A 56,765-nucleotide genomic window follows, 5' to 3' on the forward strand; every position below is an offset into this window, starting at 1 on the left:
GCTGGCGCTGTCATCGACGGCGGTCGCCTTGCGGCTGCTGGAGGAACGCGGCCTGACGCGCACGCCGATGGGGCGCTCGGCGCTGGGGGTGCTGCTGTTCCAGGATATGGCGGCGATCCCGATGCTGGTGGCGGCGGGCCTGCTGGGATCGGGCGGCACCTCGGCCCCCTCTTTCAAAGAGGCATTGATCGCGGTGGCGGTGGTGGCCGCGGCCTATCGGCTGCGTCTGCTGGGCTGGGCCGCCAAGGCCAAGTTGAAGGAACTGTTCACCGCGGCGGCATTGCTGCTGGTCGTGGGCACGGCGCAGTTGTTCGATTACGCGGGCCTGTCGGCTGGCCTGGGCGGTTTCCTGGTCGGCGTGTTGATGGCCGAATCGCGCTATCGCCATGAACTGGAAAACGCGATCGAGCCCTTCAAGGGCCTGTTGCTCGGCCTGTTCTTCGTGGCCATCGGCATGTCCATGAACCTGCACGTGGTGGCGGAACACTGGAAGTTCATCGGCGCGGGGGTGGCCGCGCTGCTGGCGGTCAAGGCGCTCGTGCTGTACGGTTTTGCGCGCCTGCTGGGCTTGCCGCGCTATCACCGGCTGTTGTTCGCCATGGTGCTGGCGCAGGGGGGCGAATTCAGCTTCGCGATCTTCAACGAAGCCTGGGATAACCACTTGGTGGATCTTGGGCAGCGCGATGTGCTGGCCGTGGTGGTGGCGGTGTCGATGGGGGTGGTGCCGATCCTGATCAAGCTGCTCGAACGTATTCCGGAACGCCTGGGGGGCATGGCGGACTTGCCGACCGATCCGCGTGCCGCGCGCGCGGACCCGGATTCGTCCGATTCCACCTTGCCGGAGGCGCCCATTTCCCGCGTCGGCCCGCCGCCGCCGCCGCCCCGCGCTTGACCCCGCAGGGCGTGGGGGCATGGCATGATGGGCGTCTTGCCGGGCGGCTACACTTGACGCGATTTTTCAGTCCGTGTTTCGCCCACGGCGCCGGCCGGCGCGTTCCGGCCGCCGTCCGCATTCCGCGCCCCGCCACAGGAGAACATCTATGCTCAAAGGAAAAGTCGCAGTCGTCACCGGTTCCACCAGCGGGATCGGCCTGGGTATCGCCACCGCGCTGGCCGCGCAGGGTGCCGATATCGTCCTGAACGGCTTCGGCGACGCCGCCGAGATCGAAAAGGTGCGCGCCGGGCTGGCCGCCCAGCATGGTGTCAAGGTGCTGTACGACGGCGCCGACCTGTCCAAGGGCGACGCCGTGCGCGGCCTGATCGACAACGCGGTGCGCCAGATGGGCCGCATCGACATCCTGGTCAACAACGCCGGCATCCAGCACACCGCCCTGATCGAGGACTTTCCCACCGAAAAATGGGATGCGATCCTGGCGCTGAATCTGTCGGCCGTGTTCCATGGCACGGCCGCCGCGCTGCCGCACATGAAGAAGCAGGGCTTCGGCCGCATCATCAACATCGCCTCGGCGCACGGCCTGGTGGCCTCGGCCAACAAGTCGGCCTACGTCGCCGCCAAGCACGGCGTGGTCGGTTTCACCAAGGTAACCGCGCTGGAAACCGCCGGCCAGGGCATCACCGCCAACGCCATCTGCCCGGGCTGGGTGCGTACCCCGCTGGTCGAAAAGCAGATCTCGGCATTGGCCGAAAAGAATGGCGTCGACCAGGAAACCGCCGCGCGCGAACTGCTCAGCGAAAAGCAGCCGTCGCTGCAATTCGTCACGCCCGAGCAACTGGGCGGCACGGCCGTTTTCCTGGCCTCCGATGCCGCCGCGCAAATTACCGGCACCACCGTCTCCGTCGATGGCGGCTGGACGGCGCGCTGATCAAAGGAACCTCCGCATGCTGTTTCTGCTTTCCCCCGCCAAGAAGCTGGACTACGACTCGCCGGTGCACATCGAGACGCACACCCAGCCGCTGTTCGTGGACCAGGCCGCCGGCCTGATCAAGGTCCTGAAGACCAAGACCGCGGACGACATTGCCGCACTGATGAGCCTGAGCCCGGCGCTGTCCGAGCTCAACGCGCAGCGCTACGCCGAATGGAAGCGCACCTTCACCCAGGCCAATTCGCGCCAGGCCGTGCTGGCCTTCAATGGCGACGTGTACGAGGGCCTGGACGCCGCGACCCTGTCGGCCAAGCAACTGGATTGGGCCCAGGATCATGTGGCCATCCTCAGCGGCCTGTATGGCGTGCTGCGGCCGCTGGACCTGATGCAGCCGTACCGCCTGGAAATGGGCACGCGCCTGCAGACGCCGAAGGGCAAGAACCTGTACGAATACTGGGGCAGCGCCATTGCCGACTATCTCAACGAACGCCAGGCCGGGCAGAAGGCGCCGGTCATCGTCAATCTGGCCTCGGAAGAGTATTTCAAGTCGGTCGACCTGAAGGCGCTCAAGGCGCGCGTGGTGCAGTGCGTGTTCCAGGACTGGAAAAACGGCGCCTGGAAGATCATCAGCTTCCACGCCAAGCGCGCGCGCGGCCTGATGGCGCGCTACGCCATCCTGCACAAGGTGTCCAAGCCGGAAGGCCTGCAAGGCTTCGACCTGGAAGGCTACCGGTACGACGCCTCGGCCTCCTCCGACGACAAGCTCGTGTTCCGCCGCAAGCTTTGAACGAACCGCTGGCGGCCATGAGAAAGCCGGCCTCTCGCGAGGCCGGTTTTTTATTGCGGCAAGGGTTCAGGCCGGCGCCGCCACCGGCGGCGCATGCAGCGGATCCGCCAGCGCCTGCAGTTCCTGCCGGATCATGTGCGAGGCCTTGATCATCTGCTTGACCGGATACACCAGCGCCGCCTGCTCGCCCGCGGTGTCGAACTGGGTCGGCAGGTCGGCGGGTGCCTGGGCGCGGTTCTGGTCCAGCAGTTCGACCATGCCGGCCAGCGCCTGTTGCACCGCCTGCGGCGTGGCTGGCAGCGCGGCCAGGATCGGAATGGCCGCGGTGATCTGCGAGGCCAGCACGTGGTTCTGGATCAGCAGGTTGTTCAGTTCCGGCACGCTGACCTGGTGCGACTTGGGCTCGCTCATCATGCGGTAGAACGCCTCGGCGAAATTGCTGAAGGCAATGTGCACGTTCTTGCGCGCCAGGCGCCAGGCCAGGTCGGCGTCGGTGACGGCGGGCGTGGCGTCGGCGGCCGCGCCCACCGGTGCGCCATGCGCCTGCATCGCTTCCACGTAGCGCATGCCGGCCATCAGGTACTCGCGGTTGGCGCGGGTGGCCGCCGCCGCCAGCGGCTTGAGGTAGCGCGCTTCCCACCACGGCAGGATGTAGCTGCATACCAGCGCCAGGGCGCAGCCGATCAAGGTGTCGATGGCGCGTTCGCCGATCACCGACATCGACACCGTGCCGGGCGAGACGAAGTGGAACACCAGCACCACGAACAGCGTGTTGAAGATGGCGCTGGCCATGTAGTTCAGCTGCACCATGCTGTTGCCCATGATGCAGGCGCCCAGCAGCACCGCGAACAGGATGCCGGGCCGGTCGGTGACGTTGAACAGCAGCAGGGCGCAGATGCAGCCGATCAGCGTGCCCATCAGGCGCCAGCCATTGCGCTGTCGGGTCAGCGCAAAGCCCGGCTTCATGATGATGACGATGGTCAGCATGATCCAGTAGTTGTGCGCCGAGAACGCCGGCGACAGCCATTGGCTGGCCAGCGTCATGGCGATGGCCGCCGCCGCCGTCACGCGCAGCGCGTAACGAAAGTGCGGCGAGTCCAGCCGCAGGTTGCTGGTGAGCAGGCCGACGCGGAATTCCTGGCGCGAGATGAAGCGCGTCAGCGACTTATTGATGCGCAGCACGTCGGTGGGCTTGGCATCCGGCGAGGCGGCGGTATGGTCGGCCAGGCGGTCGACGATGCGGGCCGAATTGCGCAGCCGGCGCAGCACCTGCACGATCAGCGCCAGCATCTCGGGCTCGCGCTCGCCCAGGCCCTGCTGCTTGAGCTGCTCGATCTCGTATTCGATGGCGCGCAGTTCGGCCTTGGCGCTGCTGCGGTACTGCACCTTGCGGCCGCGCGACACATCCAGCGCGATGCGGTTCAATTCCAGGGACATCTTCACCAGCGCGTCGCGCATGAACATCAGGCAGTCGTTGCCGGCCAGCGCGCGCCGCAGCGCGGCGTAGTCGGTGTGGGTGGCCACCAGCGTGTCCAGCAACTGCAGCATGTCGACGAACATGTTCCAGATCATCACGCGCTGGCGGTCGCCCAGGCCCTTGCCGCGCGGCAGGGCGCGCAGCACCATGTCGCGTGCCGCCTGGTGCTTTTCGGTCATGATCGACTGGCGCTGGATCAGGGTGCGGTAGGCCTCGTCCAGGTCGGCCGTTTCGTCGTAGAAGGTGGCGCGCGCGGCCACGTAGTCGGCGGTGGCGAACAGCGCCACCGACATGGCCTGCTGTTCCTCGCGCAGCCAGAACAGCCGTGAAAATCCCAGACTGAACGCCACATAGAACAGCGCCCCGCCCAGCGTCGCGGCGGCATGTCCCAGCACTGCCTGCGGTTCCAGCGGCGAATGCATGGTCAGCGTCATCAGCAGCAGGCCGGCAAAGCCGATCAGGCCGCCGCGCTTGCCGAACACCGTGAACATGGAATAGACGAAACACTGCGCGATGACCACCAGCCAGATCAGCACGGGGTGGGTCGAGGCCAGGCCGGTGATGACGACGGTCAGCGTGCCCAGCGCGGCGCCGCCCAGCATCTCGTTGGTGCGGTGCCGCTGCGGCCCGCCGGGCTGGTCGATGATGGCCAGGCACTGCGCGCCGAAGGTGGCCACCAGGCCGGTGGTGTAGTGGCCGAACAGCCCCCCCAGCACCAGCACCGGCAGCAGCATGCCCACGCCCTGGCGCACGCCGCCGAAGAAGTAGTGGCTGTAGAGGAAGCGGCGAATGCTGGCAATGCGCAGATCCATGGGCGCGGGACTCGAATCCGGGTAACGCGACAAGTATAGAGAGGCTGACCGTGTTTTAGGGGCCGGATGGTTACCGAACTTTCCCGCAGGCGCCGGCGCGACTTCCGTGCAACGTCCGCGAAACCTCGATTTGCTACGTTTGCCGCAACGCGGTAAATTGCTCCACTTGCGCCGGTCTGCCTATCCGAAACCGGCGCGATGAGGCGGATGGCCAGGGTCACCTCCCAGCCCTCCTGCAGCAGATACTTTTGCCGTTGGCCGCGCCACAAGCGTGTGTTGCCAAGGCTTCCATTTCGACCTCCAGCGTCCCCCAGGGGCGTTCGCACTGCGTTCTGTCGAACGTATGCCGGGTCGGCAGGGTGTCCGGGTGGCGTGGCTCCGTGAGCCGCTAAGCGCCGGATCATGTTGCCGTGGCCGGTATGGGTTCCGTTGCCGCCGTATCCGGGCGCGCAGCAGTCAGGGTTGCAGGGCCGGTTTTGAAAGGAATGACAACATGGAAATGAATGGCGCCGATATCGTCGTGCGCTGCCTGGCCGATGAGGGCGTGGAACACGTTTTCGGCTACCCTGGCGGCGCGGTGCTCTACATCTACGACGCGATTTTCAAGCAGGACAAATTCCAGCATATCCTGGTTCGTCACGAGCAAGCCGCCGTGCACGCGGCCGATGCCTACTCGCGCTCGTCGCAGAAGGTCGGCGTCTGCATCGTGACCAGCGGTCCGGGCGTGACCAATGCCGTCACCGGCATCGCCACCGCCTACATGGATTCCATCCCCATGGTCATCATCAGCGGGCAGGTGCCCACTGCGGCCATTGGCGAGGACGCCTTCCAGGAATGCGACACCGTCGGCATCACCCGTCCCTGCGTCAAGCACAACTTCCTGGTGCGTGACGTCAAGGATCTGGCCGAAACCATGCGCCGCGCGTTCTACATCGCGCGCACCGGCCGTCCCGGCCCGGTGCTGGTGGATATCCCCAAGGACATCACCGTCGCGCAGTGCAAGTACACCCCGCCCAAGGGCGAGATCTCGATGCGTTCCTATGCGCCCGTCAACAAGGGCCACCAGGGGCAGATCAAGAAAGCCGTGCAGATGCTGCTGGCCGCCGAACGGCCCATGATCTACACCGGCGGCGGGGTCATCCTGTCGAACGCCGCGCCCGAGCTGAACAAGCTCGTGTCGCAACTGGGCGCGCCCTGCACCAGCACCCTGATGGGCCTGGGCGGCTTCCCCGCCAGCAGCGGCCAGTTCGTCGGCATGCCCGGCATGCACGGCACCTACGAGGCCAACATGGCGATGCAGCACTGTGACGTGCTGCTGGCCATCGGCGCCCGGTTCGATGACCGCGTGATCGGCAACCCCAAGCACTTCGCCCAGAACGCCCGCAAGATCATCCATATCGATATCGACCCGTCGTCGATCTCCAAGCGCGTGCGCGTGGACGTGCCGATCGTCGGCAACGTCAAGGATGTGCTGGCCGACCTGAGCGCGCAGTACGAGGCCGCCTCGGCCGAGCACAAGCCCGCTTCCATCGCCAAGTGGTGGGAGCAGGTCGAAGTCTGGCGCGGCAAGGAATGCCTCAAGTTCGCCAACTCGGACGAAGTCATCAAGCCGCAGTTCGTGGTGGAAAAGCTCTGGGAAGTGACCGGCGGCGACGCCTTCGTCACCTCCGACGTGGGCCAGCACCAGATGTGGGCCGCGCAGTACTACAAGTTCGACAAGCCGCGACGCTGGATCAACTCCGGCGGCCTGGGCACCATGGGCGTGGGCCTGCCGTACGCCATGGGCGTGCAGATGGCCAATCCGGGCCAGGACGTCGCCGTGATCACCGGCGAGGCCTCGATCCAGATGAACATCCAGGAATTGTCGACCTGCCATCAGTACCGGCTGACGCCCAAGATCGTCTGCCTGAACAATCGCTTCCTGGGCATGGTGCGGCAGTGGCAGCAGATCGACTACGGCTCACGCTATTCCGAGTCGTATATGGATTCGCTGCCCGACTTCGTCAAGGTCGCCGAGGCCTATGGCCACGTGGGCCTGCGCATCGAGCGCCCGGCCGACGTCGAACCGGCGCTGCGCGAAGCGTTTGGCAAGCACAAGGAGCGCCTGGTCTTCCTGGACTTCATCACCGACCGCACCGAAAACGTGTGGCCGATGGTCAAGGCCGGCCGCGGGCTGACCGAAATGCTGCTCGGCTCTGAAGACCTGTAAGGAGGCCACCATGAAGCACGTGATTTCCGTCCTCCTCGAAAACGAGCCCGGCGCGCTGTCGCGCGTGGTCGGCCTGTTCTCGGCGCGGGGCTACAACATCGAGACCCTGACCGTGGCGCCGACCGAGGATGCCACGCTGTCGCGCATGACCATCGTCACGACGGGCTCGGACGAGGTCATCGAGCAGATCACCAAGCACCTGAACCGCCTGGTGGACGTGGTCAAGGTCGTGGACCTGACCGAAGGCGCGCACATCGAGCGCGAGCTGATGCTCGTGAAGGTGCGCGCGGTCGGCAAGGAGCGCGAGGAAATGAAGCGCATGGCGGACATCTTCCGCGGCCGCATCATCGACGTGACCGACAAGTCCTACACCATCGAACTGACCGGGGTGCAGGAAAAAGTACAGGCCTTCCTGGAGGCCCTGGACCGCAGTGCCATTCTGGAAACCGTGCGCACCGGCGTGTCCGGCATCGGCCGCGGTGAACGGATCCTGAAGATTTGACCGGCCTTCCAGGCCAAGCCGCACCCTACATACGAACCAACGAATAATCCAAGATATCTGGAGCACCCCATGAAAGTTTTCTACGACAAAGACTGCGACCTCTCCCTCATCAAAGGCAAGACCGTCGCCATCATCGGCTACGGCTCGCAAGGCCATGCCCACGCCCAGAACCTGAACGACTCGGGCGTGAAGGTCATCGTCGGCCTGCGCAAGGGCGGCGCCTCGTGGGACAAGGCCGCCAACGCCGGCCTGCAGGTCAAGGAAGTGGCGGAAGCCGTCAAGGCCGCGGACATCGTCATGATGCTGCTGCCCGACGAGAACATCGCCTCGGTCTACAACAAGGAAGTGCACGCCAACATCAAGGCCGGCGCCGCCCTGGCGTTCGCCCACGGCTTCAACGTCCACTACGGCCAGGTCGTGCCGCGTGAAGACATCGACGTCATCATGATCGCCCCGAAGGCCCCGGGCCACACGGTGCGCAACACCTACAAGCAGGGCGGCGGCGTGCCCCACCTGGTCGCGGTCTACCAGGACAAGTCGGGCGCCGCGCGTGACGTGGCCCTGTCGTACGCCAGCGCCAACGGCGGCGGCCGTGCCGGCATCATCGAAACCAACTTCCGTGAAGAAACCGAAACCGACCTGTTCGGCGAGCAGGCCGTGCTGTGCGGCGGCACCGTCGAACTGATCAAGGCGGGTTTCGACACGCTGGTGGAAGCCGGCTACGCGCCCGAAATGGCCTACTTCGAGTGCCTGCACGAACTGAAGCTTATCGTCGACCTGATCTACGAAGGCGGCATCGCCAACATGAACTACTCGATCTCGAACAACGCCGAATTCGGCGAGTACGAGACCGGCCCGAAGATCGTGACGGACGAGACCCGCAAGGCCATGCGCCAGTGCCTGACGGACATCCAGACCGGCGAATACGCCAAGAAGTTCATCCTGGAAAACGCCGCCGGCGCCCCGACGCTGACCTCGCGCCGCCGCATCAACGCGGAATCGCAGATCGAAGTGGTGGGCGGCAAGCTGCGCGCCATGATGCCCTGGATCGCCGCCAACAAGCTGGTGGACAAGTCCAAGAACTGATTCCGGTGTGCGCGCGGGGTTTGCGCCCCGCGCGCGCCGGCCGAAAGCGGCATGCCTGGCGAAGGCATGCCGTTTTTTTTGTGCCGGCGCGGGCATGGCCCTTGCTGCGGCCCGTTGCGGGGCCAGATGAGTTAACCTTTCAATGTCTGTCGTAAGTAATTGAGACCATGCCCAATTTTTCCATGCGCGATTCCGAGAACCGCCACCGAAGCATCTACCTGCTGCCCAATGCATTCACCACCGCGGCCCTGTTCGCGGGGTTCTATGCCGTGGTGCAGGCCATGAACAACCGCTTCGAGGTTGCCGCGATCGCCATCTTCGTGGCCATGGTGCTGGACGGCATGGACGGCCGGGTGGCGCGCCTGACCAATACCCAGTCGGCCTTTGGCGAACAATACGATTCGCTGTCGGACATGACGTCGTTCGGCGTGGCGCCGGCGCTGGTGATGTACGAATGGATCCTGAATGACCTGGGACGCTGGGGCTGGCTGGCGGCATTCGTCTACGTGGCCGGGGCCGCGCTGCGCCTGGCGCGCTTCAATACCAATATCGCGGTGGTGGACAAGCGCTTCTTCCAGGGCCTGCCGAGTCCGGCGGCGGCGGCGCTGGTGGCCGGCTTCGTCTGGCTGGCGGTCGATAACAAGCTGCCGATCCACGACAGCGTGATGGCCTGGGTTGCGTTCACGCTGACCATGTACGCCGGCATCACCATGGTGTCGAACGCGCCGTTCTTCAGCGGCAAGAGCTTTGCCCTGGGCCGCAGCGTGCCGTTCTGGGGCATCTTGCTGGTGGTGGCGGTGTTCGTGTTCGTGTCCAGCGATCCCCCGGTGGTGCTGTTCGGCCTGTTCGTGCTGTATGGCCTGTCGGGCTGGATCACCTGGGCCTGGCGCTGGAACCGCGCCCGGCGCTTGCAGCAGGAGCGCCGCGGCCAGTCGTCCTGACCGAACGTGTGGCGCCTCACGCAAAAAACCCGCCGCGAGCGGGTTTTTTGCTGGGCAGGCGGCGCAGGATCAGCGCCACATATCAGCGCCACATGAAGCGGTCATCGTCGTACATCGGGTCCGGGCCGGGGTGGAAGTGTGTCACCCCGTTGCCGTCGCGCCCCATGTAGACATACATCAGGGAATTCCAGACGCCGTTTTCCTTGTAGCGGTACGACCACACGACCTCGCGTTTCTCGCCCAGGCCGGCTTCCTCGATGCGGGCTGGCGGGCCGAACTCGCAGCGCACGCGGTCCGGGCCCCATTGGCCCTGTTCCAGCACTCTGAAGTGGGCATCGGTCAGCAATGGCATGACGCGGTCGACCCGACCGTCGGCGCCGACGTTGGCGCCCCAGGCGTACTGGCCCATGGGCTGCTGCGTCCAGATCACGCGGCGACCGCCGTTGGCCTGCGGGCATTCGAAATTGGGCCGGCCGAACTGGGTCTGGACCTCGGCCAGCGGGGTGCCCGGGGCGACCTGGGCAAGATTGGCACAGGCGGCCAGCCCGGCGAGGGCCGCGGCGGCCAGGGTGGTGCGGGCAACTCTGTAATAATTTGACATATCGTGGCTCCTGATGCCTTGCGGCGGGGCAGCGGTGCGATGCCTGGCGGCGGGCCGGCGCTGTCTCTGGGGTAATTCTAGCGAATCGGCTATAATCGCCGGGCTTTATCAAGTGTATTGATTTTGCAAGATGCTTTGCGCCGGCAACGGGGCTGGGCTGGATGGGAATCCAACAGGGCGCTGGCCCGGGATTTCCGGTGTTTCCAGGGTGGCCCCGAAGCAGCAGTGAGAACGCAATAATGCTTTTCGCCGGCAGCGATTTTTTTTCAAACCACGTCAGGGCGCCTCGGCCCTGTCGCATGTCCGAAGAGGTCATCCATGTCTGTAGCTGACATCAAGAAATCCGATATCGTTGCGCAATTCCAACGCGCTCAAGGCGATACCGGTTCCCCCGAAGTCCAGGTGGCTCTGCTCACCGCCCGTATCAACGAACTGACCGGTCACTTCAAAGAACACATGAAGGACCATCACTCGCGCCGCGGTCTGCTGCGCATGGTCAGCCGTCGCCGCAAGCTGCTCGACTATCTCAAGGGCCGCAATCCCGACTCGTACCGCGCACTGATCGAAAAACTCGGTCTGCGCAAGTGATCGACGGGGCTGGCTCCCCATGACGCAACCGTGGTCGGTGCGACGCATGTCGCGACGGCCACGGTTTTTCATTTGTAAGGAATAATCGTCATGTTCAACAAAGTGACAAAATCGTTCCAGTACGGCCAGCACACGGTCGTCCTGGAAACCGGCGAAATCGCTCGCCAGGCCTCCGGCGCCGTGGTGGTGTCGATCGAGGACACCGTCGTCCTGGCCACTGTCGTGGCCTCCAAGAAGGCCAAGCCGGGCCAGACGTTCTTCCCGCTGACCGTCGACTACATCGAAAAGACCTACGCCGCCGGCCGTATCCCCGGTGGTTTCTTCAAGCGCGAAGGCAAGCCGTCCGAAAAGGAAACGCTGACCTCGCGCCTGATCGACCGTCCCCTGCGTCCGCTGTTCCCCGAAGACTTCTACAACGAAGTCCAGGTGGTCATCCACACGCTGTCGGTCAATCCTGAAATCGATCCCGACATTCCCGCCATGATCGGCGCGTCCGCCGCGCTGGCCATCTCGGGCATCCCCTTCAATGGCCCGATCGGCGCCGCCCGCGTGGGCTACATCGACGGCCAATACGCCATCAACCCGACCGCTTCGCAGCTCAAGTCCTCGGCGCTGGACCTGGTGGTGGCCGGCACTGAAAACGCCGTGCTGATGGTGGAATCGGAAGCCGACCAGCTGTCCGAGGAAATCATGCTGGGCGGCGTGGTCTACGGCCACGAGCAGATGCAGGCCGTCATCAACGCCATCCACGAACTGGTCAAGGACGCCGGCAAGCCCGATTGGGACTGGCAGCCGCCCGCCAAGGACGAGGCCCTGATCGCCGCCGTCACCGCGGCCGCCCAGGAAGGCCTGAACGCCGCCTACCAGATCCGTGAAAAGCAGGCCCGCACCACCAAGCTGCGCGAAGTCTACGCCGACGTCTCGGCCAAGCTGAACGCCGCCGCCGCCGATAAGGGCGAGCCGGCGCCGGACGCCGTCACGGTCGACAACATCCTGTTCTCGCTGGAATCGGCCATTGTCCGCGGCCAGATCCTGAACGGCGAACCGCGCATCGACGGCCGCGATACCCGCACCGTGCGTCCCATCAGCGTGCGCCTGGGCGTGTTGCCCCGCGCGCACGGCAGCGCCCTGTTCACCCGTGGTGAAACCCAGGCGCTGGTCGTGGCCACGCTGGGCACCAAGCAGGACGAGCAGATCATCGACGCGCTCATGGGCGAATACCGCGACCGCTTCATGCTGCACTACAACATGCCTCCGTTCGCCACCGGCGAAACCGGTCGCATCGGCGTGCCCAAGCGTCGTGAAATCGGCCACGGCCGCCTGGCCAAGCGCGCGCTGATCCCGCTGCTGCCGGCTCCGGAAGACTTCCAGTACACCATCCGTATCGTGTCGGAAATCACCGAGTCCAACGGCTCGTCGTCGATGGCTTCGGTCTGCGGCGGCTCGCTGGCCATGATGGACGCCGGCGTGCCGGTCAAGGATCACGTGGCCGGCGTGGCCATGGGCCTGATCCTGGACGGCGGCAAGTTCGCCGTGCTGACCGACATCCTGGGTGATGAAGATCACCTGGGCGATATGGACTTCAAGGTCGCGGGCACCGAGAACGGCGTCACCGCGCTGCAGATGGACATCAAGATCCAGGGCATCACCAAGGAAATCATGCAAGTGGCGCTGGCGCAGGCCCGCGAAGGCCGCCTGCACATCCTGGGCAAGATGAAGGAAGCGCTGGACGGTTCGCGCGGCGAGCTGTCGGCTTTCGCCCCGCGCATGCTGACCATCAAGATCAACCCCGAGAAGATCCGCGACGTGATCGGCAAGGGCGGCGCCACCATCCGCGCGCTGACCGAAGAGACCGGCACGCAGATCGACATCTCCGACGACGGCACGATCGTGATCGCCAGCGTCGACGAAGCGCAGGCCAAGGAAGCCCAGCGCCGTATCGTCGAGCTGACCGCCGACGTCGAAGTGGGCCAGATCTACGACGGCTCGGTGCTGCGCCTGCTGGACTTCGGCGCCATCGTGCAAGTGCTGCCGGGCCGTGACGGCCTGCTGCACATCTCGGAAATCGCCAATTACCGCATCGCCAACATCAACGATGTGCTGAAGGTCGGCCAGCAGGTCCGCGTCAAGGTCATCGAGGCCGACGACAAGGGCCGCCTGCGCCTGTCGATCAAGGCTATCGGCGGCATCGAGCAGCAGCAACCTGCTGCCGAAGCCGCTCCGCAAGCGGAACCGCAAGCCGAATAAGGCCGGCCTTTCCGCGTGAGTAAAGCGGCGCCGTCAGGCGCCGTTTTTTTACGCCCGGCTGCGGCCTTGATTCATCTTCTTTCGTCTTCGAATACCGGGTATCTCCCATCTTCGCGCGCCTTACGGTAAAGTCTTGCGCGTGATACCAACGCCAGCACGGCGCGAGCCGGCAAGGGCGCCACGAAAAGGGGGATTCGGATGGGTCGAGCATGACGCGAGGGCGAGGATACGCCACGCTGGCGGCCGTGCTGCTGGGATCGCTGTTGGCCGGATGCATGTCCGCGCCAGGGCCGGGCCAGGGGTCGCCCAAGGGCGAAAGCATGTCGGCTGACCAGTTCGTCCAGACCGATTTCAACCGTACCGTCACCCTTGAGGTGCGCGACAACCTGGCCAGCCTCTACAGCCTGCTGGACAAGCTCTATCGGCGCAATCCCCGCGAATGGCGCAAGACCGGCGTGGCCGACCATGCCACCGCGGTGGCTCGGGTCAAGCATGCGATCGAGGTGCGCGTCCCGCCGGCCGATCTGGCCGGCCTGCATGACATCCAGATCCTGGCCGTCTCGCTCGATCCCAATTACAGCGGCGACCGCGTCGGCGCCTTCATCTACGGGCTGGCCGACACCATTATCGCCGCGCACAACGGCAAGACGCGCCTGTATGCCACCGACGCGCTCGACGGGCAGCGGGTCTACAATGCGGCACGGAATGTCGAGGCGGCGGCCTGGTTGCTGGCGTCGCGCCGCAACAGCCTGGGCGAACCGCTGTTGCTGGCCAACGAGATTTCACCGCAGGCCACCAACCTCAGCTTCGAGCGCGAGTTCGGCGCCATCATCGGCCGGCTCGATCTGATCGCCAACCTGCTTGGCGAGAACTCGCGGCGCATCGGCATCAATTACGCGCAAGGGCTTTTGCTGTTCAATTTCCTGCCGGTGCGCTAACAGGATTTTTTCATCGTGATCGATATCGCTTCCATCCAGACCGCCCGCGAGAACCTGCGCGGCCAGGTGCTCAAGACGCCGTTTACCCTGTCGCGCACGCTGTCCGACATCTTCGGCGCCGAGATCTGGCTGAAGTTCGAGAACCTGCAGTTCACCGCCAGTTTCAAGGAGCGCGGCGCGCTCAATCGCATGCTGACGCTGTCGGACGAGGAACGCCGCGCCGGTGTGATCGCTGTGTCGGCCGGCAACCACGCGCAGGGCGTGGCCTACCACGCGCAGCGCATGGGCGTGCCGGCGGTGATCGTGATGCCGCGCTTCACGCCGACCGTGAAGATCGCCAACACGCGCCGCTTCGGCGCCGAGGTGGTGCTGGCCGGCGATACCTTCGATGACGCCAAGGCGCATGGTTACGAATTGGCCAGGCAGCGCGGGCTGATCATGATCCATCCCTATGATGACGAAGCCGTGATTTCCGGGCAGGGCACGGTGGCGCTGGAGATGCTGGAAGACCAGCCGCAACTGGACACGCTGGTGATCGCCATCGGCGGCGGCGGCCTGATCGCGGGCATCGCCACCGCGGCCAAGGCGCTCAAGCCGGGTATCGAGATCATCGGCGTGCAGACCGAACGCTTTCCCGCCATGTACGCCGCGGTCAAGGGCGTATCGATGGAACAGGGCCAGTACACCATCGCCGAAGGCATCGCGGTCAAGTCGCCCGGCGCGCTGACGCAGCCGATCGTCAGCCAGTTGGTCGACCAGATCGAACTGGTCAGCGAGGCCGACATCGAGCATGCCATCGTGGTGCTGCTGGAAATCGAGAAGACCGTGGTCGAAGGCGCGGGCGCCGCCGGCCTGGCGGCTTTGTTGCGGGCCCAGGAAGCGGGCAGCGAACAGTTCAAGGGCAAGCGCATCGGCCTGGTGCTGACCGGCGGCAACATCGACCCCCTGATGCTCGGCGAGCTGATCGAGCGCGGCATGGTGCGCGCCGGGCGCCTGGCGCGCATCCGCGTCGACCTGCGCGACCTGCCGGGCGCGCTGGCGCACGCCACCAAGCTGATCGCCGACGCCCAGGCCAACATCACCGAGGTGCATCACCAGCGCGCGTTCACCTCACTGCCGGTGCGCAACGTGGAAGTGGACTTCGTGCTGCAGACGCGCGGCCCGGAGCACATCCAGGAAGTGATCGATATCCTGAATGCGGCCGGTTTCGCGGCCAGCAACCACGACCATTGAGTCACGCGCGGCCCAGTTCCGGGTCGCGTCCCACCTGGTTCTTGAGCCGGTACAGCCGCTCGCGATGCAAGGTCGCGGCCAGGGGCTCGGGGTCGCGCCCCAGTGCGACGTAGTCCGCCGGAATCTGCGCGATGGCCGCGCGCATGCGCTCGGCGCCGTCCTGCCACCACTGCGCCAGCATGCGGTCCGGGTTGTACACGTCCAGCCCTTGCCGGCGCAGCTCCGAGCGATTGAAATCCTTCAGGTTCCAGGTCAGCACCTGCACCACGGGTGTTTGTGGCAGGCCGCAGCGCGCGCGGCGCGCCAGGCCGGCGGCGATGACATGGAAGTCCTTGGGGTCGCTGTAGCGCAGCGCGGCTTCGTAGACCTGCGTGTCGCGCTCGCTGGCCTGCGGGAAGCGGGCGTTCATCTCGGCCCAGAATTCGGCCATGACCTCGGGCGGAATGTCCCAGATGCGGCAGGCATTGCGGCGCCACTCCTCGCCGATGCGTTCGGTCCAGACCGGCTGGAACACGCCGGCCTCGGCCAGGCGCAGCAGCAGGCGGCGCAGGATGCCGGACATGAGGACGCAGGCGTCCAGGACGATGAAGGGCGGAGTGGCGTTAGGAATGGTCAAGGCAGGCGAAGCGTTCGGAGCGGCCGGGATGCGGCCGCGACCGTGCAGTGTAAGCGCTTGCGCTGGGTGGCCGGTCTTCAAGGCTGAATCGCGATTTCCAGCGCGCGTTCCAGCGACGCCCGGATCATCTCGCCGTGGCCGAACTGCGGGAAGGCTTCATAGCTGGCGTCGGCGCCCGCCGACTGCAGGCCCTGGGCCATCTCGCGCACGGCGGCGCGCGGATCTTCGCTCGTGGCGGGCACAGCGCCGCCGGGCGTGGGACGGCTGGGATCGCGCGGCTTGGTGCCGACCAGGATGGCCACCCGCTTGCCGGCGGCCTTGCGGGCGTCGAACCGCCGCCATTCCTGGATCAGCGCGCCGTCGTGCCACCAGGCCGAGGGGTCGCCGACGATATAGCGGGAGAAGGCCCGCGGCTGCGTGAAGAGCACGTGCAGCGCGAAGAGCCCGCCGTATGAATGGCCCCACAGGTATTCACGTTCCGGGTCGATGGCGGCGCGTTCGCGCACCAGCGGTTTGACCTGGGCGCGGATGAACGCCAGGAAAATGTCGGCGCCGCCGCCGACGCGGCCGCGCACCACGGGGCCGGGCACCGGCTTGCCGTTCTCGAATACTGGCGGGGTGTAGTCATAGGCCCGCGACACGACGTCGTTGCGCGTGTCGACGTCGTAGCCCAGCGCGACCAGCACCGGCGCGTGGCCCTGGCCCAGCTTGTCCAGGTCGGCCGGCGTCAGCGTGGCCAGGGCGGCGTTGCCGTCCAGCATGTAGAGCGCCGGGCTGCCCCCGCTAGCGGGGGCCTTTCTGGGGATGGCGATCTGGATACGGTAGTGGCGCTTGCCGTCGTCCGATGCCAGATTGTGTGTTTCGTAGCGGTAGACCGCCGAGGGACGATCGGCCACGGTTTCCCCCAGTGGCTGCATGCCCGGACGCAGCGGCGCGTCCGGCGCGGCCGCCGGCGCTTGCGCGGCTGTGGCCAGGATGCACGCCAGCACGGCGGCGGAAATCGGATGCGGGATCTTGTTTTTCATGAGAGGCCTACCAGTTGTAGTTCAGGGTCGCCGAGATAGTGCGCCGCGCGCCGTAGTAGCAGCTGGCGCTACCCGAGCAGCTTGCGAGATATTCCTTGTCGGTCAGGTTGCTGGCGTTGAGGGAGAATTTCAGGCCCTTCAGGCTGGGAGATACCGCGCCCAGATCGTAGCGTATGGCGGCGTCGATCAGGTTCACCGAGGGGCTGCGGTACTCGTTGGCGGTGTCGCCGTAGCTGCTGCCGGTATGGCGCAGGCCGGCGCCCAGGCTCAGGCCCGGGGCGATGTCCTGTGGCAGGCGATAGTCCAGCCACAGGTTGTAGCTGCGGCGCGGCACGCGCGGCAGTTCGTTGCCCTGCTCCGTGCCATTGCTCTGGGTGACTTCGCTGCGCATCAGGGTGGCCGAGGCCACGACCGTGATGTTGTCGGTCAGCGCGAAGTTGCCTTCCAGCTCCAGGCCGCGGACGCGGCCTTCGCCGGTCTGGACCTGGCATTGGCGGCCGTTGCACAAATGCGTGGGATCGGGGTCCGGTGTGGTGAGGTTCCGCTGCTTGATTTCATACGCCGAGAACGTGATCATGCTGCGCGAACCCGGCGGTTGGTACTTGATGCCGACCTCGGCCTGTTTGCCCTCGGTCGGCTTGAAAGGCCGGTCCTCGAAACCGACCCCGTTGACCGGCTCAAACGACGTGGCATAGCTGGCATAGGGCGCCAGGCCGTTCTCGAACAGATAGACCGCGCCGGCGCGCCACGTGGTGGCTTCGTCGTCGTAATGCGTCTTGGCGCCGGTGGCGCGCACCAGCGAATTGTCCCGCGACCAGTCGTGGCGCAGGCCCAGCGTGGCGGCCCATGGACCCCAGCGGATCTGGTCCTGCGCGTAGATGCCGGTCTGCTCGCTGTCGCTGCGCCGGCTGGGCGTCATGGCGCTCATGACGACGGGGCTGCCGTAGACCGGGGCGAAGACGTCGAGCGAGGAAGCCCGGCCGGACGCTTGCGCCACGCGGATAGTCTGGGTGCGATAGTCCAGGCCCGTGAGAAGGGTGTGTTCGGTCCGGCCCAGGCCGAAATCGAACTGGGCGTTGTTGTCGGCCGTGAAGCCTTCCGAGCGGATCTGGTTGCTGGACGCCGTGCGCCGCAGCGTGCGGCCGTCGGCCTGCAGGTCGCCCTGGCGCGAGACGCCGGCGTTGTCGGTATCCACCCGCATGTAGCGCAGCTTCTGGCCGAGCTTCACCTGATCGGTCAGGGCGTGGCTGAATTCATAGCCGATGGCATATTGCGTGCGGTCGTAGCGGTTGAAGCCGGGTTCGCCCAGGAAGCGGTCGGAACCGAAGCGGCCGTAGGCGGTCGCGTGATACGTGCCGTGGGAAGGCAGGAACTGGTAGGTGCTGCCGCCGCGGTCCTGCTGATAGTTGGCCAGCAGGGTCAACGACGTGCGCGCCGACGGCCGCCAGGTCAGGCTGGGCGCCAGCATCACGCGGTTCAGTTCCACGTAGTCGACCTGGGTGTCGGCGTGATAGGCGGTGCCCACCACGCGGTACAGCCATTCGCCAGAGTCGCCCATCGGTCCGCTGACGTCGGCGTTCAGGCGGGCCAGGCCGTCGGTGTCGGTGCCGACTCCGATCTCGCCGCGCGCGTAATCGGTGGGCCGCTTGCTCACCACGTTGACGAGCCCGCCCGGCGCGATCCGGCCGTACAGCACCGATGAGGGGCCGCGCAGCACTTCGACCCGATCCAGGCCGAAGCCGTCGAACTGGGTGGCCGAGGCGGTCGCGCCGCTGCTGCTGCCCGGCGGACGCAGGCCGTCCAGGTAGAGGTTGTTGGCGAAGCTGCCCGTGCGGAAGCCGCGCACGGAAATCTCGTCGACGCGGCTGTCCACGCCATACGAGCCTACCGAGACGCCGGCGCTGTAGCGCAGGGCTTCGGCGGTGTTCTTCGCGCCGATCATGTCCATCAGCTCGCGGTTGACCACGGACACGGATTGCGCGGTCTCGATGAGTGGCGTGGCGGTCTTGGTGCCCAGGCCGCTGTCCAGGGCCAACGGGCCGATGTCGCCCATGCCCTGGCCGGACACCGTCACGCTGGGCAGTATGGCTGTGCCCGCGCCCACGGGCTCGGGCGCGCGTTCGATGCGGTAGCCCTCGCCATTGGCGTTGGGCACGGCCCGCAGCTTGCTGCCGCGTAGCAACTGTCGCAGCGCGTCCGCCACCGATCCCTGCAGACGCATGGCCGGCGCCTGTTTGCCGGCCGTGAGCGGCGGGGCGCTGATGATGGTCACGCGGGCGGCCTGGCCCAGGCGCAGGAGCGCGTCCTGCAAGGACAGCGCTGGCAGCGTGATATCCACCGGGGCGTTTTCCGCTGCCCGCGCAGGCGGCGTCGCGGCGAGCGCGGCGGCGCACAGAAGCAGGCAAAGCGCGGCTGGCTTGAAGCGGCGGATGCGGCCGCCGTCAGGAGAGAGTCGTTGGGACATCGGTATGGGTTCTTCGGTTGGGGCCCGCGCAGCGGGCTTCAACTTGTCCTAACGAGCGGGCGTCGGGAACCTGCCGGAGATTTACATGTTGTTTCAGAATCAAGCCGGTTCGACACGGACCCAGTAGCGCGTGCGATACCGCACCCGCAGGCCCAACGTGACGGCCAGCGCCTCCAGGACCTGGTCCGTATCCTGGAGGCGGAAACTGCCGTTCACGCGCAGGGCGGCCACGCGCGCGTCGCATTGGACCAGGCCCGGCCGATAGCGCGCCAGTTCCGCGAGAAACGCCGCCAGCGGCATATCGTCGGCGATCAGCATGCCGTGCACCCAGGCGAACTCGCGCCCGGCCCAACCGGCCTCGTCTTCGATGCGGTGCGCCGAGAAGCGGCGCACGTCGCCTGCGCGCAGGTTCAGGCTGAGATCGCCTCGGGTGGTGAGGACGGCCTCTCCCGCATCGAGCGCCACGCGCGTCAGCGGGCCTTGCGCGCGCACCGCCAGGTGCGCGCGCGTCGGCACGATGCAGCCGCCGCGGGTCAGCACGCGCAGCGCCGAGTCAGCGGCGCGGGTGTCCAGCATGATCTCGCCGTCGTGCAGTTCGATGTCCAGGCCGCGTTCGTCCTGCCTCAGGTCCAGCGCGGTGCCGGTGTTCATCATCAACGCCACTTTGTCGTTTAGCGCCAGGTTGCGCTGTTCGCCGGTTGCGCTGCGGTAGGCCGCGAACCAGCCGGCTCCCTGTGCCTGGCGATAGAGCAGCGGGCTGCCCATCGCGATCCCGGCGCCGGCCGCCAGCAGCTTGAGCGTGCGCCGGCGCGCGTGGCGAAAGTCGATGGCCCCGAGCGCGGCGGCAGCGGCGTCGCCGCTCGCGGGCACGGCATCCTGCAGCAGCGCGAAGCGCCGCCAGACCTTGGCGTGCGAGGGCGACGCTTCGTACCAGCGCTGCCAAGCCTGCCGCGTGGCGGCGCTGCCGTCCTGTTCCAGGCGCACCAGCCAGCCGGCGGCCTGCGCGACCACGTCGGGCTGGCGCCTAGACATCGAGCGCGTGATAAAGGCGTTGCCAACCCTGGACCATGTCTTTCTGCACCACGTTGACCGTGATGTGCAGACGGCTCGCGATCGCCTCGTAGGACAGGCCCTGGAGGCGCGCCAGCAGGAACACTTCGCGCATGCGCCGCGGCATGCGGTCCAGCACCGCGCACACGGCCAGCAGTTGCTGCGACACCTGGGCCAGCATTTCGGGAGACGGGGAGAGCGGCTCGGGCTGTTGCGCCAGCGCGGCCAGGTAAGCGGTCTCCAGTTCGCGGCGCCGGTGGCGGTCGATCAGCAGGCGGCGGGCGATGGTGGCCAGGTAGCCGCGGTTCCAGCCGCGCGATTCCAGGTAGGTCTGGCGCAGCAGGCGTTCGAAGGTGTCCTGCACCAGGTCCCAGGCGTCGGCCGGGTGTCCGCCCGTCTGGCGCCGCATGAAGGCGAACAGCCAGGCGTGGTGTTCGCGGTACATCGACGCGACCAGGTTGGGATCGGCCGCCGCAGGATTTGAGGGCGCTTGCACGATGATGAAAAAGATTTGCGAATAGGAATCAGACGCAATTCTATATTTAGCGTACCTGCCTGGAAAGCGGGCCAGGGCCGGATGTCCACGGGGGAAGAGGAATGGGGGCGGCAAGGACGCGCAAGCGCGGGCCGACGGAGGCGTGCGATGGTGCCCGAGACCGGAATCGAACCGGTACGGCCTTGCGGCCGAGGGATTTTCGTACCACTTCGGCTTTCGCCGCCGGCGCGCGCGGCGCCGTTCGTGGTCTGGAGCACGCCTTCACCTTAGCCTTGCGGCCTTAGGTGCCCGCCGTCTGCTCTCTACACCTTCCCGGTTCTCGCGAACCGGGCTTGGCTCGGCGTTGGCTCGGAACGGGTCCAGGGCATTCGCCGAGTTTGACGGGCTACACCTCTGGAGTTTCCTCCGGAGGGCTCAAATGGATTCAAGTCCCTTGTGTCTACCAATTTCACCACTCGGGCATTGGGATTCCGACAGGAAGCCACAATGGGATACCTGGTGTGCGGCGCGAGCGCGCTGCGGTATCCGGCGGGCGAGACTATACCATCAGCAGGCGGGCGGCCCGTCATGCAAGGCCGTCCCCTGGAAAACTCAGCCGCTGAAACGCACGGTCCGGCGCTCGCGTTCGTCCACCTCCAGGGTGAAAACGTCGGGCCGCGCATAGTGGCCGACCACGTCGAAGTCATAGCGCGCACGCACCAGCTCATCGATATCGACCGTTGCCGTCAGCAGGCCGGCCTGGCCGTGCAACGGGCCGGCCAGCACGTCGCCCAGCGGCCCGACGATGAGCGAGCCGCCGTTGATGAGCGGGCGCTGCGGATCCCAGCCGGGCACGTCCAGGCCCAGCTCGGCGGGCGATGGCTGCACCTGGCAGGCGCTGATGACGAAGCAGCGGCCCTCGTGGGCGATGTGGCGCATCGAGCACTGCCAGATGTCGCGTTCGTCGACCGTGGGCGCGCACCAGATCTGCACGCCCTTGGCGTACATGGCGGTGCGCAGCAGCGGCATGTGGTTTTCCCAGCAGATGGCGCCGCCGATGCGGCCCGCGGCCGTCTCCAGCACGGGCAGTGTCGAGCCGTCGCCCTGGCCCCAGATCAGCCGTTCGGTGCCGGTGGGCATCAGCTTGCGGTGCTTGGCGGCCAGGCCGGTGGCGGGATCGAAGTACAGCGCGGTGCAGTACAGCGTGCTGCCGGCGCGTTCGATCACGCCGATCACCAGGCTGGCCCCGGTGCGTTGCGACAGCGCAGCCAGCGCGTCGGTCTCGGGGCCGGGCACGTCGATGGCGTTCTGGTAATAGCGGGCGTAGGCTTCGCGCCCTTCGGGCAGGCGGTAGCCGAGGCGGGTGCCGAAGATCTCGCCCTTGGGGTAGCCGCCCAGCAAGGCCTCGGGCATGACCACCAGCGCGGCGCCCGAGGCGCTGATCCCGGCCTCGAAGGCCAGGATCCGTTCCAGGGTGGCTTCCTTGCCTTCGGGCGAGGCGCCGATCTGCAGCGCGGCGACGGTGGTGGCGGTCATGGGGTTTCCTTTTTCACAGGGGAGTTGATGCGTCCTAGTGTCGGGGGCGGCCTAAAATCAATCAATCCTGCCTGGCGATAAATGATATGAACCAGATCGATATCGAGTCGACCGACCTGAACCTGCTCAAGGTGTTCGAGGCGATCTACGACGAGGGCGGCGCGGGTCGCGCCGCGCTGCGCCTGGGGGTGACCCAGTCGGCGGTCAGCGCGGCGCTGGCGCGGCTGCGCGTGCTATACGCCGACCCGCTGTTCGTGCGCACCGGGCGCGGCCTGTCGCCCAGCCTGCGGGCGCGCGAACTGCGGCCGATCATCGGCGAGGCGCTGGACAAGTGCCGGCAGAGCCTGTCGTTGGCCCGGCCGGGCGCGGCGGGATTCGGCGGACGCTCGGTCACGCTGGGGCTATCCGACGATTTCGAGGTCGCGCTTGGGCGCGAGGCGATCGCGGCGCTGGCCGGGGCGGCGCCGGGGCTGCGGTTGATCTTCCGCCAGACCCACAGCCGCGTGGCCGCCGACATGCTGATGGCGCGCGAGGTCGACCTGGTGATCGTATCCGGCGGCCTGACCGCACCGGCGTTGCAGCGCGTCACCGTGGGGCAGGGCGGCTATGCCTGCCTGGTTGATCCGGCCAGCCTGGCGCCGGGCCAGGATGCGTTGTCGGTGGAGAATTTCACCCGGCGTCCGCACGTGCTGGTGTCGTCGGGCGGCTTCATCGGCGTGGTTGATGAAGTGCTGCATGGCCTGGGCCTGAGGCGCCGGGTGCTGGCGTCCACCACGCATTTCTCGGCATTGGCGTTCCTGCTGCGCGGCGGCGATGCGCTGGCTACCCTGCCGGCGCACGCGGCGCGCGGGCTGGCGGCGGTTGCCGGACTGCGGCGGTTGCCGTGCCCGATTGCCATGCCGGACTACACCATCGAAATGGGCTGGCGCGCCGATGCGCTGCGCGACGAGGCGGTGGCGGTGGCACGCCGCTGCCTGTTGGGCTTGCTGCAGGGCTACGGTTGGGTGACCGCGCCGACGCAGCCAGAGTGATCGCCGGCATCGTCTCGGCCACGCTATTGCAGCCGCCGGCTCGTCCGACGCGGCACGCCATCCTCGACGTCTACTTGCGGCCGAACAATCGCCCCAGCAGGCCGCGCGGCGCGTTGGCCTGCCGTTCCGCCGCGAGGGCTCTTTCCAATGACAGCGCCTGATATTGCGGCTTGCCGTTCTGCTGGTAGGCCGCGGCGGCCTGGCGGAATGCCGAAGCGGACTCCGCATGGCGTGCCATGGCACCGAAGATCTCGCCGCGCGAGAATAGGGTCCAACTGCGGAACTCCGGATCCATCGCGATCAGGCGGTCACAGGCCACCAGGGCCTCGTCGTGGCGGCCCGCGGCGATCAGCGCGTTGACGGCGTCGGCCTGCAGCCTGCTGTCGTCGGGCCAGCGTTGCAGCGCGCGTTCGGCATCGGCCACCGCCTCCGGGCCGCGGCCCAGATGGGTCAAGGCGTCGATGCGCACGCGGCGCCATTTGAGCCAATCGGGGTCCAGCGCGATCGCCACTTCCGACAGGGGCAGGGCTTCGTCGTAGCGTTCCAGGCGGGTGAGCATGTCGGCGGCGTTGCCGGGCAGGAAATCGTCGTCCGGCGCCAGTTCGTAGCCGCGCAGGTAGTACGCCAGGGCCTGCTCCCACTCGCCTTGGTCGCGTTGCGCGTTGCCGGCCACGAACAGCAATTGGGTGTCGTCGCTGGTCAGCGGATCCAGCCCGCGCAGGGCTTCTTGCGCCACCTCGGGGTGGCCGCTGCGCACATACTCGCGGGCCTGCTCCTTGCGGCCTTCCCAGCCGTTGTCCGACAGGGCATCCAGCTTTTGCCACAGGGGGGCGGCCTCGCTGGCCCGGCCCAGGCGGTGCAGCGAGCGGGCCTTGCCTTCCAGCGGCCAGTCCCAGTCGGGTTCGCGGCGCAGCAGGCTGGTCCATTCTTCCACCGCGTCGGCATCGCGGCCCAGCGCCTGCAGGCATGAGGCACGGTTGTGCTGGATGGCGTTTTCCTCGCCCAGGATCGCCCGCGCCCGGTCGAACAGGGCGATGGCTCGGTGCAGGTCGCCCAGGCGGCGATAGGTGTTGCCGGCGTCGTACATGAAGCGGCCGTTGTCCGGGGCGAGCGCGATAGCGCGTTCGAAGTAGGGCACGGCTTCTTTGTGGCGCCCGGCATTGGCCAGGTTGGACGCGATGTAGCAATGCGGCGCGCCGGCCTGCGGGCGCCGCTGGATCGCGCGTGTCCAGCAGCCGATGGCATCCTGCAGGCGGCCGTCGTTGATCAACAGGTAGGCTTCGGCCAGCAGCAGCCCGAAATGCCCAGAAGTGCGCTGGCTGGCGGCGCGCAGCAAGCGCCAGGCCGCTTGCGGGTCGCCCTCGTCATAGCGCGCGGTGACCTGCACGGCGATGGCGTCCGGGCAGTGGGGATCGAGCGTCAGCGCCCGCGCCAGATCGGCGTCGCGCGCGACCGCGGCGCGGCGCCTGGCATGGCAGCGGGCGCGCAATGCCCACATCTCGGCGGCGTTGGGCTGCTCGCGCAGGCCTTGGTCGCACAGCGCGAGCATGCGCGTCGTGTCGCCGGCGTCTTCCGCGCGCAGGATGGATTCGATCAGTGTGGACATGCGGATTCCTGGGGCGATGCGTGGGCGATCAAGGGGCGGCGGCGCCAGCGGCGTGGCGGCACCCGTAGGGGCGGTCGCTCACGGCGATGTCGTCACTGCCGCATTGCCAGCGGCGCAAGCCCCCGCCTTTTCGATCCGCGCGCAATTCGGGCAGATAGACCAGGTGCTTGCCGGCCAGCGGCGAAGCGCCGTCGGCGTCGGCGGAACCGGCAATGGTGAAGCGCAGTACGCCATTCACCGGGTTCAACTCCAGATTGGAAAAGCCGCTGGAGGCCAGCGATTCGCGCGTCAAGCCCAGGTCCTGCAGGGTCGCGGCGAACTTGCCGGTGCCGCGGTAGTGGTTTTCCGCCAGCATCCGGACCGGCTGCGACACCAGGTCCAGGTGCCGCACGTCGGCCACCACGGGGTTGTCGGCATCGCGCGGACCCAGCGTCAGCGCCGCCAGCACGAAACCGGCCAGCACCAGCACCACCGCGCCCGCGGCGAACAGCAGGAACTTGCCCGCGCCGGTGATCGAGCGCGTCTGGCCCAGGGCCGCCTGGATCGCGCGCGGATCGGCGCGGCTGGAAACGACATAGGTGCCGGCGGCCCAGTTGTGCATGGCGCGGTTGCCGAACACGGCCTGCTGGATGTGGTGGAACACGCCGGGCAACGCCAGGTTCAGGGGGAATTTCATCAGATGCCGCCACAGGGACCGTAACAGGCCGGGACTTTGCCCGTCGCGCTTGACCACGCGCTGCTTGAACAACTGCTTGCCGGGCGAGCCGGCGCCCCAGGCGTCCATCAAGGCGGGCAGCAGCAGGCCCAGCAGGCCGGCCGCCAAGGTGAGCGCCTGGGGGCAAGGCTGGTCCAGCAATGCCTGGTAGCCGAGGGGCGTAGCCCAGGAGAAGGCGAACATGGCCGCGATCATGGCGGCCGCATCGACCCCGCTCGCCGCCAGCCGCGACCAGATGCCGGGGATCGCGGCCACGTTGGCGTGCGGCGCGCGCGGGGCCGCTGGCGCGGGCAAGGGCGCGTGGCAGCTGAAGCATTGGGTATGAGAGGCCGGATTCTGCCAATTGCACTGGGGGCACTGCATGATGCGCGTCTTATTCTGTGGTTGCCGTTCAAACGGAGGGCGTTCTGCGGCGCGCGGGCCGCCGCGCGATGGCCAGGCGCAGTGTATCGGACCCGTGACGGTCTTGCTGGGGAAAACCCCGATCCCTGCCGCGCCGCGCAACGCGGGACACTTGCCGCCATGAAGCGTCCGTTGCCCGCCCCGTCCCATTCGCGCGATATCGATCCGGTTTCCCTGCGCCTGTTCCTGGCGGCGCTTGAAGAAGGCAGCCTGGCGCGCGCCGCGGCGCGCGAGAACATCGTGCCCTCGGCGGTCAGCAAGCGCATGATCGAACTGGAGGAAATGCTTGGCGTGCCGCTGCTGGCGCGCGACGTCAAGGGCGTGCGGGCCACGTCGGCGGGCCAGGCGCTGGCTGATCACGCCCGGCGGGTGCTGCAGCAGATGGAACGCATGCGACGCGAGATGGCGGGTTTCGCCACCGGGGTGCGCGGTCGCATCCGGCTGGCCGTCAGCGTGGCGGCGCTGTCAGGCGACCTGCCGGCGCAGATCCAGTCGTTTCGCAGCGCCCATCCGCAGATCGAGATCGCGCTGGAGGAGAGCACCACGCAGCAGGTCTTCCAGGAAGTGTTGCAGGGCCGCGCCGATGTGGCCGTGGGCTCCGACTTCGGCCACGATGGCCTGCAGGTGTTTCCTTGCGGCTATTGCGAATTGGCGGCGGTGGTGCCGGGGCAGCACCTGCTGGCCGACAGCGAGATCCTGGACTATGCGCAGTTGCTGCCCTATGAGCAGATCGAGCTCAACCGCGACAACGGCATCAGCGCGGTGTTCGAGCAGGCGGCGCGCGAGGCCGGCGTGACGCGCCGCATCAGCGCTCGTGTCAGCTCGCACGAGACCATCTGCAATCTGGTGGCGCGCGGCATGGGCGTGGCGGTGGTGCCCATGTATCTGCAGCCGCGCCACGCCAGCCAGGATATCCGCTTCATCGCCCTGTCCGGGCCCTGGGCGGGCACGCCGTTGTGCATCGCGGTACGCGAACTGGACGCGCTGCCACCCGCCGCGCGCGTCCTGTTGGCGCACCTGGGCGCGGCGCCGTGGCCCTAGCCCCGCATTCCTAGGGCTAACCCGGACGTTCCGAAACGAGAATGCCCCGGTGCTGAAAGAGCGCTTTTCCCGCGACGCCGCGTCCGCGATGATGGCTGCGTGCCGCTCGGGCCACTGGCGCCCGGGCCTTCGATCCACGACGCAGGCCAGAGGAAAATGTCGATGACCGCAGCACCGGCTTCCCCCTTCATGAACCACGACGAATTGCCCTTGCGCGGCATCAAGGTGCTGGAGCTGTCCCATATGATCATGGGGCCGGCCGCCGGCCTGGCGCTGGCCGACCTGGGCGCCGAGGTGATCAAGCTGGAGCCGATCGACGGCGACCGCACGCGCCGCCTGAAGGGTTCGGGCAGCGGCTACTTTCCCGTCTTCAACCGCAACAAGCAGAGCCTGTCGATCGACCTGAAATCGGCCGAGGGACAGGCGCTGGCGCGGCAACTGGCGCTGCAGGCCGACATGGTGGTCGAGAATTTCCGCGACGGCGGCCTGGCGCAGTACGGGCTGGACTACGCCTCGTTGTCGGCCGAGAACCCGCGGCTGATCTACGTGTCGCTCAAGGGCTTCCTGTCGGGCCCCTACAAGCACCGCACCGCGCTGGATGAAGTGGTGCAGATGATGGGTGGACTGGCTTACATCAACGGCGGCGCCGATACGCCGCAGCGGGTGGCGGCGTCGGTCAATGACATCCTGGGCGGCACCTTCGGCGTGGTGGGCGCGCTGGCCGCGCTGCATGACCGCCACGTCACCGGGCGCGGCCGCCATGTGCGCTCGGGCCTGTTCGAGAACAACCTGCTGCTGGTGGCGCAGTTCATCGCGCAGTACCAATTGACCGGGGCCGCGCCCAAACCCTTCGGCGCCGAGCGCAAGCCGCCCTGGGGCGTGTACGACGTGTTCGAGACCGCCGACGGACGGGTGTTCGTGGCGGTGGTGGGCGATGCCCAGTGGCGCAATTTCGCGCAGAGATTCCTGCCGCCCGAATGGGCCGCCGATCCGCGCCTGGCCACCGCCGTGGACCGCGAGGCGGCGCGTTCCTGGCTGGTGCCGGGCGTGGGCGCGATCCTCAAGACCTGGAAGACCGACGAATTGTGCGCGGCGCTGGAGGCCGCCAACCTGTCGTACGGGCCGATCCGCCAGCCGCACGACCTGCTGCACGACGAGCACCTGAACGCCGGCGGCGCGCTGCTGGCCACCGCGCTGCCAGATGGCGGCGCGATCGCGGCGGCGGCGTTGCCGATCGAGTTCGATGGCCTGAAGGCCGGCAAGCGCTTCGATCCGCCGGCCCAGGGCCGCGATACCGAAGCCATCCTGCGGGGGCTGGGGCTGGATGCCGAGCGCATCAAGGCCTTGCGCGCCGCGGGCGTGGTGCATTGCGAGGAAAAAGCATGAGCCGGCCGTAGAGCCGGTCCCCGTCGAGGCGGCGCCAGACCGCCAAGACATTCACCAAAGAGGAGACTTTCCGATGATCCGCAGACTCTTGGCGGTGGCCGCGATGGCCGTCGCCTGCGCGGCGCACGCGCAGGACTATCCCAGCAAGCCCATCCGCATCATCATCCCGTCCACGCCGGGCGGCGGCACCGACTACATCGGGCGCCTGATGGGCAACAAGCTGCATGAACTGAATGGCTGGTCCGTGGTGCCCGAGAACAAGCCGGGCGCCGGCACGGCGCTGGGACTGGCCGAGGCCGCGCGCGCGCCGGCGCAGGGCTATGACCTGGTGATCGGGCAGTCCGACAACGTCACGTTGATTCCGCTGTTGATGAAGGTGGCTTACGATCCGGTCAAGGATCTGGTGCCGGTGGCGCTGGTGGCCACCACGCCGATGGTGCTGCTGGTGTCCGACAGCTCGCCGTACAAGACCCTGCCGGAAGTGATCGAGGCCGCGCGCAAGGCGCCCAACACGCTGTCGTACGGCACCTCGGGCACCGGCGGCGGCGTGCACATCGCCATGGAAATGCTGCAGCACGAGGCCGGCTTCAAGATGCAGCACGTGCCGTACAAGGGCTCGGCGCCGGCGCTGGCCGACCTGATGGGCGGGCACCTGCAGTTCGCCGGCTCGTCGATCTCGTCGGCGGCCTCGTTGATCAAGGCGGGCAAGGTGCGCGCGCTGGCGGTGACGTCGCCCAAGCGCAATCCCGCGCTGCCCGACGTGCCGACCGTGGCCGAGCTCGGCTACAAGGATTTCAGCGTGGTGACCTACTACGGCGTGCTGGCGCCGGCCAAGACGCCGGCCGCCGTGGTGGCGCGCCTGAATGCCGATTTCAACAAGCTGCTGGCGCGCCCGGATGTGCGCGATGCGCTCGCTGCGCAGGGGCTGGAGGCCGACCCGGTGTCGTCGGAGCAGTTCGCCGCGCTGATCCGCTCGGACATCGGCAAGGCGCGCCAGACCATCGCCACCGCGGGCATCGTGGTGCAGCAATAGCGGCCGGCGCATTCGACCAGGAAGACGACATGGACCAGGCAGTGAGATTGTGCGAAGTCGGCCCGCGTGACGGCCTGCAGATGGCGCGTGGCATGATGGCCGCCGCCGACAAGCTGCGCTGGATACGGCAGCTGGCGGCGGCGGGGCTGCGCGAGATCGAGGTGGGCAGCTTCGTGTCGCCCCGGCTGGTGCCGCAGATGGCCGACACGGCGCAGGTGCTGCCCGAGGCATTGGGCATCGACGGCCTGACCGTGTGTGCGCTGGCCTGCAACCTGAAGGGCGCCATCGCGGCGTATGAGGCGGGCGCGCACGTGGTCGCGATTCCCGTTTCGGTCAGCGACACGCATAGCCACGCCAACGTCGGCAAGGGCACGGACGCGCAGGTCGAGACCGTGGCCGCCATCGCCAACTGGCTGCGGGCGCAGGCGCGGCCGGTGCGGCTGGATGTGGCGGTGGCCACGGCCTTCGGCTGCTCGATGGAAGGGGCGGTGCCGGTGCGCCGCGTGGCCCAGGTGGCCGCGGCGGTGGTGCGCGCCGGTGCCGACGAGATCGCGCTGGCCGATACTGTCGGCTACGCCCATCCGGCAGCCGTGCGCGAGGCTGTGCGCGCCGTCCAGGATGCCATCGGCGCGCGGCTGGTGAAGCTGCACCTGCACGACACCATGGGGCTGGGGCTGGCCAACGCGCTGGCCGGCCTGGACGAAGGCATCCGCGCCTTCGACGCCTGCCTCGGCGGACTGGGCGGTTGCCCGTTCGCGCCGGGGGCGTCGGGCAACATCGTCACCGAAGACCTGGTGTTCATGCTGGAAAGCATGGGCTACCGCACCGGCGTGGACCTGCCGCGGTTGCTGGCCGCGCGCGCCCTGCTGGCGGCGTCGCTGCCGCAGGAGACCCTGCGCAGCGGCGTGGCCGCGGCCGGCATTCCCAAGACCTACGTCGCTCCCCTGGCCGCCTGAGGCGAGGCTGGCGCGGGCCGGCCTGGACCGCGTCGGCAGTATCATGTGCCGTCCCCGTTCTGGCGGCCGGCCGCCGCGCGCCCATGGCTCTCGCTTCCACTCCGCTTCTCGACCACCTGCTTGCCGACGGCGTCATCCGCCCGGATCATCACGAGGCCGCGCGCCGGCGGCTGGGCGACGCTACCGTGGAACCCTGGACCACGCTGGGCGAGGCGCTGTTCTGGCTGGTGGATGAGGGCATCGTGTCCGACGCGGAGCTCGGGGCCATCGGCGAACTGTCGCTGACCGAGGGCGCCTTTGCCGGCAATGCCACGCGCCGCCAGGCGCTGGCCGAGATGGATGCGCTGATGCAGCGCAAACTCGAGGAATACGAACGGCAGATCCGGCAGGTCGCGCTCAAGAGCGCCTTTCCCGGCCCGCGCTGGGCCTGGCTGGGTGGCGGCGTGATCGCCGTGGCCGTGGCGGGCTGGTATCTGTTCACGCCGGCCACGCCGCCGCAATGCGATGACGCCGGCGTGCAGAAAACGCTGCGCGCCAGCCTGTTCACCACGCGCATCCAACAGATGTCCCGCAATCCGCTGGCCGGGGGCGCGGCACCCGCCGATCTGTACCTGGCGACGTTTTCGGATGTGAAGGAAGTCGGCTACATCAAGCCGGAGCGGTCGCGCGGCTGCATTGCCACGCTCAAGGCCGGCGAGGCCGGCTCCGTCCTGGCCTATACCATCGGTCCGAACGACAAGGGCGAGATGATGATCGCCGGCGCGGATCCGCGCGTGGTGCGGGCCCGTTACGGCCAGCTCGATGCCGATGGCAAGCCGCGCGCCGTCGGCCAGCCGGCGGGCGCGGCGCGACTGGCCGCCGCCTTCGAGCAGGGCGCGGCGGTTTTCGACGAGCTGACCCGGGGCGCGGCGCGCAAGGCCGCGTACGACCGGCAGCGCGAGCGCATGGGCCTGCCGCCGGAAACCGATACGTGCACCGTGCGCAATGTGCAGCCGCTGGGCGACTGCAAGGACCTTGGCGGCGGCCGGTGGTCGTGCCGCCTGCAGGCCGAGTATCGCGATCGGCTGATGTCGGCCATCGGCCGCGCCGACTGGAAGGTATTCGAAGGTGATTTCGAGTTCTTGCAGGAGGGCGACGCTTGGCGCGTTGGCGAACCTTTCACGCGCCAATACATGGATGCGGTCGTGCGCGGCCGGGTGGCGGAGATGAAGGGCGACGAGGCGGCGCAGCGGCTGGAGCAGATCCAGCGATAGTAGTCATATATCGGGCTTTCGTGGATTCGACAGGCCGCATATATGGCTTTGACAACCCGGGCAATTCAATCCAAGTTTCTTGACGTATCGAATGACTCACATTGCTATAAGTGAATTGCAAATGTATCCATAAGAGTTATGATGTTTTTATTTGTCACTAAACTATCACGCAATAGGAGTGGGCATGAGTGTTACGATTCGTCAGATTCACATTGAAAATTTCCGCTCTATTCAACGGTTAACTATACCGACAGACAGATTGTCAATATTCGTTGGAAAAAATGACAGCGGAAAATCCAATATTCTTCGGGCGCTCAATCTTTTTTTCAATGGAATAACTAATCCCGGAAGGCAGTTCAACTTCGATGAGGATTACAATTTATTCGTCCCCGAACGTGCGAAAACGGCAAAAGAAGTAGTTGTTCGCGTAGATCTTGGGATACCCTCCTCTTATCATGAAACGAATGGAGAGCTAATTACCTGGGAAAAGCGATGGCGTGCTGGAGGTCTTCATTCCGAGACGTATTGGGGAAATCGGATTTCCTTTAATCGCCGTCGGCGTGAAGTTAGAACCGCTCTTGATATACCTGAACGTTCGAATGCTCGCGCTTTGCTGCGACAAATTGAATTTGAGTATGTTCCCGCAATCAAAGATGCTCGATATTTTGATGATTTGCGAGGACGTATTTACAGCACGATAGCTGAGGTGGCAACTCGCACATTTCGCACGTCTAGCACAGCTTTTGAGGAGTCGATTGGCGAACATCTTAGAGATCTGACGGAGGGCATTGGGAGTTCGCTTGGCTTTGAGACGCGCTTAGCACTTCCGCGAGACTTAAGTCACATTTTCCAGCGGCTGGATTTTTTAAGTGGAACAAAAAATATCTCGCTTGAAAGCCGTGGCGATGGAATTAAGACTCGGCACATTCCCCTTATCTTGAAGTTCATGGCGGACAAGAAGCGATCGCTTCAAGGGAGGGGGGGGCGGCTCCTTATAGCTTCATCTGGGCGTATGAGGAACCGGAAAATAATCTTGAGTTCGCGAGCGCAGTTGAGCTAGGAGTTGAGCTTTCCAAGTTTTCCCAGGATCGGGTTGCGCAGATTCTTCTGACGACTCATTCACCCGTGTTTTACGATCTTAGTGAGAGTAGTGGTACTGCGGTGGTATGTGCTCATGTTTATCGTGATACTGATGAACGGGGCACTGAATTCAGTCCGTCGGGATGTGAAGTAGACGAAAAAATGGGGACCATGGCTTTACTTGCTCCTCGTGTGAAACAGCTCGTTCAGGATGTACGTGAACAAGTGCAGGCAAGACATGAGGCTGAGCTACTTGCTAAACAGCAACGGCCAAAAATTTTTGTCGAGGGGGAAAGCGATCGAATCGTGCTCCAGCGTTGTGCAAGCGTATTTCATCCTCAGAGGGCTGCGAGAGTCGATTTCGAGACAAAAAGAGATGGTGCCGGCCATAGCTATGTCATCGATATGTTAAACGCTTGGCGATGTCAGCATAAACATAACCCAAATGGTCCTCGAGCAGTGGGTATTCTTGATGGGGACGCCGGTGCGGCGAAGCGCGAATGGAATGAGATCGACGGAAATACAAATTCGGCTAAAGCTTTTTGCTATCCTAAGCCGGCGCATGCTGTTGCTGCTTTACAAGCGCACTTCCGGCTGGCTGTCACTCTGGAGGTTTTGTACCCTATTGAAATATGGAATTGGGCAGAGAGGCTGCAAATGCTGGAAGATCGATCTCGCGCGGACACATATCCTCCTGATATGGTGGAGCAGATACTGAAAGGAGAACTCGAGAACTTCGTTATAGATGAGGCGTATCGACCCTATGTCACTCGCCAGTTTTCTACGGGGACAAAAATCACTTGCGCCCAGCATGTCGCGCGCATGTCGGACGCGCACCTTCGTGCACATTTTGATCGCCTGGGAGCGCTCATTGGTGATGCATTGGACTACCTTTTGCCGGCTGAAGCGTGAATCTACCTAGTCCTAGCATTGAGTGAAAAGGGCGCGCTCATTGATTATGTCAATCGAGCGCAGTTCTCAGTATGCAGCCTAGGGAAACATCTGCCGGTTATTCTAACCTCGCGGCGAACTCATAGTCGCTATCGCCGGATATGCGTCGAGCGACATCGCCTAGCTGCTCTCCGATTCAATTACGCGCTGTTGTTCGGATATAGGAATTTAGAAGATTCACTCATTCCACGGGATTGGCCAGTCGCCTCTAACTTTTTAAAGTCCAGAAGAGCTGGCCGAACGTGAGCGCGTGGTGGTACTTGTCGTGCATCGGAGGGCGCAGCTTTCCGATGCTGGCGAGCGCGTTGATGTGCGCGGGGGGAAAGGGCGCGCGTTCGGGGTGGGGCGTTGTAGCCATGAGTAAGCCGCCGGGCTTGGGCACGGCGTGGCCTTACTCCAGGATGCGTTCGCAACCGACCTGTTCGTTTAGGCCGCTGGCTATCACCACGTCGAAATAGCCTAGCTCGTAGAGCGCCGCTCTCTCGGTGGCGCGGCCGGGCACGCGGTAGCGGGCCTGTTCCGGATCCATGTCGAGAGAATGGAACTCCGGCTTCCGCAGCTGCGGATAGTGCCAAGTGTATTCGCCCATGCCCAGGAGCAGGCAGCGCCCCGGTCCTTGCGGGGCCGTCCGCCTGGCGGTTGAGATAGTCGAAGATCTGCTGTTCCAAGACTGCCCGGTTCGGTGCCCGCAGCGGAAACTGCCGCCGCAGTGCGCGGCCAAGGCGTGCGACGTTGGTGTACCAAACGGGATGGGCGCAGTGGGCGGTCTTCTGGCGGAAGCGGTGAGATTCGAACTCACGAACGGTTGCCCGTTGCCGGTTTTCAAGACCGGTGCAATCGACCACTCTGCCACGCTTCCTGGTCCCGCACTGTACTGCGGAGACGGCAATCCGGCCGCCAGGCAAACACTCTACCCGACGACAACGCGACTTGCCGTAAAGGGCGCAATAATAATCCATTTGCTGCGAAGGAGGCACGCGATGCACTGTGTAGAAATCTCCCGCCCGGGCGGCCCCGAGGTCCTGGTTCTCGCCGAACGTCCCACGCCCGAGGCCGGCCAGGGCGAAGTGCTGATCAAGGTCAGCGCCGCGGGCGTCAACCGTCCCGACGTGTTCCAGCGCAAGGGCAACTACGCGCCGCCGCCCGGGGCGTCCGACCTGCCGGGCCTGGAGGTGGCGGGTGAAATCGTCGGCGGCGACCTGGCCGGCAGCGGCTTCGCGCTGGGCGACAAGGTGTGCGCGCTGGTCGCGGGCGGCGGCTACGCCGAATACTGCGTCGCGCCCGCGGCCCAGTGCCTGCCGATTCCCAAGGGCCTGTCCGATATTGAAGCCGCCGGCCTGCCGGAAACCTACTTTACGGTCTGGAGCAACGTGTTCGATCGCGGCAGCCTGGCCGACGGCGAGATCCTGCTGGTGCACGGCGGCGCCAGCGGCATTGGCACCACGGCCATCCAGCTGGCCCGCGCCATGGGGAACACGGTCTACGCCACGGTCGGCAGCGATGAACGCGCCCGCGCGGTGGAAGCCCTGGGCGCCGCGCGCGGCATCAATTACAAGACGCAGGACTTCGTCAAGGAAGTGAAGGATGCCACCGGCGGGCGCGGCGTCGACGTCATCCTGGACATGGTGGCCGGCGACTACATCGCCCGCGACATGCAATGCCTGGCCGACGATGGCCGCATCGTCATCATCGCCCAGTTGGGCGGGGCCCAGGCCGCCGTGGATACCAGCCAGGTCATGCGCCGCCGCCTGACCATCACCGGTTCGACCCTGCGGCCGCGCCCGGTGGCGTTCAAGGGCGCCATTGCCCAGGCGCTGCGCGAGCGCGCCTGGCCGCTGCTGGAGCAGGGCGCGATCAAGCCGATCGTCCACGCCACCTTCCCCTTGGCCCAGGCTGCCCAAGCCCATGCCATGATGGAAAGCGGCGAGAACATCGGCAAAATCATCCTGACGATGTAAGAAACGCGCGGTGTTCGGCGCGCGGCCGCGCAACAGGATACAATCACGGGTTTCGCCTGGAATTATTTCCAGGCCAGCCCGTGGGCGGGTGCTTTTCCCCCGGGTTCACCCACTCTGACATTTGCGCCATGACTTCAGTCGAACACCGCGCCCGCCTCGTGCTGGGCAACTGGAAGATGCACGGCAACCTGGCCGAGAATGCCGCGTTGCTGACCGAACTGCGCGCCGCGGATGCCGCCAGCCATTGCGAGATCGGTGTCTGCGTTCCTTTTCCGTATCTGGCCCAGGCCGCCTCGGCCCTGACCGGCAGCGCCGTGTCGTGGGGCGCGCAGGACGTCAGCGCCCACGACAAGGGCGCCTATACGGGCGAAGTCGCGGGCGCCATGCTCAAGGAATTCGGCTGCCGCTATGCGCTGGCTGGCCATTCCGAGCGCCGCGTGCTGCACGGTGAAACCGACCAGATGGTCGCCGACAAGGCCCGCGCGGCCCTGGCCGCCGGCCTGACGCCGGTGGTCTGCGTGGGCGAGTCCCTGGCCGACCGCGAAGCCGGCGACACGCTGGCCGTGATCGAGCGCCAGCTCAAGCCGGTGCTGGCGCTGGGCGCCGAGGCCGTGTCGCGCATGGTGCTGGCCTACGAACCCGTCTGGGCCATTGGCACCGGCCGTACCGCCAGCCCCGAGCAGGCGCAGGAAGTCCATGGCGCCATCCGCGCCGCCCTGGCCGCGCTGGGCGCGGCCCAGGTACAGGTTTTGTACGGCGGCAGCGTCAAGGCTGCCAATGCCGCCAGTTTGTTCGCCATGCCTGATATCGACGGCGCCCTGGTCGGCGGCGCCTCGCTCGTGGCCGAAGAATTTTTGCGAATCGCCGCCATCTAAGTTTCCGTTCCGGAGTCTGTAATGCCCTTGATGCTCAAACTTCTGCTGGCCGTCCAAGTAATTTCGGCGCTGGCTATCATCGTGCTGGTCCTGCTGCAGCAGGGCAAAGGCGCCGACATGGGGTCCGCCTTCGGCAGCGGCTCGGCGGGCAGCCTGTTCGGCGCCACCGGCGCGGCCAATTTCCTGTCGCGCGCCACCAAGTGGGCGGCGGTGGTCTTCTTCGCGTCCACGGCCGGCCTGGCTTATGTCAGCCACAAGGGGTCGAGCGCCACGGCCGTCGATTCGGGCGTGATGCAGAACTTCCCGGCCGACCGCTCCGTGCCGCAAGTGCCGGGCGCTGCGCCCGCGCCGCAAGGCGGCGGTGCGTCGTCGGTTCCGGGCGCTTCGTCCGTGCCGGGCGCCGCCTCGTCGGTCCCGGGCGCCGCCTCGGTTCCCGCCCCGGCGGCCGCGCCCAAGCCGGATGCGTCGGTGCCGTCGGCCCCGGCCGCCGCGCCTGCCGCGGGCGACAAGCCGGCCGAAACCCCGGCCAAGTAAGGGCCCGTATCAGCATGAAAAAAGCCGGCGTCAGCCGGCTTTTTTTTCGTACAAACCGCGCGGCAATCTCATCGCCGCGCCTGGCGCGCTCAGGCGCCCGGCAACATGTGGCGCGCGGATACGGCGAGGATGCGCTGGGCGGATTCGCGCCACTGGCGTGCTTCGCGGTAGGCTCGCAGGGACACGACGGCATCATAGCGGCGTGCGCTGCGCGGGCCGGCGAGCAGCGTGGGGCGGCGGGTCAGGATCGGGGATATCAAGCGTTGCATGGTGGAGCCCTTCCGTGGGCCTCTGGGGCCCTGTTTGTTGTGTATGGCTGGCATCGTAAGCCGGCCCGGCATGCGCGCCAACGACTTCCCGTGCATATGGATATCCGGGGGCAATCGCCGGGGCGGCATGGCGTTGCCAGTATCGCCGGCCGAGATGACAGTGTGATGCCAGCGACAGATTTACGCCTATCGGTAATTACGTGATAGAATGTTCGACTTTCCAGGAAAGCACGCCTTTTCTGGTCAAAGCCGCCGACGTGGTGAAATTGGTAGACACGCTATCTTGAGGGGGTAGTGGCGAAAGCTGTGCGAGTTCGAGTCTCGCCGTCGGCACCAGGAATTCCTTGTAAAACGCCCGCTGGAACGCAAGTTCCAGCGGGCGTTTTGCTTGGCCAGCGCACTGCGGCGAAGCCTGTGCCAGCTGGCGCCCCTCTGGGCTCGCCAGCCCGGTGCGCCGCCTCGATAGCCATGCCATCCTGATGCCGCCAATGGTATTCAGCTTTTGTTCATAAACCTTTCATTTTGCTGTTATTGCTGCGTCATGTTCGGGAACGATGATGCCGCCAGGCTGGCTCGCGGGTGTGCCAGTCGAGAACACCGACAATGACAGGAAAAACTGATGAGCTCTTCGGATCAGGACGACATCGCGTCCAACCCTTCCCAGGCCGTGCATTTCAATGAAGTGGTGCGCCGCGCGGTGTCGCGCCGGGGCTTTCTCAAGGCGGGCCTGGGCGCTGGCGCCGTCGGCTTCATGGGCGCGGGCCTGACCGCCTGTGGCGGCGATGATGATGGTGATGGCGATTCGTCCGGCGCCACGCCCGGCGGGGAAAATCCGTCCAAGCCGGTCGCACTGAATTTCAAGGCGGTGCCGATCAGCACGGCCGATACCGTGGTGGTGCCCGAGGGCTACCAGTTCGCGGTGATCAACCGTTGGGGCGATCCGCTGTTCGCTGGTGCGCCGGCCTTCAAGGCCGATGCCAGCAATGGCGGCGACGATCAGGCGCGCCAGCTCGGCTACAACCACGACGGCATGCATTTCTTTCCGATCGATGGCACCGACAGCGCCAACGGCAGCAGCGTGGAAGGCCTGATGGTCACCAACCACGAATACACCACGCCGGAGTACTTCTATCCCGTTGGCGTGCAGCCCGGCAATGCACAGTGGAATCTGGACTGGGTGCGCAAGTCACAACATGCGCACGGCGTGTCGGTGCGCCATCTGCGCCTGAGCAATGGCCAGTGGGAGCCGGTGCTGGATTCGCCTTTCAACCGCAGCGTCAATGCCACCGTCGCCATGCAACTGGTGGGGCCGGCCGCGGGCAATCGCCTGGTCCGCACCAACGCCGATCCGTCGGGCACGCGCTGCTTCGGCACGTTTGGCAATTGCGGCAACGGCTACACGCTGTGGAATACCTACCTGACGTGCGAAGAGAATTTCACCGACTACTTCGGCGTCGGCACGGCCGACCCGACCACCGTGAACTACCCGGATGCCGAGTACCAGGCGCACATGGAGCGCTACAAGGGCGCGGGCAAGACCTCCAGCGGTTCGTACCGTTGGGACCATTACGACGACCGCTTCAACTGGGCGCTGGAACCCAATGAATACAACCGTTGCGGCTGGGTGGTGGAAATCGATCCGTTCGATCCCAACTCCACGCCCAAGAAGCTGACCGCGTTGGGCCGATTCAAGCATGAGAACGCCGCCCTGACCCTGGCCGACGACAAGCGCGTGGTGGTCTACATGGGCGACGACCAGGTCAGCGAGTACATCTACAAGTTCGTCTCCGACGGCAAGTATGATCCAGCCCGCCCGGCGCTGAACCGCCTGTTGCTGGACAAGGGCACGCTGTATGTTGCGCGTTTCCTGGACGGCGCCGCGCAGGGCGACGCCATGGGCGTGGGCGAGTGGATTCCACTCAAGCTCGACACCCCGGCGCAGGCAGGCGGCACGCTGGGCGCGCTGTTCAACCAGGACATGGGCGAGCTGCTGGTCAAGACCCGTCAGGCCGCCGACGCCGTGGGCGCCACGCCAATGGACCGGCCCGAGTGGATCACCACCCATCCGACCACCCGCGAAGCATATGTCACGCTGACCAACAATAGCGCGCGCGGCGGCGGCGGCACCCGCTACCCGGGCGGTCCCCAGCATCCGGGCGCCGACGACGCCAATCCGCGTACCGCCAACCAGTACGGCCAGATCGTGCGCTGGCGCGAGCAGAACGGCGACCCGGCGTCGCTCACCTTTGAATGGGATATTTTCGTGCTGGCGGGCAACCCGACGCTGTACCCGCGCACCGATCTGCGCAGCGGCTCGGCCAACATCACCGCGGACAACACCTTCAACAGCCCGGATGGCCTGGCCTTCGACAAGCGCGGCCTGCTGTGGATCGAGACGGACGGCAATTACTCCAATACCGGCGCCTACGCCGGCCAGGGTAATAACCAGATGCTGGTCGCCAATCCGGCCACCAAGGAAATCCGCCGCTTCATGACCGGTCCGATCGGTTGCGAAGTGACCGGGCTGACCTGGACGCCCGACCAGAAGTATCTGTTCATCAACATCCAGCACCCGGGCGAAGGCCCGAGCGTGACGGATGCGCAGAACAACCCGCTGATGGCGTCCAAGTGGCCCGACGACGCCACTGCCAGCCGGCCGCGTCCGGCCACCGTGGTGATCTGGAAGCAGGACGGCAGCGCCGTCGGTACCTGACGGCACTGCGCAAGAGGGCGGCGGACCGCGCGCCCGCCGCCCTCAATGCAGGTGGTGGCCGAACAACATGGCCGCCACCACGAAGGCCGCCGCGCCGATGCCCGCCAGCCAGTAGGCGCGCCGGGCCGCCGCGGCCTCGTTGCGGCCAAAAGCCACCAGCAGCGCGATGAGCGACCAGATGCCGGTGAAGGCGAGCAGGGTAAGCGTGTAGACGAAGCCCGACAGGTCATAGCCACCGCCGCCAATGGACGGATATTCCGGGCTACGCGGCCAGAGCAGTGCCACATGCGACAGGGTGACCAGCGCGAATACGGACAGCCAGATCAGGAAGCGGCGGTCTTTCAGCATGGCAGGCTCCGAGTGAGGGAAGTCGTAGTCTGACACCATTTTCATCCACCCACGTACCTGCCCACACTCCGGAATATTCCGCTTTCCCGCAGCGCCCTGTCCGTCATCGCCGCCGTGCGCAGCGCAGCGTCGCACACGCGTCGGCCGGCGCCGCCGGTCGCAGGCGGTCGAGCCAAGCCAGGCGGTCGCGGCCTCAGGGGCAGGCCGCCGGCGCGACAGCGGGCCTCACATGGCGGCCGCCGGCTCGGCCTGGTAGGCGCGGTGCAGCAGCGCGATGAAGTCATGCGACAGGGGGAGCACCGCGTCTCCCATCCGGCTGACGGCAATGCCCGGGGTCCACGAGTTCATAACCGCCGCGCCCTGTTGCCGGGCCATGTCGGCCGGCGTCATGGCGCGGATGCGCTGCGGCACGCCCAGTCGCGTCAATTGGCGTTGCACGATGCCCTGGGTGGTGCCGGCCAGCATGTCGGCCTCGGGCCACGTCACGGCATCGCCGTCCCAGAACGCCAGGTTCCAGATCGACGCTTCGCTCAGGCGCCCCTGGCGGTCAGTGAAGGCGACATCATCGTAGCCCTGCGCGGCCGCTTGCCGCAGGTAATAGGTCTTGGCGGTCTCACCGACGTGCTTGATGGCGGGCACCACGCGCTCGTGCGCGATGACGGCCAACGCCAAGGGGCCGGCGGGGCCGTCGGCGGGCGGGGCGGTGCGCACCAGTACCCGCGGCAGGATCTCGGGACCCGCCACGGTGAATTCGCCGGCCGGCGAGTACACCGTGGCCGTCAGGGACAGGTCGGCCGGGCCGGCCTGGATCGCCTGGCGCAGGTAGGCGCGCAGCGTGTCGTCCGGCAGGGCCACGCCGTACAGCGCCAGCGATGCGTCGCGCAGGCGCCGCAGGTGCAGGTCCAGGCCACGCACCTGGCGGTCGCGCACCTGCATCGCGGTGAAATGGGCGTAGCCGGCGAACGCCAGTGGCGCCAGGTCGGTGGCGCTGGCCGCGTGGCCGTCCAGTTGGACTACGAAGGAAGCCGTGTCTGCCGGCATGGAATGCTCCGGAAAGGTCGTCGTGGCGGGCCGCGACGAGCCGGGTGAGGGGAATGGACCGCCGCGGAGGCGGCTGGCTTGTGGCGTTCACTATCCGGGATCGCGCGGCCTTCGGGAAACGAATGTTTCTTGCGCGATCTTCAAGCGCGGCTTGAAGATCGCCGCTGTCCAAGGCGGTGCCAAGGTGGGCGCCAATCGCCGCACGCGGCTGGGTGTCCGAGGGCATTTGCTCCAAAACTGGAACAGTTTGTTCCGCGAAAAATCGCCCTTTTTGGCCGCCCGGCGGTGGTCGCCCGCGATGCCGGCCAGTAGAATTTGCTCACTCTTTACCCCTCTATCTACCAGTCGAAAGGCATATCCTCATGAGCAACGCATACCTCGACGCACTGAAGAAGCGCCGCACGCAGTATTCGCTGGGCCGCAACCTGTCCGCCTCGAAAGAGGAACTGGCGACCCTGATCCAGGAAGCGATCAAGCACAGCCCCTCGTCGTTCAATTCGCAAAGCTCGCGCGCCGTGATCCTGTTCGGCGCCGAAAGCGACAAGCTGTGGAACCTGGCCATCGAGGAAGTGCGCAAGGTCGCCCCGGCCGAAGGCTTCGACAAGACCGAAGCCAAGCTCAAGAGCTTTGCCGCCGGCGTGGGTACCGTGCTGTTCTTCGAAGACCAGGACGTGGTGCGCAGCCTGCAGGAGAAATTCGCCCTGTACGCCGACAACTTCCCGGTGTGGTCGGAACAGGCCGGCGGCATGGCGCAATTGTCGGTCTGGTCCGCGCTGGCCAATGCCGACGTGGGCGCCAGCCTGCAACACTACAATCCGCTGATCGACGCCGCCGTGGCGCGTGAATGGAACGTGCCCGCCAGCTGGAAGCTGCGCGCGCAGATGCCGTTCGGCTCCAACGAAAACGGCTTCGGCGAAAAGGCCTTCATGGACGACGCCGAGCGTTTCCGCGTGGTCGGTTGATGCGGGCGTCTGGCGCGCGGCGCCAGACCGGATCGCGAAACCCGCAGGGCCCCGGCATGGGGACTGCGGGTTTTTCATTGGGCGGCCGGAGCGTTACGAGCGGGGCGGCGGGCCGGCCACGCCGCGCAGGCGGCGCGGCGCGCGAGCGCCTGCGCCGCGGGCAGGCATAATCGTGGGTTTTGTCCGTATACAGAAAGGCCCTGCCGTGAACGACGCCGCACCCATCAGCCAAGCCGACTACGATCTGCCCCTGGAGACGCTCGAAGCGCATCTGCTGGCACAACGCCAGCGCGCCGCCGATGTGGTCAAGGCAGCAACACGCAACTGGACCTGGGTGCGTCATGGCGCCTTCCTGACGTCCATCGTCATCGTCGGCATCGAGAAACTGGTCACTGGCAAGGTGGGCGCCCATACCGCCGTCTTCGCCAGCGTGATGCTGTTGATGGCGCTGAGCTTCATTGCCGCCGCCAAAACCCGCCGCATCATCAAGAGCCTGGGCAGCGGCCAGCCGACGCCCAAATGGGTGCTCAAGCGCATGATCCGCAAGACGATTTTCAAGGGCGCCAGCAGCCTGAAGGGAACGGCGCGTTTCTATCCCGAGCGTTTTGTGCTGGACCAGAACGGCATCCATTTCGAGTCCGAATACGAAAACGACAAGATCGCGTTGATCGCCTTGACGCCGGATTATCTGCAGATCATTCCGGTACAGCGCCAGGATGTGCCGGACGAGGTGTATTTCATCCCGCTGGCGCAGGTCAGCCAGCCGGAGGCGTTGCTGAACTTCCTGGGCGGTAAGCCGAATTATGTGGATGCGGCCTGAAGCGACACGAGCCGTTATTCGTAAGCCTGTTTCGCCGCCGACCACCTGAACGTGCGCTTCCATTTGCCGCCCTGCTGGCGCAATTGGATGTCGAAGTAGCCGGCGGTCTTGCCCGGCAGGATCACCAGGGAATTGCTGGCATCGGATTCGTCGTGTTCACGCGTGCCGTCGGGGTTCCAGTCGCCGGCGATGCTCTTGACGAACGCCATGGGTTGGGCGAACACCACGCGCAGGGCCGCGCCGTCGAGGCGGAACAGGTACAGCGCCTCGAAGTCGGCGCCGCCGCCCGCGTAGCCTTCGCTCCAGCCGGCGCGCAGGCCGAATGCCGTGTTGCCGGGCGCGATCCGGTAGGGCGCCAGGTCGAAGCGTTTCCAGCTTTCGGGCGTGGCCAGCATCGGCGCGCCGGCGTCCTGCATGGTCAGGCCCATGGGCGGGTCGATATCGGTGTCGCTCCAGTCGGTGGGGGTCGTCACCGGGGCCTCGGTGCGCGCCAGCAGCCGGGGCGCGGCGCCGGGCACCGACTCGAACACGCCGATCCAGACTTCGTTGTTGTCCTGGTCGCGCGACAGGGTGGCGCAGTCGCCGCCGCCGAACTGCTTGAGCCGTTCGGCGCGCTCGGCGCTGGCCGCCAGGCACACCAGCGCTACATAGGCGCCCGGGCGTTGCGGCCAGGCCTTGGCGCCGGCCAGGAGCAGGCGGTTCGGGTTCCGGCCGGGCGCCAGTTGCTGCAACAGGAAGGCGTTGGTGAAGCCGGCCGGCAGTTGCGTGCCCAGGCCATCAGGCTGTGGCGCGCCGCTCATCTGGCTGTCGTACATCCTGCGGGCGTCCTGCGTCTTGATGGCGCCGGGCACCTGGTCGAGGGATTGCACCCGGGTGTCGGCCCGTGCCAGCGCGGTGTGCAGGGCAAGGGCCAGGGGGCAGAGCAGCAGAGCGGCGTGGATACGCATGGGCGTGGCCTCGGGGCGGACCGGGCGCGAGTCGTGGCGGTGTCTGATTATCGCCGAACGTAGCGCCGAACGCCGCTGCCAGGCGGCCGGCCACGTCGTCCCACTGGCCGGTCTGGCCCGCGCCGGCGATCGCCATGACCTTGGTGCCTGGCTTGAGCAAGTCCTTGCAGTCCCGGATGTTTTTCGGTTTGACCGGCGGATGGGCAGATGGGGCGCGGCGCCGTTGCGGCAGCGGGCCCTACTGGTGTGGACGTCGGGAAGGCGGCGAATATTCCATCGATTTCCGTCTATAGTGCCCGGTTGACGGCGATGAACCGAGCAGAGAGAGATCGATGGACAAGCGACAAGACCTGGCTCCCCTGGCCCTGCAGGAGGGCGCGGCGCATGCCGCCGGGCCGGCCGGCCCGGCGCCGGTCGCGCTGGACGCCCTCACGATCGACATCGAGGCCGATCCGACGCTGGGTTACGCGTCGATCCAGAACGCGGTGCCGGTGCTGCGGTCGCTGCGGTTGACCAATCGCTCGCAAGAGACCTTCGAGAACGTCGAAATCGCGATCCGCTGCAATCCGGCATTCGCCCAGGGCGCGCGGCTGCGCTTCGACATGCTGGTGCCGGGCGAGATCCGCCGCATTGCGCCGCTGGACCTGGCGCCTGACCATGCCTACCTGGCCGGACTGCAGGAAGCGCAGCGTGCCGCCATCGAGGTCACGGCGCTGGCGGCCGGCCGGGAAGTGGGCCGCGCGACGCAGTCCGTGGCCGTGCTGGCCTATGACCAGTGGGCCGGCACGCGCGCCCTGCCGGAATTGCTGGCCGCGTTTTCCATGCCCAACAATCGGGCCGTGGATGCGCTGATCGGCAAGGCCGCCCGGCTGCTGCGCGAACAGCAGGCCGACCTGACCCTGAACGGCTATCAGTCCAAGCGCCGCGATGTCGTGTGGCAGCAGGTGTCGGTGATCTACAGCACGCTGGCGGCCGAAGCGTTGCATTACGCCGAGCCGCCGGCCTCCTTCGGTGTCGATGGCCAGAAGATCCGCACGCCGGAGCGCATCCTGGAGGCCCGCGTGGCCACCTGCCTGGATCTGGCCATGCTGTTCTCGTCGTGCCTGGAGCAGGCCGGGCTGCGCCCCGTGATCCTGATGAAGGAAGGCCACGCCTGGGTGGGGGTGTGGCTGCATCCGGCGAGTTTCCCCGATCCCCTGACCGACGATGTGCAGGCCGTGCGCAAGCGCGTGGACAGCGGCGAGTTCCTGGTGTTCGAGACCACCGGCATCGCCCAGCATCCGAGTTTCCGACCCTCCTTGCGGCTGGCGCTGGAGCAGGGCGCGGCGCACCTGCGCGAAGCGGATACCTTCCGCTATGCCATCGACGTGCATCGCGCGCGCGAATTGCAGATCAAGCCCTTGCCGGCGCGCGGCGCGGGTCTGGCGCCCGAGGCGGCGCCGGCCATCGAAGCGCCCGCCGCCATCGAACCGATGCCTGCTCTGCCGCCGTTGGATCCGGAGTTCGTCATCAGCCTGGAACCGGCCGACGACACGCCCGAAGGCCGGTTGGCCAGGTGGAAGTCGCGCCTGCTCGACCTGACACTGCGCAACCGGCTGCTGAACTTCAAGCTCACCAAGTCCACGCTGCCGCTGGTGGTGCCCGATTTGGCACGGCTGGAAGATGCCATTGCCGAGGGCAGTGAGTTCCGCATACGGCCCCTGCCGGCGGCCTTGATGGAGGGCAGCGACCCGCGCGTGGCGCAGGTGCATGTCGACCGCGGCGGCCGCGCGCCGCTGGACGACATGGCGCTGGAGGCATTGGCCAATCATGAACTGATCGCCCGCGTGCCGCAGGAGGCGCTGGACGCCAACCTGTTGAATATTTTCGGCGCCGCGCGCACCGGCCTGGAAGAGGGCGGCGCCAACACCCTGTACCTGGCGCTGGGCATGTTGCGCTGGACCGAGCATGCCGCCGCCGAAAGCGCGCACCTGGCGCCGCTGATCCTGATGCCGGTGTCGCTGCAGCGCCAGTCGGTGCGCAGCGGTTTCCGGCTGGTGCGCCACGACGATGAGACCATCATCAATCCCACCTTGCTGCAGATGTTGCGCAACGAGTATGAGTTGCGCATTCCCGGCCTGGACGTTCTGCCGAGCGACGACAAAGGCGTGGATGTGGCGCGGGTGCTGCAGGCGTTCCGGCTGGCGGTGCGCGAGATCGCCGGCTGGGAGGTGCTGGAGCAGGTGCACCTGGGGATTTTCTCCTTCACCAAGTACCTGATGTGGAAGGACCTTCAGGACCGCAGCGGCCAGCTCAAGGCCAACCGCGTCGTGCGGCACTTGATCGACCATCCCGGCCAGGCCTTTGCGCAGGAACCCTGGGATCCGCGCCTGGAGCGCCTGGACGAGAACTACCGGCCGGAAGACCTGCTGACGCCGCTGCTGTCGGATTCCTCGCAATTGAAGGCGATCTGCGCGGTCGACGCCGGCCGCGACCTGGTGCTGGAGGGGCCGCCCGGCACGGGCAAGAGCCAGACCATCACCAACCTGATCGCGCACCTGCTGGCGCGCGGCAAGACCGTGCTGTTCGTCTCGGAGAAAATGGCGGCGCTGGAAGTGGTGTATCGCCGCCTGGCCCAGATCGGCCTGGGGCCGTTCTGCCTGGAACTGCATTCGTCCAAGGCGCGTAAATCCGAGGTGCTGCAGCAGTTGGGCCAGGCGCTGGAGCTGGGCAGCCAGCGCACCAGCGAGCAATGGAACCGCGAAGCCGAGCGCCTGGGCGTGCTGCGCCAGGCACTGAACGGGCTGGTCCAGGCCCTGCACCAGCGGCACCCCAATGGCCTGACGGTCTATGACGCCATCGGAACCAGCATCCGGCACGCCGGTCAGGAAGCATCGCCCATGTTCTGGCCGGATGCCCAGTCGCATGATGAAAAAGACCTGGCGCGGCTGCGCGAGGCGGCGCGGCGCATGTCGACGCTATCCGGCGAGTTGGGCACGCTGCATGGCCACGCGTTGGCGCATATCGGCATGACCGAGTGGAGCCCGAGCTGGCAGGACGCGCTGCTGGCGGCGGCGCAGGCGCTGGATCAGGCGGTGGCGGCTTTCAAAACGTGCGCGGATGCCGCCGGCGCGGAGCTAGGCGTGCCGGCCGCCGGGCTGAGCCTGGATGCCTGCGCGCGCCTGGACACGCTGATCGATGTCTTGCTGGCCGCGCCGCGCGTGCCCGCCGGCCTGGCCGCGCAGGCGCACGATCCGGCCGCGCGCCTGCGGGTGCAGGCCCTGGCCCGCCATGGGCTGGCCCGCAATGCCTGCTGGGCCGAGGTCGGAACGGGCTGGCAGGCCCGGCTGGCGGACCTGGATGCCACGGCGCTGCGGGCCGAGTGGCAGGCCGCCTGCGCCGCCTGGTGGCCCAAGTCGGTCTTCGCCAGGCGCGGCGTGCGCAAGCGGCTGGCGGCGTATCGTGCCGACGCGCGCCGTCCGGACGACACCGCCATCGCCGCCATGCTGGAGCCGCTGGCGCGCGTAAACGCCGAAGACCGTGAACTGGCGGCCTTGAAGGCCGACGCCGAGCGCCTGCTGCTGAATGACTACGCCGGCCTGGCAACGGATTGGGAGCAGGTTGGGCGCCATGAGCAATGGGCCGAGCGTTTTGCCGAAGCGGTCACGCTGATGGCCGGCGATCCGGCCGCGGCCACCGCGCTGCGCACGCGCCTGCAACCGCTGGTGGGCGAGAACCGCGCCTTGCTGCAGCCGGGCGCGCCGCTCTGCCAGCGTTTGCTCGACACCCGCGATGCCTGGCGCGCGCTGCGCGACCAGCTTGCCGCGCTGGAGGCGCTGGCGCGGCCCACCATGCCGCTGGCAGGGGCGCTTGGTGATGACGGCGCGCTCGAACGCATCCAGGCGGTGCTGGCCGCTTGGCGCCTCAATCGGCAGAGCCTGATGTCGTGGTGCGTCTGGCGCCAGGCGCGCGAACAGGCGGTCGGCATGCAGTTGCAGGGCCTGGTCGCGACGCTGGAATCGGGGCGCGTGCCGCTGGCCGGGGTCGAGGCCCATTTCGAATTCAGCTACCGCAATTGGTGGGTCAAGAAGGTCATCGACCATTCGCCGCTGCTGCGTTCGTTCTCCAGCGCCGATCACGACCGCAAGATCCGCGAGTTCCGCGAGGCCGATGAGCGCTTCCAGCAACTGACGTGCGCCCATATCGCGGCGTTGCTGGCGGGCAAGGTCCCCGCCAGCAACGCCGTGCTGGTCAGTCCCGACAGCGAGCTGGGCCTGTTGCGCCGCGAGCTGCAAAAGAAGACGCGCCATGTGCCGGTGCGCCAGTTGATGCAGCGCCTGCCGTCTTTGCTGCCCCGGCTCAAGCCCTGCCTGCTGATGTCGCCGCTGTCGGTCGCGCAATACCTGGATGCCGGCCATTCGCAGTTCGATGTGGTGGTGTTCGACGAAGCTTCGCAGATCCCGGTGTGGGATTCGATCGGCGCCATTGCGCGCGGCCAGCAGCTGGTGGTGGTGGGCGACACCAAGCAGTTGCCGCCCACCAGTTTCTTCAGCAAATCAGCCAACGAGGATGATGGCGCCGGCGATGATGGCCTGGTGGAAGACCTGGAAAGCATCCTGGACGAATGCCTGGGCGCCGACATGAACCGCCTGCGCCTGCAGTGGCACTATCGCAGCCGGCACGAAAGCCTGATCACCTTCAGCAACGTGACCTACTACGACTCGCAGCTCATCACCTTTCCGTCGCCGGTCACCGACGATGTGGCAGTGCGGCTGGAGCGCGTGGCCGGCGTCTACGACCGTGGCGGCAGCCGCACGAACCGCGCCGAGGCCGATGCCATCGTCCAGGGCATCGAACAGCATTACCTGGACCCGGCGCGCCGCCGCCAGAGCCTGGGCGTGGTGACGTTCAACCAGCCGCAGCAGTCGCTCATCGAGACCCTGCTGGACGCGCGCCGCCGCACCAATGCGGCGCTGGACAGGGCCATCGCGGCGCAGGGGCGCGAACCGCTCTTCATCAAGAACCTGGAGAACGTGCAGGGCGACGAACGCGACGTGATTTATTTCTCGATCACTTACGGCCCGGACGCGGCCGGCAAGATGACGATGAACTTCGGCCCGCTCAACGGCGAAGGGGGGCACCGCCGCCTGAATGTGGCGATTTCGCGGGCCCGCGAAGGCGTGGTGATCTACAGCACGCTGCTGCCGGAGCAGATCGACCTGTCGCGCGTGCGCGCCGCCGGCGTGCGCGACCTGAAGCACTACCTGGAGTTCGCCCTGAAGGGGCCGCGCGCGCTGGTGGCGCAATCGCTGCCCAGCGGCCGCGAGCCGGACAGCCCGTTCGAGACGCAGGTCATCAAGGTCTTGCGCGAGCGCGGCTGGGTGGTGCATCCGCAGGTCGGCTGCTCGGGCTACCGCATCGACATGGGCGTGGTCGATCCGCGCGCGCCGGGACGCTACCTGCTCGGCATCGAGTGCGACGGCCGGGCCTATCACGCCGGCGCCACCGCGCGCGACCGCGACCGCCTGCGCCAGGTGGTGCTGGAAGGGCTGGGATGGCGCCTGCACCGGATCTGGTCGACCGACTGGTGGATCAATCCCGGGCGCGAAGAGGAAAAGCTGCTGGCGCGGCTGGACGCGGAACTTGCGCGTAAAGAGGAAGAGGAGGAGGCGCCGCAGGAACCCGAACTCCCGCCCGAAGAAGAGGGCGCGGCGGACGATGGCGTGGCCTTCGCCATCACCACCGAGGGCGGCATGCCGCCAGGCCCGTCTGAGCCGGCGGGCGGCATCGATACCTATCCGGTGACCGACCTGCCGGCGGGCGACGCGCAGGCGTTCTACGCGCGGGCCAGCAACGAGCGGTTGAGCGCCGACTTGCGCCAGGTGATCGAGACCGAAGGGCCGCTTCCCGAAAGCGTGCTGTATCGCCGGGTGGCGCGGGCCTGGGGCCTGGAGCGCACCGGGGCGCGCATCGTCGAGCGCTTGCGCCTGCTGACGCCCGCCGATATTGGCCGCACCCGCGAAGGCGAGGTCACTTTCCTATGGCCGGCGCAGGCGCAGCCCGCGACCTGGGCGGGATTTCGTGGCGCGGGCGAGGACGAGGCCACGCGCCGCCGCGTGGACGACGTCTGCCTGGAGGAACTGGCCAATGGCATCCTGCGCGTGCTGGCCATGACCGGCAATGCGCCGCGCGCGGACGTGGTCAAGTCGGTTTGCCGCCTGCTGGGCCTGTCGCGCACCCTGGCGGATGCCGAGGCGCGCCTGGGGCTGGCGTTGGCGGCGCTGCTGGCGCAAGGCCGGGTGCGCGAAGCGGCCGGCATGCTGCGGGTCGATTGACGCGACGCGGGCGCGCCATCGCGATGGATGGCGCGTCTCAATGCTGCAAAGATCCGCATCACTGCGCAGCATCGTTGCGCCGGCCGGAGCGCGTGCGTGTCAGAAAGTAATTGCCCGAAGGGCGGCGATCCATTCGCCCCGGGCGCTGGAATCGCTCGTGCGGTCCCGGGGGAAGCGAGCGATCTGGTGGGCGGAAGATGACTTCGCGCGTTCAACGACGTGGCAAGATTTTGATACGTCCCAGGACAGAGCCGGTCTGTTTCGTCCATGCCGCGGACGTAGAATCCGGGTTTTTACCAGTGCCTTCCGGCTGATAGGAAAAGCCCATGAAAAAAACAATGCTCCTGGCGTCCGTCTGCGCCGCGCTGCTGCAGGCCTGCGCACCGGTTTCCACTCCTGGCGAAGGATCGTCCACCATGCCCCGTTCTTCCTCCACGGCCGCCGCGAATGCGCTGAGCCTGCCCGCGTACTACTGGCGACTGGTGTCGGCCACCGATGCTTCGGGCAAGTCCATTCCCGCCTTGCAAAAGGGGGTTGAACAGCCCCTGCGTCTGTCGTTCACGGCCGACGCCATGAACGTGCGCGGCGGCTGCAATGCGCAGTTCGGCGGCTATACCTACAAGGACGGCGTGTTGCACGTGGCCAACCTGGCTGCCACCATGAAGGCCTGCGAGCCGGCCCTGATGCAGCTGGACGCCGCCATCGGCCAGCGCCTGAAGGGCGACCTGCGCGCCACCCTCGGCGGCGATGCCGCCGAGCCCGAGCTGGCGCTGGTGGCGGCCGACGGCAGCGTGCTGACGTTCGTCGGCGAACCGACGCCGGAAACCTTGTATGGCAGCGCCGGCGAGATCATGTTCCTGGAGGTGGCGCCCCGGCGGGTCGATTGCAGCCATCCCATGATCCCGCGCTATCAGTGCCTGATGGTGCGCGAGCGCCGCTACAACGACGCCGGCGTGCAGTTGCCGCCGCAGGAAGACTGGCACCCGCTGTACCAATCGATCGAAGGCTACGACCACCGCGACGGCGTGCGCACGGTGCTGCGCGTCAAGCGCTACGACTGGAAGAACCCGCCCGCGGATGCGCCGTCGAAGGTGTATGTGCTGGACCTGGTGGTCGAGCAGGACGCTTCGGGCAAGCTGAAGTAGGTCTGGGTCGCGTCCGCATGGACGCGATGCGTTACGCGGCCGGCGTCGTGAGGCGCCGGCCGGATCGGGCGGGGAGCGGCAATTGAACGTCCGCATCAATAATGATTACAATTCCCATTCCTGAAATTCACAAGGCGCTGATGCGACGGCCATGTCGTCCACGGAATCCCTGGAACACCGCGAACTGGGCAGGCTGTACCGCGACCACCATGGCTGGCTGCGCGGCTGGCTGCTGCGGCGCCTGAGCGTGCCGACCGAGGCCGCCGACCTGGCCCAGGACACCTTCCTGCGGCTGCTGGCCTCGCCGGCGTCGATGGCGCAATTGCAGGGCGTGCGGCAGCCGCGCAGTTTCCTGGCGACGGTGGCGCAGCGCACGCTGGTCGACCATATCCGGCGCCAGGCGCTCGAGCGCGCCTGGCTCGAAACGCTGGCGCAGCAGCCCGAGGCCAGCGCCATGTCCCCCGAGACCCAGGCCATCCTGCTCGAAACCATCCGCGAGATCGACGCCATGCTGCACGGTCTGGGCGACAAAGTGCGGCGCGCCTTTCTGATGTCCCAGCTGGAAGGGGCCAGCTATGCCGAGATCGGCGTCCGCCTGGGCGTGACGGTCAGTTCCGTCAAGAAGTACATGGCGCGCGCCACCGAGCATTGCCTGGTGTACGCGCTGGCCAGGCCGTAGGCGGCCATGGCGGACAAGACCATCGCCGCGGCGGCGCAATGGTACGCACGGCTCTGTGCGGACGATGTCAGCGCGGCCGACCTGGCCGCGCATGGGCGGTGGCTGGCGGCCGATCCCGAGCATGCGCGCATCTGGCGCCAGGTCGAACGGCTGCGGGGCACGCTGGGGGCCGCGCCGGCGCGGCTGGCCGCGGACACGCTGCACCGCGCCGACCGGCATTTTTCGCGCCGCCGCGCCGCGCTGCGTAATGGCCTGGGCGTGGTGGTGCTGCTGGGCGCGGGCGGCCTGACGGCTTGGCGCGCCTTGCCGATGGAACGGATGCTGGCCGACTACCGTACCGCGGCCGGGGAGCGCCGCGAGCTGCGGTTGGCCGATGGCACCCTGCTGTGGCTCGACAGCGCCAGCGCCGTGGACGTCACGGTCGATGCCGGCCAGCGCCGCATCGTCGTGCATGCCGGTGAAATCCTGATCGACACCGAACATGCCCGGCCCGGCCTGCCGCCCCTGCGTGTGCTCACCGTGCATGGCGCCGTGCGGCCCTTGGGCACCCGCTTTCTCGTCACTCGGCTGGACAGCATGACGCGGGTCGCAGTGCTGCGCCATGCCGTCGCGCTGGCACCCGCCAACGGGGGCGCGCCCTTGATCCTGCATGCCGGCGAGCAAGGCACGCTGACACTATCGGGCGCGCAAACGACGGGCGTCATCGTCGGCGAACCCGATGCCTGGACCCGCGGCCTGCTGGTGGTGGACAACTGGCGGCTGGACGACTTCATCGCCCGCCTCGACCGCTATCGGCCGGGCCTGTTGCAATGTGACGAAGCGGTGGCGGGGCTGCGGCTATCGGGGGCGTTTCCGGTTGACGACACCGACCAGGCCCTGGCCGCCGTGGCGCGCGCCTTGCCGGTCCGCGTGTCCCGTTTCACCCGTTATTACGTCCGCATCGTCGCCCGGCGCTGATTTTTTCCCCACGGCATTGTCCTTTTTCCGCCCTCGTCCGACTTAGCAGGGATTACGTCGGATCTGCCACACGGAAACCTGAGTCCATGCCTTCTGTACCCTTGCTTCGCCATCCCCCCGCCTTCGCTTCCCTGGCGCCTGCCGTTCTGATTGCCTTGACAGCCTTCGGCGCCGCGCCGCCGGTGCTGGCGCAGGCCGTGCCCAGCGTGCAGGTATCGCGCCATTACGACCTGCCCCCCGGACCGTTGGGCCTGACACTGAGCCGCTTTGCCGCACAGGCCGGCGTGGTGCTGGCGTTCGACGCCACCCTCACCCAAGGGCGCCAGAGCGCCGGCCTGCAAGGCGACTATGGCGTGGCCGCGGGCCTGGCGGCGATGCTGTCGGGAACCGGCCTGGAAGCGATCGACCAGGGAGGCAATCGCTATGGCCTGCGCGTGGTCAACGCGCAGATGCTGGCGCCGGTAGAGGTGCTGGGGGCGCGCGAGCCCCTGCCCAGCGAGGCGACCGATTCGTACACGGTCGGCGTGTCGAACACCGCCACCCGGCTGCCGATGACGCTGCGCGAGACGCCGCAATCGGTCTCGGTGATGACGCGCCAGCGGCTTACCGACCAGGGCCTCAATACCCTGGAGGACGCCATCGTCAATACGCCGGGCCTGGTTTTCAAGAAGAAGGGCTCGGCGGACGACAACGAAAAAGGCCTGTATGCGCGCGGCATGGAGATCACCAACATGCAGGTCGACGGTGTGCCGACCCACAAGGACTTCAATGCCCTGGGGCTGGATACCGCGTTGTATGACCGCATCGAGGTGGTGCGGGGTTCCACCGGCCTGCTGAGCGGGGCGGGCAACCCGGCTGCCTCGATCAATCTTGTGCGCAAGCGGCCGACTCGCGAGTTTGAGGCCGGCGTCGGCGCCCGCGTGGGGTCATGGGACTACCGCCGCACCGAGTTCGACCTGGGCAGCCCGCTGGATGCAGCAGGCAAGCTGCGCGGGCGGCTGGTGGGCGCCTGGCAGGAGGGCGGCTCGTTCATCGACCGCGTCAAGCAGGATTCGCGACTGCTGTATGGCGTCATCGAAGCCGACCTGAGTGAACGCACCCTGTTGACGCTGGGCGCGGAATACCAGCGCAAGACATGCACGGCGTGCTCGTATTTCGGTTTTCCCGCCTATTACGCGGATGGTTCCAAGACCGACTTTCGCCAGCGTTTCAATTCCGCCACCAACTGGAGCCGCCAGGAACGCACGCGCTACAACGTCTTCGCCACGCTCGACCACGAATTCACGCCGTCATGGAAAGGGTCGCTGACGCTGTCGCGCACCGGCGATGACAATGACCGCACTTATGGCTGGTTCAGCAGCAACGGCTGGGCCAATCCTCAAACCGGGCAGGGCGCTTCGCTGTGGGTCGCCAAGTGGCCCATTCCAAAGACCCAGAATGCGCTGGACGCCAGTCTGAGCGGCGCCTTCGACGCGCTGGGCCGGCGCCACGACCTGGTGCTGGGCGTGAGCCTGTCGCGCACCCGGGGCGACTACGATACCTACCCGCTGTGGGCCGCGCCGGGCTACGACCCGGCCATCCCGGACGCGCGCGCCTGGGATGGCGACATGCCGGAACCGCAGTGGCAGGTCACCGGCAAGCGCCACTACACGGAGAAGCAGCGCGCGATCTACGGCGCGCTGCGCCTGCGCCCGACCGATGCGCTGTCGCTGGTGCTCGGCTCGCGCGTCACCTGGTGGGACCAGCAGGCCTCCTATAACTACAACGACGGCTCGGCCTATCCGGACAACATGCGCGAGCACGGCGTCTACACGCCGTATGCCGGCGTGGTCTACGACCTGACGCCGACGCTGTCGGCCTACGCCAGCTACACCAGCATCTTCCTGCCGCAGCAGGCGCAGACCGTGTCGGGCAGCGGCATCGCGCCGATCGAGGGCAACACCTACGAGATCGGCCTGAAGACCGCCTGGCTGGACGGACGCCTGAACGGCGCGCTGGCGCTGTTCCGCACTCGTCAGGACAACTATGCCATGCTGGACGGCGACAAGCTGGCGCCCAATGGCGACAACGCCTACGTCGCCGCCAATGGCGCCGTGCTGCGCGGCGTGGAAGCCGAGCTCAGCGGCGAACTCGCGCCCGGCTGGCAGATGCAGTTGTCGTATGCCTATGTGGACCGCCGCCTGCCAAGCGGATTCTCGACCCAGGTCGGGTTGCCGCGCCACATCGCCAAGCTTTACACCACCTACCGGCTGCCTGGCGACTGGAGCGCCCTGACGGTAGGGGGCGGGGTGCGCTGGGAAGGCGCCAGCGGCTTCACCAGCCGGGGGCCGGGTGGAAGGCAGTTGGAATCGTCGCAGGGCAGCTACGCTGTGCTCGACCTGATGGCGCGCTACCAGGTCAACCGCCAGTGGTCGGCCACGCTCAACCTGAACAATGTGCTGGACAGGAAGTACTACGCCAGCACCAACGTCTACAGCAACTACTACGGCGCGCCGTTCAGTGCGATGCTGGGGGTGAACTACCGGTACTGAGCACTTTGTCGTGGACGCCGAATCGGCCGATCAGCGTGGCGCTGGCCTGGTTCAGCCCACGCACGTCCACCCGCACTCCGCCGCGCCGCAGCTTGATCACCACCTTGTCCAGCGCGCCGACGGCGGAGATGTCCCAGAAATGCGCGGCGGACACGTCCAGCACCACGTGGCCGACCGGTTCCTTGAAGTCGACCGACTCCGCGAACCGGTCGGTGGACGCAAAGAACACTTGCCCCGCGAAGGCGTAGGTGCGGGTGGCTCCGTCCGCGGACAGGCTCGATTCGACTGTCAGCAGGCGCTTGACCTTGGCGGCGAAGAAGACGCCGCTGAGCAGCACCCCCACCAGCACGCCGCGCGCCAGGTCGTGGGTCCACACCACGACCACGACGGTGGCGAGCATGACCACGGACGATTGCCAGGGATGGCTGCGCAGGTTGCGTAGCGAGCGCCAGCTGAACGTGCCGATGGACACCATGATCATCACCGCGACCAGCGCGGGCATGGGGATCTGGGCGACCAGCGGTCCCAGCACCACGATCAGGAACAGCAGGAAGGCGCCGGCGACGAAGGTGGACAGCCGGGTCGATCCGCCGGACTTCACGTTGATGACGGACTGGCCGATCATGGCGCAGCCGCCCATGCCGCCGAAGAAGCCGGTGACGAAGTTGGCGATGCCCTGGCCCTTGCATTCGCGCCGTTTGTCGCTGGGCGTGTCGGTCATGTCGTCGACGATCTGGGCGGTCATCATCGATTCGAGCAGGCCCACCGCCGCCATGGTCAGCGAGTAGGGCAGGATGATGCGCAGCGT

Annotated in this window: 48 protein-coding genes and 2 tRNA genes (2 of these 50 running past the window's edge); 32 read left to right on the forward strand and 18 right to left on the reverse strand. The window is 66.8% G+C overall.

Translation table 11 applies throughout. The features are described from left to right. The 3 genes from HV701_RS01290 to yaaA form a co-directional block, all read left to right on the forward strand. Positions 1-892 carry the 3' portion of a cation:proton antiporter domain-containing protein gene (locus tag HV701_RS01290; RefSeq protein WP_175131403.1) on the forward strand. The gene continues 362 nt to the left of window position 1, outside the view, so the window shows 892 of its 1,254 coding nt (coding positions 363-1,254); its start codon lies off the left edge, out of view; the stop codon is at positions 890-892. 148 nt (positions 893-1,040) lie between these two features. After that, positions 1,041-1,823: a 3-hydroxybutyrate dehydrogenase gene (locus HV701_RS01295; protein ID WP_175131334.1), complete on the forward strand. Its 783-nt coding sequence runs from the start codon at positions 1,041-1,043 to the stop codon at positions 1,821-1,823. A gap of 16 nt (positions 1,824-1,839) precedes the next feature. Next, entirely contained in the window at positions 1,840-2,610 is a 771-nt protein-coding gene (gene yaaA / locus HV701_RS01300) for a peroxide stress protein YaaA (RefSeq protein WP_175131335.1), read from the forward strand. A gap of 66 nt (positions 2,611-2,676) precedes the next feature. Here yaaA and HV701_RS01305 read toward each other — a convergent pair whose 3' ends face one another. Then, positions 2,677-4,899, reverse strand: coding sequence for an FUSC family protein (locus HV701_RS01305; RefSeq protein ID WP_175131336.1), 2,223 nt, complete (start codon positions 4,897-4,899; stop codon positions 2,677-2,679). Positions 4,900-5,338: 439 nt separating this feature from the next. Here HV701_RS01305 and HV701_RS01310 point away from each other — a divergent pair, with 439 nt between their 5' ends. From HV701_RS01310 to pssA, 4 genes are all read left to right on the forward strand, one after another. Next, complete coding sequence (locus tag HV701_RS01310) at positions 5,339-7,108, forward strand: acetolactate synthase 3 catalytic subunit (protein ID WP_276512718.1); 1,770 nt, start codon at positions 5,339-5,341, stop codon at positions 7,106-7,108. Positions 7,109-7,118: 10 nt separating this feature from the next. Next, positions 7,119-7,610, forward strand: coding sequence for an acetolactate synthase small subunit (ilvN, locus tag HV701_RS01315; RefSeq protein WP_006217868.1), 492 nt, complete (start codon positions 7,119-7,121; stop codon positions 7,608-7,610). Positions 7,611-7,679: 69 nt separating this feature from the next. Then, positions 7,680-8,696 (forward strand): ketol-acid reductoisomerase, encoded by a 1,017-nt coding sequence (gene ilvC, locus HV701_RS01320; RefSeq protein ID WP_006389118.1) that lies wholly within the window; start codon positions 7,680-7,682, stop codon positions 8,694-8,696. A 167-nt stretch (positions 8,697-8,863) separates the two neighbouring features. Beyond that, positions 8,864-9,637 carry a CDP-diacylglycerol--serine O-phosphatidyltransferase gene (gene pssA / locus HV701_RS01325; protein ID WP_175131338.1) on the forward strand — a complete coding sequence of 258 codons (774 nt, stop codon included), beginning with the start codon at positions 8,864-8,866 and terminating at the stop codon, positions 9,635-9,637. Positions 9,638-9,719: 82 nt separating this feature from the next. Here pssA and HV701_RS01330 read toward each other — a convergent pair whose 3' ends face one another. Next, the gene (locus HV701_RS01330) at positions 9,720-10,238 is read right to left on the reverse strand and encodes a hypothetical protein (RefSeq protein ID WP_175131339.1); all 519 of its coding nucleotides are present in this window, start codon (positions 10,236-10,238) and stop codon (positions 9,720-9,722) included. Positions 10,239-10,556: 318 nt separating this feature from the next. On the opposite strand from HV701_RS01330, the gene rpsO reads away from it, so the two are divergent. The 4 genes from rpsO (at position 10,557) to HV701_RS01350 (ending at position 15,244) form a co-directional block, all read left to right on the forward strand. Further along, positions 10,557-10,826, forward strand: coding sequence for a 30S ribosomal protein S15 (rpsO, locus tag HV701_RS01335; RefSeq protein WP_006223612.1), 270 nt, complete (start codon positions 10,557-10,559; stop codon positions 10,824-10,826). 90 nt (positions 10,827-10,916) lie between these two features. Further along, the gene (gene pnp / locus HV701_RS01340) at positions 10,917-13,073 is read left to right on the forward strand and encodes a polyribonucleotide nucleotidyltransferase (protein ID WP_175131340.1); all 2,157 of its coding nucleotides are present in this window, start codon (positions 10,917-10,919) and stop codon (positions 13,071-13,073) included. 209 nt (positions 13,074-13,282) lie between these two features. Continuing rightward, positions 13,283-14,011, forward strand: a complete 729-nt coding sequence (locus HV701_RS01345; protein ID WP_175131341.1) for a hypothetical protein — start codon at positions 13,283-13,285, stop codon at positions 14,009-14,011. Between the two features lie 15 nt (positions 14,012-14,026). Beyond that, on the forward strand, positions 14,027-15,244 hold the full coding sequence (locus tag HV701_RS01350) for a threonine ammonia-lyase (protein WP_175131342.1): 1,218 nt from the start codon (positions 14,027-14,029) through the stop codon (positions 15,242-15,244). A gap of 1 nt (position 15,245) precedes the next feature. Here the strand turns inward: HV701_RS01350 and HV701_RS01355 are convergent, their stop codons facing one another. The 6 genes from HV701_RS01355 to HV701_RS01380 form a co-directional block, all read right to left on the reverse strand. After that, positions 15,246-15,806 carry a PIN domain-containing protein gene (locus HV701_RS01355; RefSeq protein ID WP_244957853.1) on the reverse strand — a complete coding sequence of 187 codons (561 nt, stop codon included), beginning with the start codon at positions 15,804-15,806 and terminating at the stop codon, positions 15,246-15,248. A 131-nt stretch (positions 15,807-15,937) separates the two neighbouring features. After that, complete coding sequence (locus HV701_RS01360; RefSeq protein WP_175131344.1) at positions 15,938-16,885, reverse strand: alpha/beta hydrolase; 948 nt, start codon at positions 16,883-16,885, stop codon at positions 15,938-15,940. Between the two features lie 7 nt (positions 16,886-16,892). Then, a complete protein-coding gene (locus tag HV701_RS01365) occupies positions 16,893-19,349 on the reverse strand; it encodes a TonB-dependent siderophore receptor (RefSeq protein WP_175131345.1) in 2,457 nt (818 codons plus the stop codon). 99 nt (positions 19,350-19,448) lie between these two features. Next, positions 19,449-20,381 carry a DUF4880 domain-containing protein gene (locus HV701_RS01370; RefSeq protein WP_175131346.1) on the reverse strand — a complete coding sequence of 311 codons (933 nt, stop codon included), beginning with the start codon at positions 20,379-20,381 and terminating at the stop codon, positions 19,449-19,451. Continuing rightward, positions 20,374-20,895, reverse strand: a complete 522-nt coding sequence (locus HV701_RS01375; protein WP_175131347.1) for a sigma-70 family RNA polymerase sigma factor — start codon at positions 20,893-20,895, stop codon at positions 20,374-20,376. Before HV701_RS01375 ends, HV701_RS01370 begins: the two co-directional genes overlap by 8 nt. Before the next feature lie 591 nt (positions 20,896-21,486). Continuing rightward, entirely contained in the window at positions 21,487-22,410 is a 924-nt protein-coding gene (locus tag HV701_RS01380) for a carbon-nitrogen hydrolase family protein (protein WP_175131348.1), read from the reverse strand. Between the two features lie 86 nt (positions 22,411-22,496). On the opposite strand from HV701_RS01380, the gene HV701_RS01385 reads away from it, so the two are divergent. Beyond that, positions 22,497-23,441, forward strand: coding sequence for a LysR substrate-binding domain-containing protein (locus HV701_RS01385; protein ID WP_175131349.1), 945 nt, complete (start codon positions 22,497-22,499; stop codon positions 23,439-23,441). Between the two features lie 70 nt (positions 23,442-23,511). Here the strand turns inward: HV701_RS01385 and HV701_RS01390 are convergent, their stop codons facing one another. Together HV701_RS01390 and HV701_RS01395 are read right to left on the reverse strand one after the other, a co-directional pair. Further along, complete coding sequence (locus HV701_RS01390) at positions 23,512-25,047, reverse strand: tetratricopeptide repeat protein (protein WP_175131350.1); 1,536 nt, start codon at positions 25,045-25,047, stop codon at positions 23,512-23,514. Between the two features lie 28 nt (positions 25,048-25,075). Further along, positions 25,076-25,945 carry an RDD family protein gene (locus HV701_RS01395; protein ID WP_254595085.1) on the reverse strand — a complete coding sequence of 290 codons (870 nt, stop codon included), beginning with the start codon at positions 25,943-25,945 and terminating at the stop codon, positions 25,076-25,078. Here HV701_RS01395 and HV701_RS01400 point away from each other — a divergent pair. The 8 genes from HV701_RS01400 (at position 25,944) to HV701_RS01435 (ending at position 33,825) form a co-directional block, all read left to right on the forward strand. Beyond that, the gene (locus HV701_RS01400; protein WP_175131104.1) at positions 25,944-26,087 is read left to right on the forward strand and encodes a hypothetical protein; all 144 of its coding nucleotides are present in this window, start codon (positions 25,944-25,946) and stop codon (positions 26,085-26,087) included. The two genes, HV701_RS01395 and HV701_RS01400, sit on opposite strands and share 2 nt — an antisense overlap. A gap of 197 nt (positions 26,088-26,284) precedes the next feature. Next, positions 26,285-27,205, forward strand: coding sequence for a LysR family transcriptional regulator (locus HV701_RS01405; RefSeq protein ID WP_175131351.1), 921 nt, complete (start codon positions 26,285-26,287; stop codon positions 27,203-27,205). A gap of 162 nt (positions 27,206-27,367) precedes the next feature. Next, positions 27,368-28,591: a CaiB/BaiF CoA transferase family protein gene (locus HV701_RS01410; protein ID WP_175131352.1), complete on the forward strand. Its 1,224-nt coding sequence runs from the start codon at positions 27,368-27,370 to the stop codon at positions 28,589-28,591. 73 nt (positions 28,592-28,664) lie between these two features. Continuing rightward, positions 28,665-29,624, forward strand: coding sequence for a Bug family tripartite tricarboxylate transporter substrate binding protein (locus HV701_RS01415; RefSeq protein ID WP_175131353.1), 960 nt, complete (start codon positions 28,665-28,667; stop codon positions 29,622-29,624). 29 nt (positions 29,625-29,653) lie between these two features. Beyond that, complete coding sequence (locus HV701_RS01420) at positions 29,654-30,580, forward strand: hydroxymethylglutaryl-CoA lyase (RefSeq protein WP_175131354.1); 927 nt, start codon at positions 29,654-29,656, stop codon at positions 30,578-30,580. An 83-nt stretch (positions 30,581-30,663) separates the two neighbouring features. After that, on the forward strand, positions 30,664-31,833 hold the full coding sequence (locus tag HV701_RS01425) for a hypothetical protein (protein ID WP_254595086.1): 1,170 nt from the start codon (positions 30,664-30,666) through the stop codon (positions 31,831-31,833). A gap of 184 nt (positions 31,834-32,017) precedes the next feature. Then, positions 32,018-32,893 (forward strand): AAA family ATPase, encoded by an 876-nt coding sequence (locus HV701_RS01430; RefSeq protein ID WP_175131355.1) that lies wholly within the window; start codon positions 32,018-32,020, stop codon positions 32,891-32,893. 65 nt (positions 32,894-32,958) lie between these two features. After that, positions 32,959-33,825, forward strand: coding sequence for a hypothetical protein (locus HV701_RS01435; RefSeq protein WP_175131356.1), 867 nt, complete (start codon positions 32,959-32,961; stop codon positions 33,823-33,825). 430 nt (positions 33,826-34,255) lie between these two features. Here HV701_RS01435 and HV701_RS01440 read toward each other — a convergent pair whose 3' ends face one another. Both HV701_RS01440 and HV701_RS01445 read right to left on the reverse strand, forming a co-directional pair. Then, positions 34,256-34,453, reverse strand: a complete 198-nt coding sequence (locus HV701_RS01440) for a hypothetical protein (RefSeq protein WP_175131357.1) — start codon at positions 34,451-34,453, stop codon at positions 34,256-34,258. A gap of 182 nt (positions 34,454-34,635) precedes the next feature. Beyond that, a tRNA-Ser gene (locus HV701_RS01445) sits at positions 34,636-34,723 on the reverse strand. Positions 34,724-34,844: 121 nt separating this feature from the next. On the opposite strand from HV701_RS01445, the gene HV701_RS01450 reads away from it, so the two are divergent. The 3 genes from HV701_RS01450 (at position 34,845) to secG (ending at position 37,231) form a co-directional block, all read left to right on the forward strand. After that, positions 34,845-35,822 (forward strand): NAD(P)H-quinone oxidoreductase, encoded by a 978-nt coding sequence (locus HV701_RS01450; RefSeq protein WP_175131358.1) that lies wholly within the window; start codon positions 34,845-34,847, stop codon positions 35,820-35,822. Between the two features lie 128 nt (positions 35,823-35,950). Beyond that, entirely contained in the window at positions 35,951-36,697 is a 747-nt protein-coding gene (tpiA, locus tag HV701_RS01455) for a triose-phosphate isomerase (protein ID WP_175131359.1), read from the forward strand. A 21-nt stretch (positions 36,698-36,718) separates the two neighbouring features. Beyond that, positions 36,719-37,231, forward strand: coding sequence for a preprotein translocase subunit SecG (secG, locus tag HV701_RS01460; RefSeq protein WP_175131360.1), 513 nt, complete (start codon positions 36,719-36,721; stop codon positions 37,229-37,231). Positions 37,232-37,320: 89 nt separating this feature from the next. Here the strand turns inward: secG and HV701_RS01465 are convergent, their stop codons facing one another. Continuing rightward, positions 37,321-37,500, reverse strand: coding sequence for a hypothetical protein (locus tag HV701_RS01465; protein WP_175131361.1), 180 nt, complete (start codon positions 37,498-37,500; stop codon positions 37,321-37,323). 251 nt (positions 37,501-37,751) lie between these two features. On the opposite strand from HV701_RS01465, the gene HV701_RS01470 reads away from it, so the two are divergent. After that, a tRNA-Leu gene (locus HV701_RS01470) sits at positions 37,752-37,836 on the forward strand. A 283-nt stretch (positions 37,837-38,119) separates the two neighbouring features. Continuing rightward, a complete protein-coding gene (locus tag HV701_RS01475; protein WP_175131362.1) occupies positions 38,120-40,213 on the forward strand; it encodes a PhoX family protein in 2,094 nt (697 codons plus the stop codon). 42 nt (positions 40,214-40,255) lie between these two features. Here the strand turns inward: HV701_RS01475 and HV701_RS01480 are convergent, their stop codons facing one another. Beyond that, positions 40,256-40,561, reverse strand: a complete 306-nt coding sequence (locus tag HV701_RS01480) for a hypothetical protein (protein WP_175131363.1) — start codon at positions 40,559-40,561, stop codon at positions 40,256-40,258. Positions 40,562-40,786: 225 nt separating this feature from the next. Beyond that, the gene (locus tag HV701_RS01485; protein ID WP_175131364.1) at positions 40,787-41,602 is read right to left on the reverse strand and encodes an aminotransferase class IV family protein; all 816 of its coding nucleotides are present in this window, start codon (positions 41,600-41,602) and stop codon (positions 40,787-40,789) included. A gap of 362 nt (positions 41,603-41,964) precedes the next feature. Between HV701_RS01485 and HV701_RS01490 the strand changes: the two genes are divergently transcribed. Continuing rightward, positions 41,965-42,564, forward strand: a complete 600-nt coding sequence (locus HV701_RS01490) for a nitroreductase family protein (RefSeq protein ID WP_175131365.1) — start codon at positions 41,965-41,967, stop codon at positions 42,562-42,564. A gap of 205 nt (positions 42,565-42,769) precedes the next feature. Beyond that, the gene (locus HV701_RS01495) at positions 42,770-43,384 is read left to right on the forward strand and encodes a hypothetical protein (RefSeq protein WP_175131366.1); all 615 of its coding nucleotides are present in this window, start codon (positions 42,770-42,772) and stop codon (positions 43,382-43,384) included. Between the two features lie 14 nt (positions 43,385-43,398). Here the strand turns inward: HV701_RS01495 and HV701_RS01500 are convergent, their stop codons facing one another. Then, positions 43,399-44,331 carry a hypothetical protein gene (locus HV701_RS01500; protein WP_175131367.1) on the reverse strand — a complete coding sequence of 311 codons (933 nt, stop codon included), beginning with the start codon at positions 44,329-44,331 and terminating at the stop codon, positions 43,399-43,401. A 332-nt stretch (positions 44,332-44,663) separates the two neighbouring features. Between HV701_RS01500 and HV701_RS01505 the strand changes: the two genes are divergently transcribed. Then, the gene (locus HV701_RS01505; protein WP_175131368.1) at positions 44,664-50,645 is read left to right on the forward strand and encodes a DUF3320 domain-containing protein; all 5,982 of its coding nucleotides are present in this window, start codon (positions 44,664-44,666) and stop codon (positions 50,643-50,645) included. Between the two features lie 211 nt (positions 50,646-50,856). Here the strand turns inward: HV701_RS01505 and HV701_RS01510 are convergent, their stop codons facing one another. Then, positions 50,857-51,063, reverse strand: a complete 207-nt coding sequence (locus HV701_RS01510; RefSeq protein ID WP_175131105.1) for a hypothetical protein — start codon at positions 51,061-51,063, stop codon at positions 50,857-50,859. Here HV701_RS01510 and HV701_RS01515 point away from each other — a divergent pair. The 4 genes from HV701_RS01515 (at position 51,062) to HV701_RS01530 (ending at position 55,957) form a co-directional block, all read left to right on the forward strand. Further along, positions 51,062-51,790, forward strand: a complete 729-nt coding sequence (locus HV701_RS01515) for an META and DUF4377 domain-containing protein (RefSeq protein WP_217467940.1) — start codon at positions 51,062-51,064, stop codon at positions 51,788-51,790. The two genes, HV701_RS01510 and HV701_RS01515, sit on opposite strands and share 2 nt — an antisense overlap. 151 nt (positions 51,791-51,941) lie before the next feature. Continuing rightward, the gene (locus tag HV701_RS01520) at positions 51,942-52,469 is read left to right on the forward strand and encodes a sigma-70 family RNA polymerase sigma factor (protein WP_175131370.1); all 528 of its coding nucleotides are present in this window, start codon (positions 51,942-51,944) and stop codon (positions 52,467-52,469) included. A 6-nt stretch (positions 52,470-52,475) separates the two neighbouring features. Beyond that, a complete protein-coding gene (locus HV701_RS01525) occupies positions 52,476-53,426 on the forward strand; it encodes a FecR domain-containing protein (RefSeq protein WP_175131371.1) in 951 nt (316 codons plus the stop codon). A gap of 86 nt (positions 53,427-53,512) precedes the next feature. Next, positions 53,513-55,957 (forward strand): TonB-dependent siderophore receptor, encoded by a 2,445-nt coding sequence (locus HV701_RS01530; RefSeq protein WP_175131372.1) that lies wholly within the window; start codon positions 53,513-53,515, stop codon positions 55,955-55,957. On the opposite strand, the gene HV701_RS01535 is transcribed toward HV701_RS01530, so the two are convergent. After that, positions 55,923-56,765: the 3' portion of a SulP family inorganic anion transporter gene (locus HV701_RS01535; protein ID WP_175131373.1), read on the reverse strand. 648 nt of this gene lie beyond the right edge of the window; the window shows 843 of its 1,491 coding nt (coding positions 649-1,491); its start codon lies beyond the right edge, outside the window — the gene reads right to left on this strand; it ends in the stop codon at positions 55,923-55,925. The two genes, HV701_RS01530 and HV701_RS01535, sit on opposite strands and share 35 nt — an antisense overlap.

Origin of the sequence: Achromobacter pulmonis, from assembly GCF_902859765.1 — a bacterium.
In the GTDB taxonomy this organism is placed as follows: domain Bacteria; phylum Pseudomonadota; class Gammaproteobacteria; order Burkholderiales; family Burkholderiaceae_B; genus Achromobacter; species Achromobacter pulmonis.

What these genes read in the sequence shown, in the direction of transcription:
- HV701_RS01360 (WP_175131344.1), bottom strand. Translation starts at nt 16,885, where the DNA reads ATGAAAAACAAGATCCCGCATCCGATTTCCGCCGCCGTGCTGGCGTGC.
- HV701_RS01500 (WP_175131367.1), bottom strand. Translation starts at nt 44,331, where the DNA reads ATGCGTATCCACGCCGCTCTGCTGCTCTGCCCCCTGGCCCTTGCCCTG.
- HV701_RS01505 (WP_175131368.1), top strand. Translation starts at nt 44,664, where the DNA reads ATGGACAAGCGACAAGACCTGGCTCCCCTGGCCCTGCAGGAGGGCGCG.
- HV701_RS01380 (WP_175131348.1), bottom strand. Translation starts at nt 22,410, where the DNA reads ATGACCGCCACCACCGTCGCCGCGCTGCAGATCGGCGCCTCGCCCGAA.
- tpiA (WP_175131359.1), top strand. Translation starts at nt 35,951, where the DNA reads ATGACTTCAGTCGAACACCGCGCCCGCCTCGTGCTGGGCAACTGGAAG.
- ilvN (WP_006217868.1), top strand. Translation starts at nt 7,119, where the DNA reads ATGAAGCACGTGATTTCCGTCCTCCTCGAAAACGAGCCCGGCGCGCTG.
- pssA (WP_175131338.1), top strand. Translation starts at nt 8,864, where the DNA reads ATGCCCAATTTTTCCATGCGCGATTCCGAGAACCGCCACCGAAGCATC.
- HV701_RS01530 (WP_175131372.1), top strand. Translation starts at nt 53,513, where the DNA reads ATGCCTTCTGTACCCTTGCTTCGCCATCCCCCCGCCTTCGCTTCCCTG.
- HV701_RS01305 (WP_175131336.1), bottom strand. Translation starts at nt 4,899, where the DNA reads ATGGATCTGCGCATTGCCAGCATTCGCCGCTTCCTCTACAGCCACTAC.
- HV701_RS01440 (WP_175131357.1), bottom strand. Translation starts at nt 34,453, where the DNA reads ATGGGCGAATACACTTGGCACTATCCGCAGCTGCGGAAGCCGGAGTTC.
- HV701_RS01415 (WP_175131353.1), top strand. Translation starts at nt 28,665, where the DNA reads ATGATCCGCAGACTCTTGGCGGTGGCCGCGATGGCCGTCGCCTGCGCG.
- HV701_RS01370 (WP_175131346.1), bottom strand. Translation starts at nt 20,381, where the DNA reads ATGTCTAGGCGCCAGCCCGACGTGGTCGCGCAGGCCGCCGGCTGGCTG.
- HV701_RS01525 (WP_175131371.1), top strand. Translation starts at nt 52,476, where the DNA reads ATGGCGGACAAGACCATCGCCGCGGCGGCGCAATGGTACGCACGGCTC.
- pnp (WP_175131340.1), top strand. Translation starts at nt 10,917, where the DNA reads ATGTTCAACAAAGTGACAAAATCGTTCCAGTACGGCCAGCACACGGTC.
- yaaA (WP_175131335.1), top strand. Translation starts at nt 1,840, where the DNA reads ATGCTGTTTCTGCTTTCCCCCGCCAAGAAGCTGGACTACGACTCGCCG.
- HV701_RS01420 (WP_175131354.1), top strand. Translation starts at nt 29,654, where the DNA reads ATGGACCAGGCAGTGAGATTGTGCGAAGTCGGCCCGCGTGACGGCCTG.
- HV701_RS01355 (WP_244957853.1), bottom strand. Translation starts at nt 15,806, where the DNA reads ATGTCCGGCATCCTGCGCCGCCTGCTGCTGCGCCTGGCCGAGGCCGGC.
- HV701_RS01520 (WP_175131370.1), top strand. Translation starts at nt 51,942, where the DNA reads ATGTCGTCCACGGAATCCCTGGAACACCGCGAACTGGGCAGGCTGTAC.
- HV701_RS01425 (WP_254595086.1), top strand. Translation starts at nt 30,664, where the DNA reads ATGGCTCTCGCTTCCACTCCGCTTCTCGACCACCTGCTTGCCGACGGC.
- HV701_RS01485 (WP_175131364.1), bottom strand. Translation starts at nt 41,602, where the DNA reads ATGCCGGCAGACACGGCTTCCTTCGTAGTCCAACTGGACGGCCACGCG.
- HV701_RS01510 (WP_175131105.1), bottom strand. Translation starts at nt 51,063, where the DNA reads ATGGTGGACGATCCTTCGCCAGGAGTGGAAACCGGTGCGCAGGCCTGC.
- HV701_RS01480 (WP_175131363.1), bottom strand. Translation starts at nt 40,561, where the DNA reads ATGCTGAAAGACCGCCGCTTCCTGATCTGGCTGTCCGTATTCGCGCTG.
- ilvC (WP_006389118.1), top strand. Translation starts at nt 7,680, where the DNA reads ATGAAAGTTTTCTACGACAAAGACTGCGACCTCTCCCTCATCAAAGGC.
- secG (WP_175131360.1), top strand. Translation starts at nt 36,719, where the DNA reads ATGCCCTTGATGCTCAAACTTCTGCTGGCCGTCCAAGTAATTTCGGCG.
- HV701_RS01405 (WP_175131351.1), top strand. Translation starts at nt 26,285, where the DNA reads ATGAAGCGTCCGTTGCCCGCCCCGTCCCATTCGCGCGATATCGATCCG.
- HV701_RS01395 (WP_254595085.1), bottom strand. Translation starts at nt 25,945, where the DNA reads ATGTTCGCCTTCTCCTGGGCTACGCCCCTCGGCTACCAGGCATTGCTG.
- HV701_RS01295 (WP_175131334.1), top strand. Translation starts at nt 1,041, where the DNA reads ATGCTCAAAGGAAAAGTCGCAGTCGTCACCGGTTCCACCAGCGGGATC.
- HV701_RS01450 (WP_175131358.1), top strand. Translation starts at nt 34,845, where the DNA reads ATGCACTGTGTAGAAATCTCCCGCCCGGGCGGCCCCGAGGTCCTGGTT.
- HV701_RS01365 (WP_175131345.1), bottom strand. Translation starts at nt 19,349, where the DNA reads ATGTCCCAACGACTCTCTCCTGACGGCGGCCGCATCCGCCGCTTCAAG.
- HV701_RS01385 (WP_175131349.1), top strand. Translation starts at nt 22,497, where the DNA reads ATGAACCAGATCGATATCGAGTCGACCGACCTGAACCTGCTCAAGGTG.
- rpsO (WP_006223612.1), top strand. Translation starts at nt 10,557, where the DNA reads ATGTCTGTAGCTGACATCAAGAAATCCGATATCGTTGCGCAATTCCAA.
- HV701_RS01465 (WP_175131361.1), bottom strand. Translation starts at nt 37,500, where the DNA reads ATGCAACGCTTGATATCCCCGATCCTGACCCGCCGCCCCACGCTGCTC.
- HV701_RS01515 (WP_217467940.1), top strand. Translation starts at nt 51,062, where the DNA reads ATGCCCCGTTCTTCCTCCACGGCCGCCGCGAATGCGCTGAGCCTGCCC.
- HV701_RS01400 (WP_175131104.1), top strand. Translation starts at nt 25,944, where the DNA reads ATGGCCGCGATCATGGCGGCCGCATCGACCCCGCTCGCCGCCAGCCGC.
- HV701_RS01430 (WP_175131355.1), top strand. Translation starts at nt 32,018, where the DNA reads ATGAGTGTTACGATTCGTCAGATTCACATTGAAAATTTCCGCTCTATT.
- HV701_RS01390 (WP_175131350.1), bottom strand. Translation starts at nt 25,047, where the DNA reads ATGTCCACACTGATCGAATCCATCCTGCGCGCGGAAGACGCCGGCGAC.
- HV701_RS01490 (WP_175131365.1), top strand. Translation starts at nt 41,965, where the DNA reads ATGAGCAACGCATACCTCGACGCACTGAAGAAGCGCCGCACGCAGTAT.
- HV701_RS01330 (WP_175131339.1), bottom strand. Translation starts at nt 10,238, where the DNA reads ATGTCAAATTATTACAGAGTTGCCCGCACCACCCTGGCCGCCGCGGCC.
- HV701_RS01410 (WP_175131352.1), top strand. Translation starts at nt 27,368, where the DNA reads ATGACCGCAGCACCGGCTTCCCCCTTCATGAACCACGACGAATTGCCC.
- HV701_RS01345 (WP_175131341.1), top strand. Translation starts at nt 13,283, where the DNA reads ATGACGCGAGGGCGAGGATACGCCACGCTGGCGGCCGTGCTGCTGGGA.
- HV701_RS01475 (WP_175131362.1), top strand. Translation starts at nt 38,120, where the DNA reads ATGAGCTCTTCGGATCAGGACGACATCGCGTCCAACCCTTCCCAGGCC.